The organism is Thalassolituus sp. UBA6592, from assembly GCF_002433655.1.
In the GTDB taxonomy this organism is placed as follows: Bacteria; Pseudomonadota; Gammaproteobacteria; order Pseudomonadales; family Oceanobacteraceae; genus Venatoribacter.
The window spans coordinates 5,017-49,934 of sequence record NZ_DJIO01000091.1 but is presented as its reverse complement, the minus strand read 5'-3'; the positions used below and the strand labels follow the sequence as shown (position 1 = coordinate 49,934).

Sequence of the window (44,918 nt, the reverse complement as noted above, 5' to 3'; positions counted from 1 at the left end):
AAGGCTTTGCGGCATTAAAAGCCGCTTATAAAAAGATCTGTTTTAAACTGTGGGACAGCAGTGGGCCACGCCTCTCTTTTTTTCAGCAAAGTCATAACATCTGCACTGAAGTGCTCAGGTACGCAATGACGGACCAATAATGCGGGCGAAGCCAGCTTCTTCCAGCGCCAGTTGCAGCGTGGCAGTCACGACGGGGGCACTTTCCAGTTTGATAACTTCCGCCAACAGCTGCTCTGACCACTCACGGCTTACGCCGCGCAGCACAGATTTCACTTTCGGCAAATTAGTCGCGTTCATCGACAGCATGTCATAACCCATGGCCATCAGCAGCACGGCACCTAATGGATTACCGGCCAGCTCGCCACAGACACTCACCGGGCAACCGATTTCTGCCCCCACATCCGCAATCATTTTCAGTGCACTCAGCACCGCCGGATGAAAGGCCTGATAAAGATCTGCCACCCTTGGGTTGTTGCGGTCTACCGCCAACAGATACTGGGTTAAGTCGTTGGAGCCAACAGAAAGAAAGTCGACCCGACTGCCCAGCTCACGGATCTGATACACAGCCGCGGGCACTTCGATCATCACACCGACTTTCGGCATGGTCACGCTGTAGCCTTCTTCAACGACCTCAGCATAAGCCCGGTAAACCAGATGCAGGGCATCATCGACTTCACCCACACTGGTGATCATCGGCAACATAATGCGCAGGTTATCCAGACCTTCACTGGCTTTAATCATGGCACGTACCTGCAGCAGGAAAATTTCCGGGTGATCCAGGGTCACACGGATACCGCGCCAGCCAAGAAACGGATTGGCTTCGTTGATCGGGAAATAGGTCAGGGCTTTATCACCGCCGACGTCCAGTGTACGCATGGTCACCGGGTTAGGGGCAAATGCTTCCAGCTGTTGCCGGTATATCTGCAACTGTTCCGTCTCACTGGGGAAGCGGTCTTTCATCATAAATGGCACTTCGGTGCGGTACAGACCCACACCTTCGGCACCACGTTCCAGGCTGCGCACCGCATCGGTTATCAGACCGGTATTCACCCACAGCGGCATACGATGGCCGTCTGTGGTTTCTGCCGGCATATTGCGCAGGCCTTCGAGATCTTCCTGCAGCGCCTGCTCTTCGTCATAGATGGACTGATACTGATCGCGCAGTTCATCGTTCGGACTGGAATAGATATGCCCACGATAGCCATCAACAATCAGCTCCAGACCATGCAGCTGAGCATAGGGAACGTCGACCACACCCATCACGGTGGGAATGCCCATGGCACGCGCCAGAATGGCGACGTGGGAGTTGGATGACCCTTTGACGGATATCAGACCACGCAGCTTTTCTGCCGGGACTTCACCCAGCATCGCCGGAGTCAGCTCTTCACTGACAAGAATGGTGTCCGCCGGAAACTCATATTCCGGTACTTCGTCGTGCCCCTGCAGATGAGCCAGAATACGTGTGCCGAGATCGATAATGTCACTGGCGCGCTCACGCAGATACACGTCTTCCATCATCTGGAAATGACCCACGTACTGCATCACCACCTGACGCAGGGCGCCATCGGCCCAGTTGCCATCAACGATACGGGCACGCACTTCTGCACCCAGGGCCTGATCATCGAGCATGTTCAGATAGACATCGAACAGCGCCATTTCTTCCGGATTCAGTTCACTGCTGAGCTTTTTACCCAGAATGCGGATTTCACGCCGGGCTGCTTCCAGCGCTGTTTCAAAACGCTCAATTTCGTCTTCAATGGATTCCGCCGGTTTATCAACAACACCACTGAGATCGGCTGCCGGGGAAATAACAAATGCCTGGCCCAATCCAACACCAGGTGCACCCGGAGCCCCGGCAAAGCGCGTGCGCTTTTTCTTTTTCTCAGCGGAGGGCGGAATTTCAAGAATATTGCCGGTGGCTTCAGCATGGGCGATAACGCCGGCCAGCTGCGCCGACATAGTTACCAGAAAGGCTTCTTCACTCTGATCAAACTGACGGCTGTCGCGCTGCTGTACCACCATGACGCCCATCAGGCGCTTGTGATGGATAATCGGCACACCAAGGAAAGAAAGGAACGGGTCTTCTCCGGTTTCCGACAGGAAGTGGAACTTAGGGTGTTCCGGCGCGTTATCCACGTTGATCGGTTCTTCGCGGGAGCCCACCAGGCCCACCAGACCCTGGGAGGAACTCAGGCTGACACGGCCAACCGCTTCCTGCTTAAGACCCTCAGTAGCCATCAGCACGTAACGCTGACTTTCCGGATCGTACAGATACACTGAGCACACTTCGGTACGCATAGCTTCGCGGATACGCGCTACGACGACCTTCAGTGCGTCTGAGATGTCAGTTGCTGAACTGACTTCCTGTACAATCCGTCTGAGAATATCGAGCATGATTCTCTGCCTGTGTAAGCGGCAATCTCCCTGTTTGCCCGGACGTGAACTCACGGCCACGGCGTTGCTGTTTTTGTTTCTGGCCTTCCGGACTGAAATCCCTCTGCCCGGGTAAGTTATCAGCTCCTGCGGCGCTGCAGCTTGGCTATACGTGGTGCCAGCTCAGTCATGGCGCGGCGGTAAACATCCCGTTTAAAGGACACCACGCCCCCCAGCGGAAACCAGTAACTGACCCAGCTCCAGCCATCGAATTCGGGCTTCTCACTGGTTTCCAGATTAATATCCGATTCTTCACCGGTCAGCTTCAGCAGATACCATTTCTGCTTCTGGCCAACACACACCGGCTTGCTGTCGTGGCGAACCATGCGCCGTGGCAGGCGGTATCTCAGCCAGCCCCGGGTGCTGCCCAGTATCTGTACGTGTTTGGGCGAAAGGCCGATCTCTTCCATCAATTCCCGATAGAGAGCCTTTTCCGGCGATTCACCCTGTTTAATCCCACCCTGTGGGAACTGCCAGGCGTCCTGACCTATGCGGCGAGCCCAGAGTACCTGTCCTTTGTCATTGCAAAGGATGATACCCACGTTCGGGCGGTAACCTTGTTCGTCGATCACGTGACCTGCCATCCAAATTCTGTATTCTGACTGCAAAACTTGCCGATTTCATGGCAAAGGTCAAGCGGTCTGAGTCTGTCATCGAGCGGTTTCACCTGTCTTCGCTGCCGTGCGGGCTGGACGGAGCATTTACAGGGATGCTTTTAAGACTCTGAAATTATTGTAGCCCGTTTTCTGAAAACTCAGAATTATAAGGAAAGTATGCGCTGTTGCCCTTAGAATAGAAAGAACTCAACTCACCGACCGATAAGGCCTGACCGTGGCACTCGCTATCTTTGATCTCGACCACACCCTTCTCGACGCTGACAGCGATCACAGCTGGGGGCAATACCTGGTGGACCGTGGACTGGTGGAAGCCGCCGTACATCAGCGTCGCAACGACGAATTTTACGAGCAATACAAAGCCGGCACACTGGATATCCACGAATATCTGGCGTTTGCCCTGCGTCCGCTGACTCAGTATCCGCTGCAGCAGATGCTGGATGAGCGTGAAGCTTTCCTCAAAGAACGCATATTGCCACTTATTTCGCAGAAAAGCCGTGACCTTATCGCGCATCATAAGCGCGCTGGTGACATTCTGCTCATTATTACCGCCACCAACGGCTTCGTGACGTACCCGATTGCCGAACTGCTGGGCATTGAGCACATTATTGCACCAGACCCTGAGTTCCGTGACGGCGCCTATACCGGCCAGATCATCGGCACCCCGAGCTTCCAGCACGGTAAAGTTGTGCGCCTGAATGACTGGCTGGCCGAGCAACAGCTGCAGCTGGAAGACAGCTGGTTTTATTCCGATTCGCATAACGATCTGCCATTACTGGAAATCGTCGACCATCCGGTGGCCGTCGATCCGGACGACACACTGGCAGCGGTAGCCCGGGATAAGGGCTGGCCTGTAATTTCGCTGCGCGATTAAGCGCAGCCCAAAAGAAGACAGTGCGCAGACGGCATTACTGCGCAATCAGGAGAGACTGCCGGTGACATTGCGAAAACTGCTTGTTATCACCCCCATACTCGCGCTGACGGCCTGCGATAACCAGCCCCAGGAAACCATCACCACACCGCTGCCAGAACAGGCACAGGTGCAGTATGAAGTGCCGGCCCAGCAGGCCAGCGCCTTTGCTGCGGATATCGGCCTGAAGGCCTACACCAGCCTGTCGATGGCAACACAGGGAGCGCAGGAGCTGGATTCCAGCCTGCAGTCTTTTCTTTATCATCCGGGTCAGGTAACACACAAAGAAGTGCAGCAGGCCTGGCGTAATGCCTATTCCGCTTACCTGCGCACGCTGTTGTTCTCCCGCCTGCCCATCGCCGATCCACCGGACTGGCACAAGCAGGGCATCGATTATCAGCAGACACTTGCCCTGCTCGACAGCTGGCCAATTGAAGGCGGTTATATTGATCATGTGCCGGGCTACCCGTTCAGCGGCATCGTTAACGACCTGACTCTGGAGCTGAACGAAGAGACACTGCTGGCGCAGCACGGTTTCTCGGACCCGACCTACGCCAGCCTTGGCTTCCATGCCTTTGAATTTATGCTGTGGGGAGCCGACGGCCAGCGTGCTCCGGATGATTTCTTCCCGCAGGAAAACACCGCGCCGGTCGTTACCGCGACGGAAGGCAGTATGCCGCCTGCCGGTGAAACCCTGCCTGCCGTCACCGACTCCGGTGACAACACAGATGCTGCAGGTCTGGCCACCGATGTGCAGAACCACAACCGCCGCCGCCAATACATTCAGCTGGTCAGTGAACAGCTGCAGAAACACCTGCACCGTCTGCAACGGCGCTGGGAGCCCAGCAACGGCTATTACGCTAATCTGGTCCAGCGTTCTGAGCCCATGCAGGTGATCGCGGCTACGCTCAACGCGACCCAGAAACTGTTGTCCGATGAACTGCTGGGCAAGCGCATGAGCGCCGACAGCAGCGAATTCAGCCACAGCAGCCCTGAAGACATCCGCGCACTGGTACAGGGTCTGCGTGATATCTGGCTGCCGCAGACGGATACTGAAGACAGTGAAAATGGGGAAGATGGTGGCAGCTCTGCCAGCAGCGACGAAAGCACCCGGGAAAGTGGTATCGCCCTGTTATTGGCAGAACCGCAGAAGACAACGCTGCTCAGCGCCTGGCAGGAGAAGTTCGGTGCCATTGATCATGCGCTGGATCAGTGGGAAGCCGGTCAGCAGTCAGAACAAAACCGCCAGCAGGTACGTGAGCAGTTAATCAGCCTGATGCCGGTACTGCAGCGCAGTGCCGCCGCGCTCAATATTCCTTTGCGCACCGAGTAGCCGCAGAGAAAAGGACAGCCGCAGGCCCAAACGGGCCTGCGCGCTCAGTCCTCAGCGGGTTGGCAGAACCCGGGCAAATACCGCTTTCAGATAACGCGTCTCAGCAATCGCCGGAACCACCGGATGATCAGCGCCCTGACTGCCGACATGCTGAATCAGCACATCGCGGTCCAGTTCACGACCCAGTACCCGCAGCATATCCGGCAGACGATCATCGGCCAGATGCATAGAGCATGAGCCACTGACGATCAGCCCGTCTTTGTTCAGCAGACGCATGGCGATCTGATTGATGCGCTTGTAAGCCTGCTCCCCGGCTTTGATGTCTTTACGGCGCGGAATAAACGCCGGCGGATCAACCACCACCACGTCAAAACGCTCACCGTTATCACGCAGCTGTTTCAGCGCAGTAAAAGCATCACCTTCCCAGCAGTGCAGCTTTTCTTCCACGCCGTTCAGCGCCGCGTTTTCTTCCACCCAGTCCAGCGCCTGAGCAGAAGCATCCACACAGTGTACTTCGGCGGCACCGTGATTAGCCGCCTGCACACCCCAGCCACCGACATAACTGAACACATCCAGTACACGCTTGCCAGCCACCAGCCGGTTCAGTACCGCACGGTTCTCGCGGTGATCATAGAACCAGCCGGTTTTCTGACCGTGAATCACCGGTGCCATAAAGCGGGTGCCGTTTTCAATCAGTGGGGCGCAGTCATCTTCCAGCTCGCCCTGAACGATTTCTACGTATTCATCCAGACCTTCCACCGCGCGCAGCTTGCCGTCGTTTTTCAGGACGATGCAGGCCGGCTTCACCACTTTATTGATGGCATCAAGGATGTCCTGGCGACGTTCTTCCATAGCAGCAGAGGAAATCTGCACCACCACCACGTCCATAAAGCGGTCGATCACCAGCCCAGGCAGGCTGTCGCTGTCACCATACACCCAGCGGTAACACTGCTCCGGATACCACAACTCACGGGCACTCAGGGCGATCTTCAGGCGGTGAACAATAAACGACGCATCCAGCGGCTGGCTGGCATCGCGGGTATAGAGACGGGCGCAGATCAGCTGCTCCGGGCTGACCACAGCACGGCCCAGCGGCTTACCGGCAGAGGTTTCAATCACAGCTTCTGCGCCGGCACCGAGGCCTTTCAATGGCGTCGCAGCAGTATCCACCTCATTGCTGTACACCCACAGATGTCCGCCCTTGAGGCGGCGTTCCGCTTTATCTTTCAGTCGAATGGTAGGCAGCATGGGAGTCTCCGGCCAGTGCAGGCGGTTGGTTACAAAAAGGTGGGCATTATACGCACAGGGTGACAAACGTCAGCCACTTCTGCTGCTAGGCTTAAGTGAGCAAACACTTAGCGATCCGACTAACCCACCGACGAAGTGCTGTATATGGCAAGAGAACTGACGGAAGAACAGATTCACACCATCCTGCAGGGCATAAAAATCCCGCCCCAACCACAGATTCTGGTGGATCTGCAGATGGAACAGGTAATGCCGGACCCGGATATCAGCCGTATCGCTAAACTGATCAGTCAGGATGTTGGTCTCGCCGGCACCATTCTCAAAGTCGTCAACTCGCCGTTTTACGGCCTTAAAAACCGCATATCATCGGTACAGCAGGCCGTGACCCTGATTGGCCTTAACAGCGTGATCAATATCATCAACGGCCTGTCGATAAAAAGCGAAATGACGGACGATGTCATCGTTGATATGAACCGCTTCTGGGACACCGCCAACGATATCGCTCAGGTCGCAACCCAGGTAGCCAAACAGGTCGGCTATCCCAATCCGGACATCGCCTACCTGCTGGGCTTATTCCATAACTGTGGCATTCCGCTGCTGATGCAGCGCTTCGATAACTACCAGCAGGTGATCGAAGAGTCTTACGCCCACCCGGAACTGCGCGTCGTTGATGTGGAAAACCAACATCTGAATACCAATCATGCGGTGATTGGTTATTACACGGCCAAAGCCTGGAACCTGCCGAAAATACTGTGTGACGTAATTGCAGAGCACCACAGTGCTACCCATTACTTCACCAGCAGTCATCAGAAAGACAGCGAAGGTAAAACCCTGCTGGCCATACTCAAACTGGCGGAACATATCTGCGGCAATTATCAGATTCTGGGTCGTCAGAAAGAAGATCTGGAATGGCAGAGTATTGACCAGGAAGTGCTCACTTACCTCGGCCTCGGGGAATACGACCTGGAGCAGATGGAGGCCAATTTCGCCGAAATGGGTATCGGTGCGCAGAATTACCGTTATTAAACCGGCCCATGCGGACCGGCATGGTCAGTAGATTTTACAGAGCTTCCAGCTTGGCAAAGCTGACCACCAGCCACTTGCTGCCGGCGTCATCAAAATTCACCTGCACGCGCAGACCATTACCCTGCCCTTCAAACTGCACCACGGTGCCTTCGCCGAACATGGCGTGCAACACGCGCTGGCCCAGACCATAAGGCAGACTGTCATCCAGTAATTTGCGCCCGGTGGTGATCGCACCGCCCAGCTTGGGGCGCGCACTGAGCGGCCGGCTGACGGTATTTTTCAGCCGCACTTCACTGATGTATTCAGACGGAATTTCGCGGATAAAACGTGACGGTGTACTGAAGTTTTCCTGGCCGTATAAGCGGCGGCTTTCGGCGTGGGTAATGATCAGCTGATCCATGGCGCGGGTAATGCCCACGTAAGCCAGACGGCGCTCTTCTTCCAGACCTTCGGCTTCGTCCATCGACATCTTATGCGGGAACAGGCCTTCTTCCAGTCCGGCCAGCACCACCTGCGGAAACTCCAGACCTTTAGCCGAGTGCAGCGTCATCAACTGCACCGCGTCTTCGTATTCATCCGCCTGACCATCGCCGGCATCCAGTGCCGCACGGTCGAGGAACTGCGCCAGCTCACTGAGCGGCTGGTCGCCGTCTTCTTCGGCCAGATCCGGTTCTTCATCAGCATCGAACTGCCGCGCGGCGTTGACCAGTTCTTCCAGGTTATCCACACGCGCCTGACCTTTCTCACCTTTTTCTTTCTTGTGGTGTTCGATCAGGCCGGAGTTTTCAATCACATGGGAAACGATTTCCTGCAGCTCCAGCTCTTCAATACCGGCGCTCATTTCATCCACCAGATCGAGGAAGCTCTGTACTGAGCTGGTTGCCCGCTTGGGCAGGGCATTATTGGCGATGGCGAGCTCACAGGATTTCCACAGTGAGCAGCCCTGATCACGGGCAAAGCTGCGCAGAATATCGACGGTCTTTTCACCGATCGCGCGGGCCGGGACATTGATCACCCGCTCCACCGAACCGTCGTCATCACGGTTCAGCAACAGACGCAGATAAGCCAGTGCGTTTTTGATTTCCAACCGCTCGTAGAAGCGCTGGCCACCGTAGATACGGTAAGGAATACCAGCACGCAGCAAAGCTTCTTCCAGCGTGCGCGACTGAGCGTTAGAGCGATACAGAATCGCCATATCGGCCCGGGCATTACCTTCTTTGGCCCAGTTATCCACCTGGTCGGCAATGTAACGGGCTTCATCCTGTTCATTAAAGGCGCTGTACAGACGAATAGGTTCGCCTTCGGCTCCGTCGGTAAACAGGTTCTTACCCAAACGGCCGCTGTTGTTGCTGATCACCGCATTAGCGGCCGCCAGAATGGTCTTGGTGGAGCGGTAATTCTGCTCCAGCTTAATCAGTTCAGCACCGGGGAAGTCCTGCTGGAAATCACGGATGTTGCCGATGTTCGCACCACGCCAGCCGTAGATTGACTGGTCATCATCGCCCACCGCCATCACTGAGACTTTGTTGCCGGCCAGCAGGCGGATCCAGGCGTACTGGATATTGTTGGTGTCCTGAAACTCGTCCACCAGAATATTGCGGAAACGCTGCTGGTAATGGGCCAGCAGGTCGGGGTTCTCCAGCCACAGCTCATGGGCACGCAGCAGAATTTCACCAAAGTCGACCAGACCGTTCTGCTGACAGATCTGCTCATACAGGTAATACACTTCGCGCAGCGTCTTGGCGAACGGATCGGATGACGGCATTACGTGCGCCGCACGGCGCCCTTCGTCTTTCTGCTCGTTAATAAACCACTGAATCTGCTTCGGCGGGTAGCGGCTGTCATCGACGTTGTTCTCACGCATGACACGCTTCACCAAACGCAGCTGATCATCGCTGTCGAGAATCTGAAAGTGCTGCGGCAGCCCGGCTTCGCGCCAGTGCAGCTTGAGAAAACGGTGTGCCAGACCGTGGAAGGTCCCCACCCACATGCCGTTGGCCGGAACATTCAGCAACTCTTCCAGACGGCCTTTCATCTCTTTCGCTGCTTTGTTGGTAAAGGTCACCGCCATCACTGCGAACGGCGACACCCCCTCCACTTCCAGCAACCAGGCAATACGGTGCACAAGCACCCGGGTTTTGCCTGAACCGGCACCGGCGAGCACCAGCTGATGGGGGGAACTGGCCGCAACAGCGTTGCGCTGGCCATCGTTTAACTGATCAACAAGCAATGAAATATCCATGGCGCGCAGTTTACCAAAGCACCAGATAAAAGACTGCTTTTTTGTACAGTACTCAACATGATTCACAGACGGTTGCAGAGCAAAATGGGCTTTCCGTGCAAAAGCCTTTTATAATCGGCCACTGAACAGGACAGGAAACCCGCTGTGAAAAACAGTCCGATACTGGCTGAAATCGAAGCCGCCATGCCCAATCTGCGCAAATCTGAGGTCAAAGTGGCCGAGTATGTGCTCAAATCACCGCAGCAGGTGATGCACATGCGCATCGTCGATCTGGCTCAGGAAGCACAGGTCAGCGAGCCCACCATTGTGCGCTTCTGCCGTGGTATCGGCTGCAATGGCTTTCAGGAATTCAAAGTCCGCATCGCGCAGGAAATGGCCATCGTTAATAACATCGGTCAGTTCGCTATTGCTGAAGACGACAGTATCGAAGACATCTGCGATAAAATCGCCGACACCACCATCCAGCGTCTTAATCAGGTCAAAACCCAACTTAAAGCCGAACAGATTGCCCACGCAGCAGCGGCCATCAGTAATGCCCGCCGGGTGGAGTTTTACGGCTTTGGCGCATCCGGTGCCGTGGCTATTGATGCCCAGCACAAATTTTTCCGCCTGCAGGTCGCCACCGCTGCCTATAGTGACCCTCATATGCAGGCCATGTCGGCTGTCACCCTGAGCGAAGCAGATGTGGTCGTGGCCATCTCCCAGAGTGGACGCACCAAAGATCTGCTGCACTCAGTGGAACTCGCCCAGCAACACGGTGCTCTGGTGGTGTCACTGGCGCCAGCTAATACCGCGCTCAGTCAGGCCGCTGATCTGCCGATTCACATCAATATCGAAGAGGACACCGAGCAGTTCACGCCGATGACCTCACGGATCGCTCATCTGATGATCATCGACATGCTGGCAGTGGCGGTTACCCAGCGCCGTGGGCCGGAATTCGCCAATCATCTCAATGCCATCAAACGCAGTATTAAGTCACTGCGACTGGAATCCAGTTAACAGGCGATTTTCCATTCATCAGGCTAATCCTTTCGACTGATGCCACTCTGTTCCGTCTTAAGTCTGAAGTGAGTGGACATTTAACGTCATTCTATAGGAAGTGTCCATCTGACCAGGTGCCGGCATTCCGGCGCCCGTAATCCGTCACCTCCGCTTAAGCCTCTGCATCCCACAAACCACGGGGCTTTGCGTAAGTATCAATTTAACCACTCTGCCAATATCGCTTATTGGCACATAAAACTACTTGGTTCAGGCCGGGGAAAATGTCATTCTTTTGCAACGAATAACAAGAAAAATCACAGCTGGAATTTCTGTGATCTGACAAAAGGAATCGATATGGAAGCTGCAGTGAAATTAGAATCTCACGAAGAAGTAGTGTCGTTTGACCAAGAAGGTAACGTAGTCGTTAATAAAGAATCCCAGATGTCGAAAAAATTGATGGCCCGCCGTGCCATTGAGGCGCACCTTGAGCGCAAGCGCCTGGAAAAAGACCTGGAAGATTATTATTTCGAAGAAGTCTGATTTATAAAAAAGCCGCAGATAAGTCTGCGGCTTTTTTATAAATGGCTGCCGGTGAACCCACCGGGAAATAATTATGAGTCTGCTTATTAATGTGGATTCAGGGTTTTTATTCGCTTTTTTACACTCCCTATCACCTCTGCTCACCTCTTTTCAACTACAGAGCTTTCAGCTCAACTAAAAATCCTTCAGCCAACTACGAACTAAAAAGCCTCCTGGTCGATGCAGCCGACTGAATATCCGCCTGTTTTCAGTTATTAAACCCGCCGGACCTTCCTCAGATAATGCCGCCAATACAGTCGTGTGAATTTCCATTTAACGCGGTTTATCACTCTGAACGCTAACAGCCGTGTATTTATTTAACTCCAGCAGACAGCGCTTTATTCATTCCGGCAGACGGTGCTTTATGCAAAAACAGCCAGCGGGTTTGCTTCAATTCCGCCGTGGCCCTGTTTTAACGCTGCTCCATATGCCACCTCAGCCCATTTATTTCCCGCTGCCGGATTCCGTCCATAAAAAAAGCCGGTCAGAGACCGGCTTTCTTCAGTTCAGAGTTCAGCACATCTTAAGACTTGCTGGTGAACTCTGGGTAGGCTTCCATACCACATTCGGACAGATCCACACCTTCGTACTCGTCTTCTTCGCTTACACGCAGACCCATCACAGCTTTCAGGATGGCCCATACGATGAAGGAGGCTACGAATACCCAGATGAAGATAGTCAGGGCGCCTACCAGCTGACCCATGAAGGTTGCATCAGCATCGGACAGCAGTACTGCGAAGATACCCCACAGACCTACAACACCGTGTACAGAGATAGCACCTACAGGATCGTCGATTTTCAGTTTATCCAGAGTCAGGATAGAGAACACTACCAGACCACCACCGATAGCCCCGATGATAGTAGCCAGGAATGGGCTTGGGTCAGCAGGTTCTGCAGTAATAGCAACCAGACCAGCCAGAGCACCGTTCAGAGCCATGGTCAGATCCGCTTTGCGGAACAGGATGTAAGCAACCAGCAGAGCGGCAATCAGACCACCAGCTGCAGCTGCGTTAGTGTTCAGGAATACGGAAGCTACTTCGTTAGCAACGCCTACGTCAGACAGCTGCAGAGTAGAACCGCCGTTGAAGCCGAACCAACCCATCCACAGGATAAATGTACCCAGAGTCGCCAGCGGCAGGTTTGCACCTGGAATAGCGCGTACTTCACCGTTAGGGCCGTATTTGCCTTTACGTGCACCCAGCAGGATTACACCAGCCAGAGCAGCTGCGGCACCAGCCATGTGAACAATACCGGAACCAGCGTAGTCGGAGTAGCTCAGTTCGAACATGCCGAATACAGCGTTACCGCCCCAGGTCCAGGAACCTTCCATTGGGTAGATGAAACCAGTCATAACTACAGCGAAAGCCAGGAAAGCCCACAGCTTCATGCGCTCAGCAACAGCACCGGATACGATAGACATAGCAGTCGCTACGAATACTACCTGGAAGAAGAAGTCAGAAGCACCGGAATAAGGCATAGAAGCATCTTCAACGCCGTTACGGTAATCAGCCTGTGCAGCCAGAACGCCTGCAACAGCTTCGTCAGTCATAGAAGCAACACTGTCAGTGCCACTCAGGAAGAAACCACCGCCGTACATTAATTCGTAACCGCAAACCAGGTACATGGTACATGCGATCGCGTACAGCGCGATGTTTTTGGTCAGGATCTCAGTCGTGTTTTTCGCACGAACCAGACCCGCTTCGAGCATGGCGAAACCTGCCGCCATCCACATTACCAGTGCGCCACACACCAGGAAATAAAAGGTATCCATGGCGTACTGCAGTGCATAAACTTGATTTTCCATTCTAAGCCCCCCGCATAAGGCTCTTAAATCTTTGAATTTTTAAAACTAGAGATTAAATCGCGTCTGCGCCGGTCTCACCGGTACGGATACGGATAACCTGTTCAAGAGAAGTAACGAAGATTTTGCCGTCACCAATCTTGCCAGTGTTCGCAGCCTTAGTGATTGCTTCGATAACCTTGTCGGTCAGATCGTCAGCCACTGCTACATCGATTTTTACTTTAGGCAGAAAATCCACCACGTATTCAGCACCACGGTACAGTTCTGTGTGACCCTTCTGACGGCCGAAACCTTTCACTTCGGTCACTGTGATGCCCTGAACGCCAATCTCAGACAGTGCTTCACGCACGTCGTCCAGTTTGAATGGCTTGACCACAGCAGTAATGAGTTTCATAGAAAACCCCTTTTCTAAAATGCTACGTATTGGTTTTTTAAGATGGCCCATGCGGGGGCATGGGCCATTGTAACTGTTTTACAGTTCTACAGGCAGGCTGTAGTAGAAAGCGACTTTCAGGTCGTCGTCGTAGGAATCATCTTCATCCATATCAACGATTTTGCTCAGAGTGAAAGACAGGTTGTCGTTCACAGCGTAAGACAGGTCAACGTGGGTGTAATCAGCTTCTGAACCTTCGTCGTCAGAAATACCAACCATTACAGAGTAAGCGTCGTAGCCGTAACCCAGAGTGATGTAGCTGTAGTCGTCGCTACTTTCTGCACCCATAGAGCCGGTGTAAGACAGGGAAGCACCCATGTAACCCAGGCTGATGATGTATTCAGAGAAGTCAAAAGTGTTGCCTTCTGAGTCTGGCTGGTCAGCACCGCCAGCAGAGCTTGGGTAGGTGTAAGTAGCCAGCATTACGTCGTAGCTGAAGTCTTCAACTTCACCAGCATAACCAACATACAGGTCGTACTCAGAGCCCCAGCTTGAGTAGCCGGATGCAGTCCAAACACCAGCGTAAGCACCGCCCATGGCGATATCCAGAGAGCCGTCAACCATAGCTGCGCCGTAGCCCAGATCCAGACCGCGCCACAGGTACATGTTAGAAACACCAGCAGAAGCTGAAACTTCTACGTCAGCAGCCTGTGCAGTGTTTACAGCAGCCAGGCCAGCAGTCATTGCGCTTGCCAGAACGATAGCTTTAGACAGTTTTTTCATGGTTCTTTTCCTTCATCAGTTAGCGAAAGCTTTTGGTAGCTTTTGGTTGTTGGTGCTTGCGCACCGTTTTCTTTCGATTAAAACCAGGTATCGCTGTATTAGCACTCGGTGTGCCAACTTTGAAAAACCTCCGTAGTATCAGGGTGTTATCAATCTTTTGCGGGGATTTACATGTTTTTGCCGGAATTTTCTGGTGCGCGCAAGGCAAAAATGCACAACAAGTGATCACAAACACATAAAACATAGCACCATTTTGATGCATGCCAATTTAAACGGCATTAAAGCAGCGCAACGGCAATTGATTCAAAGCAACATCAGCGGTGTTACGTGATAGGATTGACTGAATTTATGAGGACACGAGCACAATGACACCAGACCAGATTCGCACCCGTATTGAGCAACTGATGCAAAAAAGTCCACTTTCAGGGCTGAGTGACGACCTGCGACTGATGATCAAAAGTCAGCTGCAAAGCCTGCTGACCAGCGCAGATCTGGTCACCCGGGAAGAATTTGAAGTGCAGGCCGAATCCCTGCGCCGCACCCAGAGCAAACTGCTGGAGCTGGAAGAGAAGCTGACCCAGCTGGAACAGGCCGACTGAGAATCAGAACGGCCCGGTCAAAGAGCAACTACAGTCATCTGCTGTAGTTGCTGCTGTAGTTGCGACTACAGCTGCCAAAGTTATTGCAAAAGAACCGCGGCCATCAGATTGCCAGCAGGCGTCTGGCTTCCTCGGAGGTTTTCAGCTCATCTCCGGCACCGGATGCCACCACCCGGCCGCGTTCCAGAATAATAAACTCATCCGCCAGTTCCGCAGCAAAATCCAGATACTGTTCGACCAGCACAATGGCCATTTCGCCGCGGTCGCGCAGCAGCTCAATCACCCGCTGGATATCCTTGATGATGGACGGCTGAATACCCTCCGTCGGCTCATCCAGAATCAGAACCTTGGGGCGTAACAGCAAGGCCCGGGCAATCGCCAGCTGTTGCTGCTGTCCACCAGACAAATCCCCGCCACGACGTTTCAGCATCTGCTGCAACACAGGAAACAGCGAGAAAACTTCGGCGTCGATCGAACGCTGATTCCTGGGCAGCGCAGAAAAAGCCGTCTGCAGATTCTCTTCCACAGTAAGCTGGGCAAAGATATCGCGCCCCTGAGGGACATAAGCAATACCCTGACGGGCACGGTCATATGGCGCTTTACCATTCAGCGATTCCCCCAGCCACTGAATATCGCCAGCCCGCGGGGCCAGATGACCAGACAGCGCTTTCATCAACGTGGTTTTGCCCACGCCGTTACGACCCAGAACACAGGTAACCTTGCCTACTTCCGCGGTCATGGAGACGTTATACAACGCCTGACTGGCACCATAGGCAACGTCGAGTTTATTTACCGTTAACATAATCCACTCCTCAACGCGCTCAGCGACCCAGATACACTTCAATAACCTGTGGATTGGCTTTCACCGTATCCAGAGAGCCTTCCGCCAGTACACGACCTTCATGCAGCACAGTGACTTTACAATCCAGTGCTTCGATAAAATCCATATCGTGCTCAACCACCATTAACGAATGTTTCTGTGCCAGACGTTTGAACAGTTCTGCTGTTTTCATGGTTTCTTCATCCGTCATACCGGCAGCGGGTTCGTCGATCAGCAGCAGCTCAGGCTCCTGCCCAAGCAACATACCAATTTCCAGCCACTGCTTCTGACCATGAGACAAACTGCCGGCCATCCAGTCACGCTTATCTTCCAGATCAATCATCTGCAGAATTCCCTGCAGCTTTTCATCCTGCTTGCCAGACAGCTTATGAAACAGCGCCTGCCAGATACTGCGACCACCTTTTAACGACATTTCCAGGTTTTCAAATACTGTCAGACTTTCGATAACGGATGGCTTCTGGAATTTACGGCCAACACCCAGGTTCGCTACATCCGCTTCGTCAAACTTAGTCAGATCGAATTTTGTTTTTGCCGCATCAGTAAAAACGATATCGCCTTCATCCGGGCGGGTTTTGCCGGTAATCACATCCATCATGGTGGTTTTACCGGCACCGTTGGGGCCGATAATGGCGCGCATTTCTCCCGGCGCGATCACCATGGATAAAGAGTTCAGCGCTTTAAAGCCATCAAAGCTGACGCTGACGCCATTCATATAAAGAACAGCGGGATTATCAATATGCTTTGGTACCGGGCTCATGATGCATCTCCTCCGCTGACCGCTGTATTACTGTCTGCTCCATTGCCGCTGTTTTTTATCGCCCGCTTTTCTTTTAACTGTGCCCATAAGCCAACAACACCTTTTGGTAACCACAGAGTACTGAGCACAAACAGTCCGCCGAGCATAAACAGCCAGAGTTCAGCAAAAGCGCCGGTAAAATACGTCTTGGCGTAGTTCACCAGTACCGCACCGATCACTGCGCCATAAATGGTTCCCCGGCCACCGACTGCCACCCAGATAATAATTTCAATGGAGTTAATGGGTGCAAATTCACCCGGGTTAATAATGCCTACCTGAGGAACGTAAAGCGCACCGGCAACACCGGCCAGCATTGACGACACCACAAATACAAACAGCTTGTAGTATTCCACCCGGTAACCGAGAAAACGTGCACGGGATTCCGCATCGCGAATCGCTACCAGCACCCGGCCGAGTTTTGATGTCACAATAAAACGACTGATCAGATAACCAAGAATGACCGCCAGCACAGATGCAATAAACAACACCGCACGGGTACCATCCGCCTGCAGGCTGTAGCCGAGAATATCTTTAAAGTCAGTTAAACCATTGTTACCACCGAAGCCCATATCGTTGCGGAAGAATGCCAGCAACAGTGCATAGGTCATGGCCTGAGTAATAATCGACAGATAAACACCCGTCACCCGGGAGCGGAAGGCTAAAAAGCCAAACACAAAGGCAAGAATACCCGGTGCCAGTAAGACCATCAGCATGGCGAACCAGAACTGATCAAAGCCGTACCAGTACCATGGCAGTTCCTGCCAGTTCAGGAACACCATAAAATCCGGTAACTCGGCATTGCCATACACGCCGCGGTCACCGATCTGACGCATCAGATACATCCCCATGGCGTAACCACCGAGTGCGAAAAAGGCGCCGTGGCCCAGGCTTAAAATTCCGCAGTAACCCCAGATTAAATCCACCGCAATGGCCAGCAAGGCATAGCACAGATACTTGCCCAGCAGAGTCATGGTGTAGGTAGAAATATGGAAAAATGAGCCCGGCTCAAACACCAGATTGCAGAAGGGAACCACTACCGCCAATACAACGAGTACCAGCAATAATTTGCGCCCTGCGGCATCGTTCATAATCAAACGGGTTAACGGACCCATGTTATCAGTTGTATTCATGCTGCCTCCTTATGCGTTATCGACAGCACGGCCTTTCAGCGCGAACAGTCCGCGCGGCCGTTTCTGAATAAAGAGAATGATGAAGACCAGCACCAGAATTTTTGCCAGTACTGCACCTGCCATAGGTTCAATAATTTTATTAGCCACACCGAGCGACATCGCCGCCACTAATGTGCCCCACAAATTACCCACACCGCCGAACACAACCACCATAAAGGAATCGATGATATACGCCTGCCCGAGGTTCGGACCGACGTTGGTCAGCTGTGACAACGCCACACCAGCGATACCGGCAATACCGGAACCAAGACCAAATGTCAGCGCATCAACCCAGCCGGTTTTAATGCCCATGGAACTGGCCATTGGCCGGTTCATGGTGACGGCGCGCATTTGCAGACCGAACAGAGTGCGTTTCAGCACCAGCGCCAGCATCGCCAGTACCAGCAGACTGAAAATAATGATGTATAACCGGTTCCAGGTCAGTTCCAGCGCCGGGTTGACCATAAAGGTACCAGCCATCCAGTCCGGCGTTGCCACCTGACGGTTAAGCGGACTGAAAATGGAGCGCACCGCCTGTTGCAGAATCAGGCTGATACCAAAGGTAGCCAGAAGCGTTTCCAGCGGGCGTCCGTAAAGATGGCGGATAACACCACGTTCAATAGCAACACCGACCGCACCTGAGACCAGAAATGCAGCGGGAATCGATACTATCAGCGACAGTCCGATATGGTCCGGCATAAGCTGCTGAACCACATACGTGGTGTAGGCACCCAGCATAATCATTTCGCCATGGGCCATATTAATGACGCCCATCACACCAAAGGTGATGGCCAGGCCGATTGCTGCCAGCAGCAGAACGGCCCCTAATGCCAGGCCGAAATATAAATTTTCGGCATAGCCATTCAGGTTCAGCATGGAATTAATATCCGCCAGATACTTCTGCACCAGCTTATATTCATCAGCACGGGACTTCTGTTCATCCTCACTGAAGCCAGCAGAAAACTGCGTCAGGCCAGCCCGCACTTCCGGGTACAGAGAACCTTCCAGTGCATTCAGTCCTTCCAGTCGCTGAGACTTGTCATCGCTTTTCAGCAGCACCAGTCCGCGCACCAGAGATAATATTTCTTTCACATCGCTGTTCTGTTCTTTGCCGAGGGCCGTCTGAACAAATTCGAGATCGACGTCATCGCTGTTTTTCAGCAGGTTGGTTGCTGCAGCGGTTCGAATCTCCACATTTTTTGAATTGATCTGCGCCTGAGAAATAAGACTGCGTAACGTACCGCGCAGAGAATTATTCACGCCGATTTTACGCTTATCACGACGTCCGAGATCCGTTACGGCTTCATCCGTAAACGCATTTCTAATATTGTCTTCATCGGCAACAATCAGCAGGCTGTTGTCGTCTTTTTTATAATAGAGATTACCGTCAAGCAGAGTCTGAAGAATCAGCAGGGAACGGTCAGAATCAACGGCAGCAATCTGCGCTGCAATAGCGGCTTTTTCACTGTAGTTGGCATCAATGAGCTGTTGGCTTATCTGATACAGGCCGGTGGGCGCTTCACTTTCTGCGACAGCATCTTCTGCACACACGGTGGCACCACAGAGCAGCAGCATCAGGGTAATAGTTACCTGTCTGCAATACATCAGCATGGGATTTTCCTGTTTTTTGTTCTGGCCTGAATTCGGCCTGAGAAACGGCCTGGCGGCCGTAACTGGATTCAGCAAACAGCCTCTCTGCATGACACAGAGAGGCCGGACAGCCGCTTACTCAGCAGTTGCCATGCTGCCGCCACAGGTTTTGGTAACGGTATTGTAGTTACCGCAGTTGACTGGTGCGGTCCAGTCAGAGATCAGGTTTTTGCTTTCTGGCAGGAAGTCAGTCCAGGCATCACCCGGAACGACATCGTCGGTTTCCCAAACGATATCGAACTGACCATCTTCCTGGATTTCACCGATCAGAACCGGCTTGCTCAGGTGATGGTTTTTGTTCATTTTCGCAACGCCACCGGTCAGGTTAGGTACTTCGATACCGATCATCGCAGCTTCCACTTTATCAACATCTGTGGTGCCGGCTTTTTCTACCGCTTTTGCCCACATGTTGAAGCCAATGTAAGTTGCTTCCATCGGATCGTTGGTTACGCGCTTGTCGTCTTTAATGAACTTGTGCCATGAAGCGATAAACTCATCGTTGGCTTCAGAAGGCGCGCTCATAAAGTAGTTCCAGGCAGCCAGGTGACCAACCAGCGGAGCAGTGTCAAAACCAGACAGTTCTTCTTCACCCACAGAGAAAGCAACCACAGGAATGTCTTCCGCACTTACGCCCTGGTTAGCCAGTTCTTTGTAGAAAGGAACGTTGGCGTCACCGTTAATGGTAGAAACCACTGCGGTTTTAACACCGGTGCTGCCGAATTTTTTGATGTCGGAAACAATGGTCTGCCAGTCGGAGTGACCAAATGGGGTGTAGTTGATCATGATGTCTTTTTCGGCAACGCCTTTAGACTTCAGATAGCTTTCCAGAATTTTGTTGGTAGTACGTGGGTAAACGTAGTCGGTACCGGCCAGAACCCAGCGCTTGGCGCCCACTTCATTCATCAGATAATCAACCGCAGGAATAGCCTGCTGGTTTGGCGCAGCGCCAGTGTAGAAAACGTTGTAAGAAGATTCTTCACCTTCGTACTGAACCGGGTAGAACATCAGACCGTTCAGTTCTTCGATCACAGGCAGAACGGATTTACGGGATACCGAAGTCCAGCAACCGAAAATTACATCCACCTTATCTTTTTCCAGCAGCTCGCGGGTTTTTTCCGCGAACAGAGGCCAGTTAGATGCAGGGTCAACTACAACAGGCTCCAGCTTTTTACCCAGCAGCCCGCCTTTTTTGTTCTGCTCTTCCACCATCATCAGCACAGTGTCTTTCAGCGTGGTTTCAGAAATTGCCATGGTGCCGGACAGCGAGTGCAGTACACCCACTTTAATGGTGTCAGCAGCGTTTGCCAGACTGATACCGGCAGCCAGTGTTGCCGTCGCCAGTACCTTGGATACTTTACTCAGAGATTTAAATCCTGATTGTTTCATGGAGTCCGTCCTTCTTGGTTTGATTATCTTTTTCGTCAGCGAAAAACGCTGCGTAGCTCTAAGGCTTGCGGACTCTCCTGAGCAAGCCCTGTACCAATTACTATTTCAGTGCATATTTCCTGTAATTAAGCGCACAAACTTATGCCGGATACCGCAATATGCGGCTGATGGCGTATTTTTTCGCCCCGCAAACGCACAATAAAAGATCGCGACGCACCAAATTAATGCCACGAAAATCCTGCAATTCAGACGACCTATCCTGGAGTTGAATATTTTTCCCTCAATTGTGTCTTTCAACTACCGTATCCGGTAAACCTGTCTATATTTAATCAGTTATATATCAACTATTTAGCGGATGACGCTCAAGCCTCAGATCAATGTGCGTTTTCTGGATACGCCGTACCATCATTTAGATATACTCCGCGCCACGAATGCTGTTACCGGGAATACAATGAACCTCAAACCAAGATTTATACTGCTCACCTGCATCCTGATGTTACTGGGTGGAGCCGGTGTCTGGTTTGCCGGACAGAAAATTGTCCTCGATATCGTTGAAGAGTGGTCGGTGCGCTATTTCTCAACCCAGGTAAAACTGGAGGAAGAGCGCTCACTGCAGCCGCTGATCCGCGAAGTTGCACTGGCGCGCCAGTTTGCCGATTCGCAAATACTGCGCGACTGGAGCCGCGATCCTGATAATACGGAAAAGAAGCAACGGGCACTGGCCGAAATGGAAGCCTTCCGCCAGAACTTTGCTGACCAGAGTTTCTTCGTCGCTCTGCTGGATTCCGGCGACTACTACCATAACAACGCCGCCAATGAATTTGCCGGTGCCGAGTACCGTTACACTCTGCACAGAGAAAATCCGGACGACAGCTGGTTCTACAGCATCATCGATCAGAACCGCGACATTCATCTGAATGTGAATCCGGATGTGCAGCTGGGTGTCACCAAACTCTGGATTGATATTCTGATGCGCGCTGACGACCGCATCCTTGGCGTGGTCGGTACCGGGCTGGATCTCAGCCAGTACATAGATCACATCGCCACCACCAACGAACCTGGCATCAGCAATATGCTGTTTGATCATCAGGGCGCCATTCAGATTTCCCACGACCTCAACCAGATCGACTTCAACAGCATCGCCAAAAACGAGTCTGAACAGAAAACCATCTGGCAGCTGATGGATACAGAGCGTGATAAACAGGCTGTGCGCCAGGCCATGGACAACAGCCAGCAGAACCCGGGCAAGGTGAGCAGTCTGTACCTGACTCACAGTGATAAGCAGTACCTCACCGGCATTATTTATCTGCCGGAAATCGACTGGTACGTTATGACTCTGCAGGATGTTGATCAGCTGGTGCCACTGAACACCTTCAGTGATCTGATTATTCTGGCTGCGGTTACGCTGGTCATTTTTCTGCTGCTGTTTAATCTGGCCTTCAACCGCCACATCCTGCGCCCTGTCGAAGACCTCGATCATGCCATCAGCGAGCTGCGCGATACCGGGCGTATCACGCCTCTGCCTGAACACAAAACCGGCGAAACCGGCCGTCTGATGCGTCACTTCAATAATATGGCGTTGCAGATTACCCGCCATCAGCAGGAGCTGGAGGAGCGCGTACAGCAACGTACGCAGGAGCTGGAAAAGCTGACCCAGACCGATCCGTTAACCGGTCTGCTTAACCGCCGCGGTATGCTGTTACACCTCACCCGCCATATGAACCGGCTGGAACGCGAGGACAAAAACTTCGGCATCCTGTGGATTGATATGGATAACTTTAAGGATGTGAATGACCGCTTCGGTCACGCCATCGGTGACCGTGCACTGGAAGCCACCGCCGATGCCATCCGCACCCATCTGCGCCTTTATGACTACGCTGCCCGCTGGGGCGGTGATGAGTTTCTGGTGCTGGTGAAAGCACCGGATGAAGATGTTCTGCATCAGCTGGGACAGCGTCTGTGTTACGTGCTGAGCCACACAGAATTGCCATTGGAGAACGCGTCAGTCGGCCTGTCGGCCAGTATCGGCGGCTGCTTTGTGCGCCAGGGCAGTTCGCTCAATACGGTACTGGCAGCAGGAGATAAAGCCTTGTACCAGGCGAAATCCTCAGGGCGCGGACACTATATTGCAGTAACCAGTCAGGAAAGCTGAGCGCAGCGGATCAGTCTTCGCGCGGGGCTGAATTGTGTTCTTCAATCCAGTGGATAAATTCCTGACTGACCCGTGCCGGTGACCAGTAATAGCCCTGTGCTTCGTGGCAGCCCATCTGCTGTAACTGTTGCAGGGTCAGTTCGTCTTCTACGCCTTCCGCTACTACCTGCATGTTTAGGCTGTCCGCCATCTGAATGATCGCCCGCACCAGTGGCCGGTCGCGGTCGGACTGCCCCAGATCAGACACAAACGACTTATCCACTTTCAGCCTTGATGCATTAAAACGCTGCAGATAACCGAGGTTGGAATAGCCGGTGCCGAAATCATCAATGGCAAAGCGCACCCCCAGCTGATGCAGTTCATCCATCTGCCGCTGCACGTGCACGCTTTCGCCAATCAGCATGGATTCAGTCAGCTCAAGTTCCAGCGCCGACGGCGGCAGGCCCGTTTCGTTGAGCACGGTTTTCACCTTGCCGGGCAGATCACCGTCGCGGAACTGCACGTAAGAAAGATTCACCGACACCGTCATATCCTGATGCCCCTGGCTGCGCCACTGAGCACAGGCAATACAGGACTCGCGCAGCACCCAATAACCGATATCGACGATAATGCCGGTACTCTCCGCCAGCGGAATAAAGTCCGCCGGCGATACAAAGGCACCGCTTCCCAGGCGCCAGCGGATCAGCGCTTCGGCGCCACAGACACTGCCGTTGCCAAGGCGGATCTGCGGCTGATACTGCACGGTGAACTCGCGGTTTTTCAGCGCATCGCGCAGGCTGGCCATCATGTTCAGCTTTTCTTTGCTGAGCCGTTTCATGCTGTCATCGTAAATACGGAAGATATGACGGCCATCATCCTTGGCCTGATACATCGCCAGGTCGGCGTGCTGGCACAGCTCGCTGAAGCTGGTGCCGTGCTGAGGCGCAAATGCCACCCCAACGGAAGCCGACACCTCGATCAGAGTATCCATAATAAAGAAAGGCCGGGTGGCAGCGTCGATCAGCGCCTGAGCCACTTGATTGATGCGTTTTTCCTCACCCGGGTTGAACGCCGTCAGCAGCAGAAACTCATCGCCGCCAAAGCGACACAGCACATCATCTTCGCCGATCAGCTTATTCATGCGTTCGGCCATCTGTCGCAGCAGGGTATCGCCGGCCGCATGACCGAGGGAGTCGTTCACCGGTTTGAAGTTATCCAGATCGAAGAACAGCATGGCCAGGCAACTTTTCTGCCGCCGGCAGATTTTAAACCTGTGCTCAAACTCCGCTTCCAGATAACGCCGGTTAGCCAGCCCGGTCAGCTGATCGACATTGGCCAGCGCGCCGATCAGATTTTCGTTCTCTTTTACCCGGCGGTTTTCCTCATGCAGAGAAATCATCAGCCGGCGCTGATCACGGATCAGAATGTAAGCACTGAACCCGGTCATGGCCAGAATCACATCGGCGAACACAATATGGCGGAAGCCCAACTCGTAATAGTAAGCCTCATGGAAACCGTAGAGGGTCATAAACCCCACCACAGTAGCGAACAGAATCATAAAGGAGAGCAGAGGGAAGAACAGCGAGCGTCCGCCGAGAATAGCCGAGAAGATCAGCACCGCCGGATAGGCCATTAACGCCATATCGCGTACCCCTTCCGATAACCACGCCAGCGCCGACAGAAACAGCGTCATAGCCCACAGAAACAGATTCACCGCGATGGTCAGCCGTTGCTTCCAGGCAAACCAGGCAACCACCACCAGCACGCCGATACCCACCACGATGTAATGCACGATGCGTGGATCAGCCACCACGGCGGCCAGCAACAGACCCAGTGCAGACAGGCCGCTGATCTGCAGTACCCGACGCGCTCTCTGCTGTTGGTCCTGCTCGTTAACCGGATACGGGATTCGTCTGAACATGGTGCGTTGTTAATCCTCTCAGGGCGAACCTGTCTCGCCGCAGTGCTGCGCATACGGAGCAACACACCCCGGCGTACAGCAGTACCTGAACATCAGTCTCTAATAATAGACACTGCGGAGGGATTATGGCGGCGGATAATCATTACCTATACGAATACATTGGTATTAAAAGTATTCATTTAATAAATAAAAATATTCCCCCTACACTCGCATCATCATTACAACAAACAGCACGAGGTCAGCATGGATTTCCAGCATTCCGCCAAAGCTCAGGATTACCTGAAGCGCGTCAAAGCCTTTATGAAGGAAGAAATTGAGCCGGTTGAAGAAGACTACCTGCGCGAGCTGCACAGTCTGGACAACAAATGGACCGTGCTGCCCATCATTGAAGAGCTGAAAGCCAAAGCCCGCGACGCAGGCCTGTGGAATATGTTTCTGCCGGATGAACACTTCGGTGCCGGTCTGAGCACGCTGGAATACGCCGCCGTCGCCGAGCTCACCGGACGTTCCTTTATTGCCCCGGAAATCTTTAACTGTAACGCACCGGACACCGGCAATATGGAAGTGCTGGAAAAATACGGCACGCCAGAGCAGCAGGAGCAATGGCTGACGCCTCTGCTGGCCGGTGAAATCCGCTCTGCTTTCTGTATGACGGAACCGGGTGTAGCCTCTTCTGACGCCACCAATATGGAAGCCACCGCCGTGGTTGAAGGTGACGAAGTGGTACTCAACGGCCGCAAATGGTGGAGCACCGGCGTTGGCCACCCGAACTGCAAAGTCGGCATTTTCATGGGCCTCACCAACCCGGATGCACCGCGCCATCAGCAGCATTCCATGGTGCTGTTCCCGTTCGATGCCCCCGGGGTAAAAATCGAACGTATGCTGCCGGTGTTTGGCTTTTACGATGAGCCTTACGGTCACGGCGAAGTCAGCTTCGACAACGTGCGCGTGCCGCTGAGCAATATGATCGCTGGTCCTGGCCGGGGGTTTGAAATTGCTCAGGGCCGCCTGGGGCCGGGCCGTATTCACCACTGTATGCGCTTAATCGGTATGGCGGAAAAAGCGCTGGAACTCATGTGTCAGCGTGCTGCCAGCCGTACCGCCTTCCATAAACCTCTGGTCAAGCTCGGCGGCAACGCCGATGTCATCGCCAATGCGCGGATGAACATCGAACAGGCACGCCTGCTGGTATTCAAAGCGGCATGGATGATCGACAAAGTCGGCGCCATGGGCGCCATGAGCGAAATCTCACAGATCAAAGTGATCGCGCCGAACATGGCACAGCAGATCATTGATGCTGCCATGCAGATGCACGGTGGTGGCGGCCTGTCAGGAGACTTCCCGCTTACTGGTCTGTTCACCGCTGCCCGCGCCCTGCGTCTGGCCGACGGTCCGGATGAAGTGCACCGCAAGCTGATCGCTAAGATCGAAATGATGAAATATAAGAAATTTATGGCGCAGTAAGCGCCCAGTGCGCCAGAACCTGAATCTGCTCAGGCCCGGGCTCAAACTCTGGCCCGGGCTCAGATACGAGCTTCGACTTCTGGCGCATTTGCCCCTTAACGGGCCATATGAATCACAATAATAATCGCAGCCATCAGGCTGCATTCGCATTTGAGGAACTCATAATGAAAAAAGTATTGATCACAGGTGCTGCCAGCGGTCTCGGTCGCGCCATGGCCCTGCGTTACGCCCGGGAAGGCGCCCATATCTGCATCGCTGACATCAACATGGAAGGCGCGGCAGAAACCCTCAGCATGGTCGAAAACGCTGGCGGCAAAGGCTGGATTCACGAGCTGGACGTACGCAGTGAAGAAGCCTGGAACCAGCTGCACCGTGAAGTCGTCAGCCGCTGGAACGGCATCGACATCGTGATCAATAATGCCGGCGTTGCCACCGGCGACCGTATCGAAGACGGTGACTGGGCCTGGTGGGACTGGATCATCGACATCAACCTCAAAGGCGTAGCACTGGGCTGCCGTACCTTCACCCCCATGATGAAACAACAGGGTCACGGCGCCTTCGTCAACGTGGCCTCGCTGGCCGGCCTGCTGAAAGCGCCGTCCATGTCCTCCTACAACGCCACCAAAGCCGCCGTAGTCGCGCTGTCAGAAACCATGCATTTTGAACTGATGCCGTACGGTATCGGTGTTACCGCTCTGTGCCCGGGTTTCTTCCGCACCAATCTTAATCACGGCATGAAAACCTCCGATCCGGACATGCTCAAGTTCGTCGATAAAGTATTTGAAGCCTCCGCTCTGGATGCTGACGACATCGCCGAAGCAGCTTATAAAGCGGTGCTGAAAAACGAGAAAATCTGCAATCCGCATCCTGCCGGCCGCCGTGCTTACTTTTTCAAAAAATACGTGCCCTTCCTGTTCAACAAAGGCATGCTGAAAATGGCCGAAGGCCTGAAGAAGCGCGAACAGCAGCGTAAGTCTTTCGCCACGGGCGACAGTCAGAGTGTGATGGGCAACGGGAAGGCCTGAGATGAGCGAGCAGTTTATTGATGAAGCCAAAGCACTGCGCGACAGCGATGCTTTCGATGTGCAGGCGGTGCATGACTGGCTGAAAAAAGAAGGTCACGATTACGGTGATGAGCTGCCGGCGGTAAAGCAATTTTCCGGCGGCGCATCCAACCTGACCTATCACCTGAAATACGCCGACCGCTTCGCCCACAACGATCTGATTCTGCGCCGCCCGCCCGCGGGCCATAAAGCCGCCGGTGCCCATGATATGAAGCGCGAATACAACACCATGGCGCGCCTCAAGCCGGTTTACCCTTATGTGCCGGAAATGATCGCTTTCTGCGAAGACCAGAGTGTCGTTGGCAGCGATTTTTACATTATGGAACGAATGCGCGGCATCATTCCCCGTGGCAACCTGCCGAAAGGCATGAAGCTGTCGGAGCAACAGGCACGCGATCTGTGCATTTCCGTATTCGATAAACTCATCGACCTGCATCAGGTGGATTATCAGGCAGCAGGTCTGGATGATCTGGGCAAAGGGGCCGGCTATGTGCAGCGTCAGGTCGAAGGCTGGAGCAGCCGTTACACCAAATCCCGCACCTGGAATGTGCCCGGCTTTAAAAAGACCATGAAATGGCTGCAGGCCAATATGCCAGCCGACGTAAAAACCTGCATTATCCACAACGATTACCGTATGGATAACGTAGTATTAAACCCGGATAACCCGGGAGAAATCATCGGCGTCCTCGACTGGGAAATGGCGACACTGGGCGATCCGTTAATGGACCTCGGTGGCGCACTGGCCTACTGGGTACAATCCGATGACGATAAACTGATGCAGTCCATCCGCCGCCAGCCCAGCCATCTGAGAGGCATGCTGACGCGCGAAGAAATTGTCAGCTATTACTGCGATAAAATGGGGCTGGATAAATCCCTGTGGCCATTTTACGAAGTATTCGGTCTGTTCCGTCTGGCCGTCATCGTGCAGCAGATTTATTACCGCTATCACCACAAGCAGACAGACAACCCTGCGTTTAAACACTTCTGGTTTTTCGTTCACTACCTGAACTGGCGCTGCAAAAAAATCATCCGGCAATCAGGTATGCGTTAAGTGGCGAGTATTTATTTAGTACGCCACGGACAGGCAGGCTTCGGCAAAATCAATTACGACCAGCTGTCTGACACAGGTCACATGCAGGGTGAACTGGTGGGTAAATCACTGGCCATGCGTGGGGTCGAAGCGCAGCTGGTGATTCATGGCAGTATGCAGCGCCATCGGGAAACCATGGAAGGTGCGCAGAAGTACTGGAAAAGTTACGGCCCGGTGCACGAAATGTCCGGCTTTAATGAATTCGATTCCGATGATGTCATCGCTTGCGCTTACCCGCAGTTTAAAAACAAGGCCGTATTAGGCGCGTGGATTATGGCACAGCCGAATAAACGCAAAGCCTTTCAGGAACTGTTTGCCAAAGCCGTAGAACGCTGGACAGCCGGCGCTGACGACGCAGACTATATCGAATCCTGGAGCGCCTTTACCACGCGCGTACGCGAGGCACTGCAACAGCTGCTGGAGCAGGCCAACGGCAGAAATGCCGTGGTATTTACCTCCGGCGGGCCGATAACCGCCATTGCCCAGCAATGCCTTGAGCTGAGTAATGGCAAAGCCTTCGACCTTAACTGGACACTGCTGAACGGTGGCATAACGCAACTGCTGTACAGCAGCTCCGGTGGCAAACTCAGCCTTGCCTCATTTAACGAACAACAACATCTGGCAGAAGCCGGAAAACATTTTCTGACCTATCGCTGAGCGATAAGATCAACATAACAGCACCAGCATAACAACAAACAGGAGCCCATCCATGACAACGCCAGGCAAAAACCCAGCAGAACTTTTTAACCTGACCGGTCGTGTCGCACTGGTTACCGGTGCCAGCCGTGGTATCGGCGAAGCCATCGCCAAACTGCTGGCTTCCAGCGGTGCCCATGTCATTGTATCCAGCCGTAAAATTGATGGCTGTCAGCGTGTCGCCGATGAAATTAAAGAAGCCGGCGGCAGTGCCGAAGCACTGGCCTGCCACATTGGTGAAATGGAACAGATCGAAGCCTGCTTTAACACCATCGAAGAAAAACACGGCAAACTCGATATCCTGATTAATAACGCCGCCGCCAACCCATACTTTGGCCACGTACTGGATACCGACCTCAGCGCCTTCCAGAAAACCGTGGACGTGAATATCCGTGGTTACTTTTTTATGTCCATCGCCGGCGGTAAATTAATGAAAAAAAATGGCGGCGGTTCCATCGTTAACGTCGCGTCTGTTAACGGTGTGGTACCGGGTGATATGCAGGGCATTTACTCCATCACCAAATCTGCCGTCATCGGCATGACCAAAACCTTCGCCAAAGAATGTGCGCAACTGGGTATTCGCGTAAATGCACTGCTGCCAGGTCTGACCGATACCAAATTCGCCAGCACTTTAACCAGCAACGATGCCATCCTGAAAATGGCGATGATGCACATCCCGATGAAGCGTGTCGCCATGCCGGAAGAAATGGCAGGTACCGTGCTGTATCTGGCGTCAGCTGCGTCGAGCTATACCACAGGGGCAGCAATTAATGTGGATGGTGGTTATTTGCTTGTTTGATCGGGTGATCAGCCTGGCAGGACTGGGGTATGGTGGGCACAGCCCGCCGTCCAGTCGGGTGCCAGCTGTGTGTTTCTGGCCAGTAACGCAGGGTAGGGTGGGCTCCGCCCACCAATGAATCTGTTGCCAGCTATGCTGGGAGGCGCCGCTCGAAGCCGGGGAAAACCGAGTCCGCAAAGCCGTTTTTCAAAAATTACTGACATGGATGTCTTGCTAGGCTTCCCAAAAGCAGAGGCGGCATGGCCGTCCCAGCATGCCTTTGCTTGTTGTACTCATCTACTGCCAGCTTTTCCGGCTTCGAGAATGGGAAGACCTGCTTCAGTAGGAATATAAATTCGTTCTCCTGAGCCATCCTGAAGTCCCTTAATCCATATGTATCTAAGGTACTCCTCATTATCCTTGAGGGACTCACCAATAATACGATTTGCCTCAGCGGTTGCTTTCGCCCGTTCAATGTCAGCAGCACCCTCGGCCTTAGCTCTGACGATCTGAGCTTCGCCCTCTGCCTGAGCTAGAGTAACTCTGGCCTTTGCTTGCATTAGTGAAGCCTGCTCTCGCGCTTTCGCTTCTTCGATCAATATTTGCTTTGACCACTCAGCCTCTTTTAATGCAGCCTGACCATTAAGCTCTTGCTTGTAAACCTTATATTTTGGCCATAGCCACAAACTCAATACTATGATAATCACAAATGCGATGAACAGGAAAATGACGGAGCCGAAAGCCAGGGCTTGTCTGTTGTTATGCATATTTCTTTGGTTTCCTTTTACTCATTGAGTACAACGCCCGGCCTTGGGGCCATGCTTTTTGCGCGTCCCGCCACGTTTTTCAGTGGCCTCAACGGCCGCTTGTTATGTTTATACTGCTGAAATTGGCACTTCTGTTGGTTCATAGCAAAGAAAGTTTTCAAAGCAGTCACAAGGGAGTATTTGACCGTACTCAGCAACGATCATGCCTTTAATTTCAGTAGAATTGTTTCGTTCAATCAAAGCCCAGCCGACCATCGGCACTAGCCCTTCATGCCCATCAAATCTTGCCGCCCACTTTCCAGGTGGCATCATTGAAATAATCTTAAAATCGTATACCTTGTAACCTCTGTTCAATACCTTAATCCTTCTTCAAGACTACTACTGACCATGCAAAAACATAACGCCCGCAACACCGGAAAAATTGGAGCGTAGCGGAAATTTTATCCGTTTGATTGCGTTTGTTATGCATTTTCATCACTCGGAAGTTTTACTTCCAACTGTGCATTAATTTCGCACACTTTGCACTGCATAGTAATATCACTAATGTCACCAATGTTTAATATCAGAGGATCAGTTCCTGCAATACCTGTATCAAAAGAAAATCTATATTCTTTTTGATGCTTATATTCTTCTCGCTTTCTAAAAATAGATTCCACTTCTGAGAAAGAACCATTGAATCTGGTAGGATCATAATATTCAACCAACCCTGCATTAAGCTCATAATTGTTGGATCTTACTGCTGCTTTAACTCGCTCAATAAATTTAGTTACATTGGTGACTATGACGGCGTACTCGCCAAGATTCTTACATTCTTCAGGGATAGAGATTTGCTTCTTGAAGTCATCTATCGTTTCTTCAGAAATTTCTTCAAACTCACCACTATGAGCTGCATAAATACAAAAAACATTTAGGTGATCATGCCAGTTCATCTGAGTCATTACTGGACCAGCAAGATCGGTAATGACTCTGCCATTGATTTTTAGGCGTATTTGATCTGATTGATGCCAGCCAACAACACCTTCGTGCTTATCACCTCGGTTGGCTGATTCATCTTCTTCATATTTTCTAAAAAAAGAAAGCCGATTCGAGAACAACTTTCCTTTTATGAAATCTTCAGCATATTCTTTCTTATCAAATACTTTCACGAAGAAAAATATAGTTCTACTCATCGTAGCTCCTTATGATGCATAACGCCGCCAGCAGGGGCTGGAGCACGCAGTGCGGAAGTCCCTCTGGCTGGCTTTGTTATGCATTTGAATCATGGTAGATATCAAATACATAGACACGTAATTGAATTAGGCGACTATCGTCGTCTTTAGACATAAACTCAAAGTGCCACTCTCCCTCACCAACATCTTTTACGTATTTTTTAAAGCGAGGATGAGACTTCAATATTTCTGGAGTTTTCTCCAGTAGCTCGGTGAATTTCTTGTTATGTTTATTGAATATAATCACTGAGGCTTTGCAATCTCGCCATGTAAGGTATCCAAGTAGTTGGTCTATAGCCTTGCTAAGTTCGGAAGCACCTCGCCATACTTTACATTCAGCGATAAATGCCGCTCTATTATCGCTCTCAATTTTTATATCTGTTTTGCCTAACTTCCTGAAAGCTTCGCCAGAGGCTGCGCCTTTATAATGCCCATTCAGATGCGCAAGAATGATGTCCCGAAGTTCTTCTTCGTCGTGAACGGCATAAGTTTTTGGTGTAGCCTCAAAGGTCGCACCTTCATGCCGGATAACTGAGAGTATATGCTCATAATCCTCCACTGTTATACCAGGCTCTGCCGCATAGCCAGATTGAGGTGGCGGAGGTAAAGGCTTCACTAATTTCTTTTTAATATCGATAGGTTTGAAACTAGGCGCAGAATTGTTCCTTTTCATTGAGATATTAAGAAAGTCAGCAAGACCGTCATGCTTGTTTAGTCTCTCTCTCCTAGCTTCTACGAGCCTTCTAACATTTACCTCAAGTGCTTGGTTATGCCCTTCAATCTGTGACGATTGGCTATTGATATAGAATCTAACTCCATCAAGGACGTCATCAAGGTGTGCTTTTATTTGTTGTTGAGGGTCATCGGCTGGTTGCTGAATGACAATATCCAGATAGCCAACACCATCCCTATTGGGCAAGCGAATATCCCCATGTGGAATAGTCGATCTCCACTGGTTTGGCTTTAACTTCCACAGTGAAGGGTCACCCGTATATGGGATTGATATGGTAACTTTAATTCCCGGAATCATTATTGGACCACTATCACCGAAAGGGTTTCGGTTGCGATTATGGCTTACATCTACTCTGACTTCTTGCTGATCCATTTCTGCTCTATCTTCATAGAGTTCTAATGGGGTGACATATAAGTCATTTACAATGTGGGCAACCAGATCATCGATTGGAGTCGCTAAAAATTGGTCTTGATGGATAGCGTCAACTTTATCTTTGGCTGATTTGGCGTGATTATCTAAGGTTGCGCTTAAATCGCCATCCCAAAACAAAGTGTTTTCCCTGCCTCTTCTATACATCTACTTTTGTACTCCGTGTTTATGCATAACGCCCGCATTTGGGGCCGACTGAAAGGAGGTCCAAAGCCGCGTAGCGGCTGATCAATATGCGCTTGTTAGATGCCTTTCTCTGCTTCAAGCTTTTCATCATTTTTTACAATCCAGTTTTCGAGGCTCTCGAACTCCGCTGGCCACACATTGTTGTACTCTTCTTCAAATACCTTCAAGAACTCTATAGTTAAGGCTTCCAAGCCTTCACCATGCAGTTCATGTCATCTGTTTTCGAATACCGTTTCATACTCTTCCTCGTTCACGCGGGAGTAGCCAAAGCAAACACCTTCAAAGTTGGGATGGGCGCTTTCGCAGAGTTCGGTATAGATGGCAAATATTCCGGGATATTTCTTCTCGCACCATTTTTGAAGGATTGTATGCGTGACGTTGATAGCTACGTGGCTGGTGCTTTCGTTTTTTGACCCAAGCATTAACTGCGTTGTAAGTGCTGAGAAATCGTTGAAAGTTTCAACGCCCTCAATGACCAGCTGCATTTTCTGATTCAGGTAAATGAGTATGCCGGTGGTTTCAATCGTACTGCGAAGTAGGATTCTTGCCCCTAAGACATGGCCCGCCTTCGAAAGCACAACCATTTGATTGAGTAGATCAGTTACACGCCAGAACGTGAGTTCCCTTAGCACTATTGCTCGATAAGTAGCTTTCCATTTGTGGGCTGTGGGATTCCTACTGTAAAGCCCGCCAAGCTCAATTTTTGGGCACAGTGACGCATTCCAAACGTCCAATACTTTTGCAACCATCTCCATGTCTATTCGCGATCCTATTTGCTTCTAACGCCTCAATAACCGGCGCAGCTTTGCTGCGTCCGGCGCCGAAGGCGCGTAGTTAATTGACTTGTTAGGTGAAACACGGCTAGCAAATACGCAAATATGAATGCCACCAATAATGTGTGGTCTCCGAGTAGTACAGACTCGGTTAGCGACACATCTAAGTTAGCCAGAAAAAGCATAAAGTCGAAAAACACTAAAGCCAAGATTGACGACAGGAAGAGCTTTTTACCCAATAAGCCGCCAAGCAAACTCACAACAAATGCAGATAGGCCGAGCAGGACAGCAAAACTGCTATCTCCGCCGCTGCTTAAAAGCTCGTTACTATAGATGACTCGATTCTCGGCTTGTACTAATAGACCGCCGAGATACCAATGCACAGCGGCACAAGCCAACAATACGATAGATAAAATTATGGTAATGGCTCGATTCACTGATTCACCTAACGCCGCGTTAATGGGCAGGCACTGCGGAGGAATTTTTGGTGTAAACTGGCGCGAAGCGACATACACCAAAAAGGCCGCAGTAGTGACTGTCCAGCCCAACTTGTTGGGCGATCATTGAACGCCTTGTTATGTGATTTCATCTCCCTGGTTCCCACTCATCGTAAGTAGGTATTGCTGAGGTGTAGTTTAACCAAGGAACTTCATGTGAAGACCAAATTCTGAATTCCGGTATTTTACCAGGGTCTTCATCAAGAGTTGCTACCCTCAAGACTAGAACTGAACTTCCCTTCTTTTCTTTAATCAAGTGAGTTCCACACTTTGAACAAAAATACCTTATTTTTCCTGGCGACGATTCAAATTTAGAAAGCAGCGATTCTCCTTTTAACCATCGAAAATTGCTACTTTGAACTCCCGATGCCGTATTGAACGCTGCAGCATGTGCTTTTCTGCACGTATTACAAGAACAATGCTGAATCGGTGAATCTAGTTCACTAACTTCATATTCTATTTCGCCGCAGAGACAACTACCTTTCATGATGCGTCCTCAGTACTTTTCACACATAACAGTTTATTCGTGCGCATGCGCGTTTTGACGCTATGCCTTTCTTCCCTACTTTCACTCTAACCTATTGTTTAATCTCGCAGAAGTCTGATTGTTAACATTTCAATCAGGAGTATAAACACGCGTGCGCGTTTACATACCGCAGCATTGAACCCCGTTGCGCACTATCAACCCGGTAACAACCAGTAAGCTATTGATTACCCGTCATTTTTATTCAAAGCCTGTGTCAAAACGCGCATGCGCGTTTTGTTCTTTTCGTCTGTAAACGTGCAAGAAATCATCAGAGCGCAGGTGAAACGCCCATGTCAGCAAGCTCTGAAAATCGGCTTTGCGGACTCGGTTTTCCCCGGCTTCGAGTGGCGCCAGTTAACCAGGCGATAATCCGGCCTTCAGAGCAAAGTCCTGCCCAGCGCAGCTGGCCTCAGACCCATAACACCAAAGTACCCCTCCATCTCCACCCTAAAGCCGCTACCCAATCCACGCCCGCCTGCTATGGTTCTCAGATAACCCAAAGACCAATCCCTGCTTATGCTGATACCACTGCATCCCCTAACCAGACTGCTGACGCTGATCATCATGCCCGCTCTGCTGGCCGCACTACTACTGGCCACCGGCACTGTTCTCGCCCATGGCGTTGATGACAATACCCGGGCGTTTCTGCAGCAGAACAGCGGCATGCAGCTGATGCCTTTTATCTACATCGGCGCCAAACACATGATCACGGGTTACGATCATCTGTTGTTTCTGCTGGGTGTGTTGTTCTTTATTTTCCGCCGCCGCGAGGTACTGCTGTACGTCAGTATGTTTACGCTTGGCCACAGCCTTACCCTGCTGTTGGGTGTGCTCAGTAATATTCAGGTAAACGCTTATCTGATCGACGCCATTATCAGTCTGTCGGTGGTGTACAAGGGCTTTGATAATCTCGGTGGCTTTCAGCGCCTGTTCGGCCACCAGCCGGATACCCGTTTAGCTGTGCTGATCTTCGGGCTGTTTCACGGCTTTGGCCTGGCCACCAAGCTGCAGGAGTTTCAGCTGCCGGATGACGGTCTGCTGCCCAATCTGCTGGCGTTTAATTTGGGTGTGGAGCTGGGTCAGCTGCTGGCATTGCTGGTGATTCTGGGTGTCATCAATCTGCTGCGCAGTACGCGCCTGTTTATGCCGCTGGCAGTCAGTACCAACACGCTGCTGATCAGTGCCGGGCTGATGCTCACGGCATATCAGCTTACTGGCTATATCCTGTATTCCTGAGGAAGTAATTTATGTCATCACAGACCCTGCATCTGACTACAGCCTCCCTGTTGCGTACCAGTATCCTTGCTTCATTGCTGGCCGGTGTGATCATTGTGCTGTTTATCCTGCCGGCGGAGTACAACCTTGATCCCACAGGGCTGGGCGAAAAAATGGGACTGACAGCCCTTGCTCAGGAAACGCAGAACTCTGCTGTGTCATCCACCAGCGACACAGATTCCGGCACACAACAAAGCAGCGGCCAGCAGCTGATTACCCTGTCCCTGGCTGCCGGTGAAGACCGCGAGTTTAAAGTGCTGATGCAACAGTACGATAAGCTGAATTACGAGTGGGTAGCCTATGGAGCACCCGTGTATGTAGACCTGCACGGCGAACCCGCCGGGGACACCACTGGATATTTCGAGAGCTATACGGTGGCCACCGCAGACAATATGAAGGGCAGTTTTACCGCGCCGTTCGCCGGTACCCATGGCTGGTACTTTAATAACACTTCTTCATCGCCGATCGAAATCAGGCTTGCGTTGCGCGGCCAGTACCAGTTACCGGCAACTCACTGACCGGCTCAGGCTTCGGGCGGCATAGGTTTTTGACGCCAGTCAGATCGGAGTAAAGCGCAAAACAGCCCGACACAGCTGGCAACCGACCAACCAATTCATTGGTGGGCCGAGCCCACCCTACTCTGCGTTACTTGCAAGGAATACTGGTAACCAAAGGCAGCTGACGCTATACAAAGCTCCGGGTGATTTGCATTCCCACGCAGGAGCGTGGGAACGAGACGCCAACCTTGCCCAGCGCAGCTGGCAACTGGCAACTGGCAACTGGCAACTGGCAACTGGAGTAGTCAACTTTCCCCATTCGACCTTCAACATACACATTCCACATACGATTCAAGTCATCGACATTGCTGCCGATTTATATTCCCCGGCAGGAAAGTCTGCCGGAAGCCTCAGACAGGGTTACACTGAAGATGAGGCCGTGATTCCGTAGTACGCAATCCTCATGACCCTCTGTTTCACTGCCAACCAGGGACACCGGAATGCAAAGGTCGGCAACACCTCTGAGCTTTCTGCTAGTGCTGATGCTTTCGTTGCTATCAGTGCCCGCCGCTGCCGCTGCGATTTTGCTCAATGGTGGCAACGCCTATCACCGCGTTGCACCGGAGCAGATGGACTATCTGTTTGGTTATCAGGATTTATCAGCCGAAGCTGTGTTCGCGTCAGGCAGTGAGCTGCCCTGGCAAACCGCCACAAGCCTGCTGCTGGATCCGGCGGTCAGTGACGACGCTGCGTGGGTCAGAATCCGGCTGCATAACCCGACTCAACAGAATATGCAGCGTTTACTGGAAATTCAGTGGGTCAATCTGGATCAGGTGCAGCTGTATCAGCGTGATAATCAGGCCTATGCCAGCCCGTCGCAGTCAGGGGGTGCGGTTTCAGCGCCTTCTGTCTCTTCCTCTGGCCCGGCAGCGAATGGTGTCAGTCTGAATGCGCCGGCTTTTTTGTTTCCTGTCGAAGCCAGAGCAGAGCAGACCACGGAAGTGCTGTTGCGGATATCTACTCACCACATGTATCTGTTGCCCATTTATCTTTGGCAGGACGAAGCCTTCGAGCGCTATAAGCTGGGCTATTACTCGCTGTACGGTGTGTTCTTCGGCGCCTTACTGGCCATGCTGTTTTATAACCTGTTCCTGTGGATTTTTATCCGCGACCGCAACTACCTGCTTTACTGCATCTACCTGGCCACCACCTTCGGCTACATTCTTGCCGCCACCGGTATTGGCAAACAATTGCTCTGGTCTGACTCTGCCTGGCTGCAACACTCTGCTTATGCGCTGTTCGCCGCCATCGTATTCTTTTCAGCCAGTGTTTTTATCACCAGCTTCCTGCGTCTCTGGCAACGTGAACGCTGGATGCTGTATCTCGCTGTGCTGACCGGCGGCTATTGGCTGATTGAGATTATCGCCCATCTGACAGGTATGGCCTGGTCCCCTGAGATCACCAATGTCTGTGCATTACTGACCTCATTTTTTGCGCTCGCCATTACCATCCGGCTGGCGCTGCAGGGGGACCGAATTGCCATTACCTTTGCCGTTGCCTGGTTCTTTCTGATCGGCAGCACCATCATTCTGATGCTGATGATTATGAGCGTCGTGCCGCAGAATTTTGTCACACAACATATCCAGACCGTGGGCTTTCTGCTGGAAGCGATTCTGATCTCGATAGCCCTGGCCCAACGCATCAATCGTGAACGCTATCTGCGGGGCAGGGCTCAGCAGGAACTGCTGGCGCTGCAGTCACGTACCAACCGCGAGCTGGAACAAAAAGTCAGAGAGCGTACCGATGCCCTGGAAAACCTGACCAAACAGCTGTCGCACAGCAATGATGAACTGCAGCAGCTGAGCATGACCGACGCCCTCACCGAATTGCAGAACCGCCGCTGCTTTGATGTTGTTCTGCAGCAGGAAATCACGCGCTCACGGGTTAAGACCTCGCCCTTTGCCCTGATCCTTGCCGATATTGATCACTTCAAACAATTTAACGATAGCCATGGCCATGTCGCCGGAGATGAATGTCTGCGCCGCGTCGCGCAGGTTTTCCGCGCCCATACCCGGGTGAACACAGACTGCGCCGCACGTTACGGCGGTGAAGAATTTGCCATTATTCTGCCCGGGATGAGTGAGGACGAAGCCAGACAAAAAGCGGAAGTTATCCGCCAGGCGGTCGCAGACCTTGATATACGGATTCACCAACAAACGCACAAGGTCACCATCAGCATGGGGGTCACCAGTCTGATTGCAGACGAGCGACTGCAGCCAGATCAACTGACAGCCATGGCCGACCAGGCCCTTTATCAGGCGAAGCAGGCGGGCAGAAACCGGGTGAATGTTTACGCCCGGGAAGACTGATTCTGGTGGCTGTATTGAGTGCAGCTGCTTCCACCGACAGTCAGACAGACACAAACAGCGGGCACAAAAAAGCCGGGCAGTGCCCGGCTTCTGCTGTTTAAGCGGATCAGCTATCAGCGTGCACCGTAACGTTCACGCAGGGCGTTGATACGCACATCCAGCGGCGGGTGAGTGGAGAACAGCGCCGCGAATTTACCTTCACCACGGATACCGAACGCCACCAGCTCACCGTTCAGTTCACTTGGCTGATCATAGCTCTGCTGCAGGGCAGCCAGCGCGCTGATCATCGCCGTTGGTGACACCAGATCGGCACCGGCCTGGTCGGCGCGGAATTCCCGGCGACGGCTGAACCAGGCAACGATAGTGGAGGCCAGAATACCCAGCACTATCTCGGCGATAATGGTGGTCACGAAGAAGGCGATACCCGGGCCGTTTTCATTTTTGAATACAGCTTTATCCACAAAGTTACCGATGATGCGGGCGAAGAACATCACAAAGGCGTTCACCACACCCTGAATCAGCGCCAGGGTAATCATATCGCCGTTGGCTACGTGGCCGATCTCATGGCCAAGTACCGCTTTTACCTGTTCTTTATCCATGCGCTGCAGCAGGCCGGTCGACACAGCCACCAGCGCGTTATTACGGTTCCAGCCGGTGGCAAAGGCATTCGGTGCAGGGGAGGAGAAGATACCCACTTCCGGCATACCGATACCGGCTTTATCCGACAGTTCTTTCACCGTGCTCAGCAGCCATTGCTCGCCTGAGTTCTGCGGCTGATCAATGATCTGTACCCGCATGCCCCATTTGGCCATAGTTTTGGACAGCAGCAGCGACACCACAGAGCCGGCCATACCAAATACCAGACAGAACACCAGCAGGTTGCCCAGATTCAGACCTGTGCCACTGCTTTGCAGGTAACTGCCTACACCCAGCAGCGACAGGGTAATACTGGCGACAAAAATCACCGCCAGGTTAGTGGCAAGAAACAACACAATACGCAGCATGCGCAAATCCTCGTTCATAAATAGGGAATAAATCGTCAGACACCAGAATTGGTGTTTTTACGCCGCTTTTCAAGATGCGCTGAGTGAAAAAAAGTGTAAGGGCAGCTGCCATTTTGACAGTGGATCGTGAGTCAGCGCGGAGCAGACGCTGGGCATCAGTGACATTTTCGGTATAATCGGCCCCGTCCCAGGGGGTGGCGCTGCTGCAAAGTCTGACAGCGCCTGAGATGCCGGGCAGTTTGCTGCACTCAGTTGTGAAAATAGCTGATGCAGTAAATGGCGAACCCCTAGAACCTGATCCGGTTAGTACCGGCGTAGGAATGGGGGCGGTTTGTTCAGGTGGTCAGGCATGTATATGCCTTATCAAGGCTGATGCTGTCATGTACATCAGTTTGATAACACCTGAGGCTTATCTTAAACCGCATCACAATCGAGAGACGGCTCTGCGCCGTCCCTACGCAAGTAGCCGGGTCTTTTCTTAATGCTCTATCTAAGGAACGACCCTGATGAAACACAACGCTTTATCCCTGCTGTGCCTCGCAGCGCCCCTGTCGCTTTCGCTTCACGCTGACGAAGCAGCCCTCGACACCCAGACCGTCACCGCGGATTTCCGCAACACCGATGTGCAGCAGATTCCTGAAGCCGTGACTGTGGTTGGTCAGGCACAAATGGAAGCGCGCTCCGCCGAACATCTGGAGCAGGTGCTGAGCTTCGCTCCCAACGTTAATTTCGCTTCCGGTGCCGCCCGTGGCCGTTATTTCCAGATCCGCGGTATCGGTGAACGCAGCCAGTTTGTTGACCCGGTTAATCCGTCGGTGGGCGTACTGATCGACGGCATCGACATGACAGGTTTAGGTGCCGCAGCCACCTTATTCGACGTACAACAGGTAGAAATTCTGCGCGGCCCGCAGGGCACCCGTTTTGGTGCCAATGCCCTGGCCGGCATGATCAACATCACCAGTGCTGCGCCGACCAAAGACGTCAGCGGTTATGTCGCCGCCAAAGCCGGTAACTATGCCTCTTACGGCCTGGGCGGTGCCGTATCCGGCAGCCTCAGTGATTCGCTGCAGGCGCGCATTGCGGTGCACGGCTTTGAATCCGACGGCTATATGGAAAACGATTTCCTCAATAAAGACGACACCCAGAATTACGATGAGAAAATCGCCCGCGCCAAATTCAGCTGGCAGCCGAATGCCAGTGGCGATGTAACGCTGACCATGCTGTATGCCGATATCGACAACGGCTACGACGCCTTCACTTTTGACAACAGCCGCCACACGCTGTCCGACGAGCCGGGCAAAGACAGCCAGGACACCAGCGCGTTCTCGCTGGCGTGGAATCAGGATATTAATTCCGCCCTGCGTTTTGAAAGTACCATAAGCGCCAGCAACAGCAGCGCCGAATACAGCTACGACGAAGACTGGGCTTATGTGGGCATGCACCCGGATGAGTATTCATCCTTCGACCAATACCTGCGTGATTTTGACCGCAACAGCGTCGATCTGCGTCTGTTGTCCGGGGTCGACGGGCGTATTTTCGCCGACACCACCGACTGGGTTATCGGTGTTTACAGCATGACCCGCGGCGAAGATATGAAGCGCAATTACACCTACAACGCTGGTCAGTACCGCAGCGAACTGGATATCACATCGTCTTCTGTTTATGGCGAACTGAAAACCTGGTTCTCGCCGTCGTGGAGCCTGACCTACGGTCTGCGCGCTGAGCAATGGAAGAATGATTTTAAAGATAACGCCGGCATCGACGACGATACCAACGAAACGCTGTACGGCGGCAAAGTGGTGCTGGAAGGTCTGCTGGCCAACGATCATCTGGCGTATCTGTCGTTGGCGCGCGGTTACAAAGCCGGGGGCATCAACACCGACCCGGATATTTCCGAAGACAACCGCAGCTTTGATACCGAGTTTAATAACACGCTGGAACTGGGGCTGAAGTCATCGCTGCTGAGCAACAGCCTGCACACCCGTGTCGCAGCGTTTTATATCCAGCGTAAAGACCAGCAGGTGAAAAGCTCTTACGCCATTCAGAATGACGACAACAGCATCACCTTCCAGGATTATCTGGCTAACGCCGCCGAAGGCCGTAACTACGGTCTGGAACTGGAAAGCAGCTGGGATCTCAGCGACCGTCTGAACTGGGCCTTCAGCTACGGCTGGCTGCAGACCGAATTCGTTGATTACCACTACGACACCAGCGATGGTGAATTCAATAAAGACGGCCGCGCTCAGTCTCATGCGCCTGAGTACAGTCTGGCCACCGCCGTCAGTTATGACCTCACCAGCCGTCTGTCACTGCGGGTGGAAAGCGAAGCCAAAGACAGCTTCTATTTTTCTGACAGCCACGACGAGCAATCAAAATCCTACGTGCTGTGGCACGCCCGCATGGCCTACAAACTGAATCAGCTGGAGCTGGCCCTGAGCGGCCGCAACCTGACCGATAAAGATGTGGAAACCCGCGGCTTTGGTGGTTTTGGTAACGACCCGCGTGATGGCTATACCGAACACAGATACGTACAGCTGGGCGAACCACGCACAGTAATGGCGGAAGCAAAATACGCGTTTTAAACACGTAGGGTGCGCTCCGCGCACCACAATTTAAACGCTGGACGCATCTTGCTCATCCGAAATAACTCGTAGGGTGCGCACCGCGCACCAGAATTTTACAGCCGGGCAACCAATATCTGCCCGGCAAACCCGGAGATACAAACCATGGAAATTTCAGCAGAAATCAGCAAATACCCATTAGCCGATGATTACATTCCCTACATCAAAGGCTTTATCGACCGCCTGAATAACGTCGAAGGTTTAACCGTTGTCGGTAACACCATGAGCACCCAGATTTTTGGCGACTACGATCTGGTGATGGATACCTTAAAAACCGAAATTAAAAACAGCTGGGAAGAATTTGGTAAATCCATTTTCGTGGTGAAATACATCGGCCGCAATCTCGACCCGGCACTGAAACCCCACGGCTGATTTTCGCACGCCAGGGTCGTAGGGTGGGCTTGCCCACCATGACTCTCGCAGACTGAGCTCTTGTTGCAAGCTGAGCTCATTTCGCAGAGCGAAGGTTCGTAGGGTGGGCTTGCCCACCGCAATCGCATCAACAGGTAACCCGATATGGACACAATTTTAACCGGCATAGAACAGGCCGCAGCGGCTATGAGCCTCTGGGAAATCATTGCTGTGGCGCTGGGCGTTGCCTACCTGCTGCTGGCCATGAAGCAGAATATTCTGTGCTGGTACGCGGCCTTTTTCAGCACCGCCATTTTTATCTGGCTGTTCTGGGATGTCAGCCTGGTGATGGATTCCGCCCTCAACGTCTACTACCTGATCATGGCAGTGTACGGTTGGTGGCAATGGCGCAGTGGTGTCAGCAAACCCGAGTTGCCGATCAGTGTGTGGTCGCTGCCAAAACATGCGGTGGTGATTGCGGTGGTGATTCTCGCCAGCCTGATCAGCGGCTGGTTGCTCAGCAACTATACCTCTGCAGCTTACCCTTACTGGGATTCCTTCACCACCTGGGGCGCTGTGGTCACCACCTATATGGTGGCGAAAAAGGTACTGGAAAACTGGCTCTACTGGATTGTTATCGATACCATCGCCGGCGTTCTTTACTTCAATAAAGAGCTGTATTTAACCTCGGCGCTGATGGTGCTGTACGTCATTCTGGTCGTCATTGGCTGGTTCCGCTGGCTGCCGCAATACCGCAGTCAGCAGAGCGCAGAAGATTCCGGTGAAAAGCTGGCCACTCCGGCGGCCTGGCAGGTGGGTGAAAAACTTCCTTGATCGATCATATTCTGGCCGACTGGCCACTGTGGGGACTGAGTACCTCGGCACCGGCGGCCAATCAGGTGCGCTCGTTACCGGGCGGCCTGACCAATCACTGCTTTCTGTTAACGCTGAACGGAGCGGACTATGTGCTGCGCGTCGAAGGACGCAACTCCGCCGCGCTGGATATTAACCGCAACGCAGAATTCGCCATTCACCAGATGGCCGCCGATCTGCAGCTGACGCCGCCGGTGTTATTCCGTTCAGCAGAAAAGCATTACTGGATCCGCCCCTATATTCATGGCCGTACCCTGCGCTCGCAGGATTTAACGCCACCGGTACTGAAACAGATGCTGCAGCAACTGCACGCCCTGCATCAGCTGACGCTGCCCGCTGATATACAACATGCTGTACCGCGCCTGAGCATCACCGACAAAGCCAGTTACTACTGGAATATGCTCGCCGCCCAGGGCATCTCACATCAGATACTGAATATGCGCGCCAGACTGCAACAGGCCATGAGCGTGATGCCCGATGAACGTCTGTGCCTGTGCCACATGGACCCGCTGCCGGCTAACTGGATTGAACAGGATGGCACACTGACACTGCTCGATTGGGAGTACGCCGCACTTGGGCATCCGTTGTGGGATATTGCTGCGCTGCTGCAGGCGGCCAATGTGAATGCTCAAGAGCAACAGCATCTGCTGCAGGAAGTGATTGCGGGCAAAAAGAATAAAGGTTGGGATCAGAGCTGGCAGCAGGCTAACCGCCAGATGCAGTATCTGACGGCGCTATGGTATGGCGCCCAGGGAATGTGGAGCGCGCGCGAGCTGCAGGCCAGTCTCAGTGCTCTGCTGAACGACGCACCAGCAGCTTATTCATAAACTCCGCCGGATCTTTCTGCAGCGCCATTTCGCCACCGGTCTGCTGCTGAATACGGCGGGGCAGCAGACGGCTAAGC

40 protein-coding genes and 1 riboswitch are annotated in these 44,918 nt (G+C 52.6%); of the genes, 19 read left to right on the top strand and 21 right to left on the bottom strand.

The window, feature by feature from the left end:
* Nucleotides 1-114: 114 nt before the first annotated feature.
* Both ptsP and rppH read right to left on the bottom strand, forming a co-directional pair.
* Entirely contained in the window at nt 115-2,394 is a 2,280-nt protein-coding gene (gene ptsP / locus B2Z72_RS08975) for a phosphoenolpyruvate--protein phosphotransferase (protein WP_296980977.1), read from the bottom strand.
* A 119-nt stretch (nt 2,395-2,513) separates the two neighbouring features.
* Nucleotides 2,514-3,005, bottom strand: coding sequence for an RNA pyrophosphohydrolase (rppH, locus tag B2Z72_RS08970; RefSeq protein ID WP_296980979.1), 492 nt, complete (start codon nt 3,003-3,005; stop codon nt 2,514-2,516).
* Nucleotides 3,006-3,264: 259 nt separating this feature from the next.
* Between rppH and B2Z72_RS08965 the strand changes: the two genes are divergently transcribed.
* Nucleotides 3,265-3,921 (top strand): HAD family hydrolase, encoded by a 657-nt coding sequence (locus B2Z72_RS08965; protein WP_296980981.1) that lies wholly within the window; start codon nt 3,265-3,267, stop codon nt 3,919-3,921.
* 61 nt (nt 3,922-3,982) lie between these two features.
* Complete coding sequence (locus B2Z72_RS08960) at nt 3,983-5,290, top strand: imelysin family protein (protein ID WP_296980982.1); 1,308 nt, start codon at nt 3,983-3,985, stop codon at nt 5,288-5,290.
* 51 nt (nt 5,291-5,341) lie between these two features.
* Here the strand turns inward: B2Z72_RS08960 and B2Z72_RS08955 are convergent, their stop codons facing one another.
* On the bottom strand, nt 5,342-6,538 hold the full coding sequence (locus B2Z72_RS08955) for a class I SAM-dependent rRNA methyltransferase (protein ID WP_296980984.1): 1,197 nt from the start codon (nt 6,536-6,538) through the stop codon (nt 5,342-5,344).
* 144 nt (nt 6,539-6,682) lie between these two features.
* Between B2Z72_RS08955 and B2Z72_RS08950 the strand changes: the two genes are divergently transcribed.
* Nucleotides 6,683-7,561, top strand: a complete 879-nt coding sequence (locus tag B2Z72_RS08950; RefSeq protein WP_297004615.1) for an HDOD domain-containing protein — start codon at nt 6,683-6,685, stop codon at nt 7,559-7,561.
* A gap of 34 nt (nt 7,562-7,595) precedes the next feature.
* Here B2Z72_RS08950 and uvrD read toward each other — a convergent pair whose 3' ends face one another.
* Nucleotides 7,596-9,803: a DNA helicase II gene (gene uvrD, locus B2Z72_RS08945; RefSeq protein WP_296981047.1), complete on the bottom strand. Its 2,208-nt coding sequence runs from the start codon at nt 9,801-9,803 to the stop codon at nt 7,596-7,598.
* A 144-nt stretch (nt 9,804-9,947) separates the two neighbouring features.
* Between uvrD and B2Z72_RS08940 the strand changes: the two genes are divergently transcribed.
* Together B2Z72_RS08940 and B2Z72_RS08935 are read left to right on the top strand one after the other, a co-directional pair.
* On the top strand, nt 9,948-10,802 hold the full coding sequence (locus tag B2Z72_RS08940; protein ID WP_296980988.1) for an SIS domain-containing protein: 855 nt from the start codon (nt 9,948-9,950) through the stop codon (nt 10,800-10,802).
* Between the two features lie 348 nt (nt 10,803-11,150).
* Complete coding sequence (locus tag B2Z72_RS08935; RefSeq protein ID WP_296980990.1) at nt 11,151-11,324, top strand: PA3496 family putative envelope integrity protein; 174 nt, start codon at nt 11,151-11,153, stop codon at nt 11,322-11,324.
* A 562-nt stretch (nt 11,325-11,886) separates the two neighbouring features.
* Here B2Z72_RS08935 and B2Z72_RS08930 read toward each other — a convergent pair.
* The 3 genes from B2Z72_RS08930 to B2Z72_RS08920 form a co-directional block, all read right to left on the bottom strand.
* A complete protein-coding gene (locus tag B2Z72_RS08930; RefSeq protein ID WP_296980992.1) occupies nt 11,887-13,167 on the bottom strand; it encodes an ammonium transporter in 1,281 nt (426 codons plus the stop codon).
* A 52-nt stretch (nt 13,168-13,219) separates the two neighbouring features.
* Nucleotides 13,220-13,558, bottom strand: coding sequence for a P-II family nitrogen regulator (gene glnK / locus B2Z72_RS08925; RefSeq protein WP_296980993.1), 339 nt, complete (start codon nt 13,556-13,558; stop codon nt 13,220-13,222).
* A gap of 78 nt (nt 13,559-13,636) precedes the next feature.
* The gene (locus tag B2Z72_RS08920) at nt 13,637-14,320 is read right to left on the bottom strand and encodes a TorF family putative porin (protein ID WP_296980995.1); all 684 of its coding nucleotides are present in this window, start codon (nt 14,318-14,320) and stop codon (nt 13,637-13,639) included.
* A 365-nt stretch (nt 14,321-14,685) separates the two neighbouring features.
* Here B2Z72_RS08920 and B2Z72_RS08915 point away from each other — a divergent pair, with 365 nt between their 5' ends.
* On the top strand, nt 14,686-14,919 hold the full coding sequence (locus B2Z72_RS08915) for an accessory factor UbiK family protein (protein ID WP_296980997.1): 234 nt from the start codon (nt 14,686-14,688) through the stop codon (nt 14,917-14,919).
* A 103-nt stretch (nt 14,920-15,022) separates the two neighbouring features.
* On the opposite strand, the gene urtE is transcribed toward B2Z72_RS08915, so the two are convergent.
* The 5 genes from urtE to urtA all read right to left on the bottom strand — a co-directional run bounded on the left by urtE (nt 15,023) and on the right by urtA (nt 20,761).
* Nucleotides 15,023-15,721, bottom strand: a complete 699-nt coding sequence (gene urtE / locus B2Z72_RS08910) for an urea ABC transporter ATP-binding subunit UrtE (RefSeq protein WP_296980999.1) — start codon at nt 15,719-15,721, stop codon at nt 15,023-15,025.
* A gap of 19 nt (nt 15,722-15,740) precedes the next feature.
* Nucleotides 15,741-16,517 (bottom strand): urea ABC transporter ATP-binding protein UrtD, encoded by a 777-nt coding sequence (urtD, locus tag B2Z72_RS08905; RefSeq protein ID WP_296981001.1) that lies wholly within the window; start codon nt 16,515-16,517, stop codon nt 15,741-15,743.
* Nucleotides 16,514-17,686 carry an urea ABC transporter permease subunit UrtC gene (gene urtC, locus B2Z72_RS08900; protein ID WP_296981002.1) on the bottom strand — a complete coding sequence of 391 codons (1,173 nt, stop codon included), beginning with the start codon at nt 17,684-17,686 and terminating at the stop codon, nt 16,514-16,516. Before urtC ends, urtD begins: the two co-directional genes overlap by 4 nt.
* 9 nt (nt 17,687-17,695) lie before the next feature.
* Complete coding sequence (gene urtB / locus B2Z72_RS08895) at nt 17,696-19,336, bottom strand: urea ABC transporter permease subunit UrtB (RefSeq protein WP_296981004.1); 1,641 nt, start codon at nt 19,334-19,336, stop codon at nt 17,696-17,698.
* Between the two features lie 114 nt (nt 19,337-19,450).
* A complete protein-coding gene (urtA, locus tag B2Z72_RS08890; protein WP_296981006.1) occupies nt 19,451-20,761 on the bottom strand; it encodes an urea ABC transporter substrate-binding protein in 1,311 nt (436 codons plus the stop codon).
* 451 nt (nt 20,762-21,212) lie between these two features.
* Between urtA and B2Z72_RS08885 the strand changes: the two genes are divergently transcribed.
* Nucleotides 21,213-22,913, top strand: coding sequence for a diguanylate cyclase domain-containing protein (locus B2Z72_RS08885; protein ID WP_296981007.1), 1,701 nt, complete (start codon nt 21,213-21,215; stop codon nt 22,911-22,913).
* A 10-nt stretch (nt 22,914-22,923) separates the two neighbouring features.
* Here the strand turns inward: B2Z72_RS08885 and B2Z72_RS08880 are convergent, their stop codons facing one another.
* Nucleotides 22,924-24,813, bottom strand: a complete 1,890-nt coding sequence (locus B2Z72_RS08880) for a putative bifunctional diguanylate cyclase/phosphodiesterase (protein WP_296981008.1) — start codon at nt 24,811-24,813, stop codon at nt 22,924-22,926.
* 243 nt (nt 24,814-25,056) lie between these two features.
* On the opposite strand from B2Z72_RS08880, the gene B2Z72_RS08875 reads away from it, so the two are divergent.
* The 5 genes from B2Z72_RS08875 to B2Z72_RS08855 all read left to right on the top strand — a co-directional run bounded on the left by B2Z72_RS08875 (nt 25,057) and on the right by B2Z72_RS08855 (nt 29,926).
* Nucleotides 25,057-26,277 carry an acyl-CoA dehydrogenase family protein gene (locus B2Z72_RS08875; protein ID WP_296981009.1) on the top strand — a complete coding sequence of 407 codons (1,221 nt, stop codon included), beginning with the start codon at nt 25,057-25,059 and terminating at the stop codon, nt 26,275-26,277.
* Between the two features lie 164 nt (nt 26,278-26,441).
* The gene (locus B2Z72_RS08870; RefSeq protein ID WP_296981010.1) at nt 26,442-27,302 is read left to right on the top strand and encodes an SDR family oxidoreductase; all 861 of its coding nucleotides are present in this window, start codon (nt 26,442-26,444) and stop codon (nt 27,300-27,302) included.
* Between the two features lies 1 nt (nt 27,303).
* Nucleotides 27,304-28,392 carry a phosphotransferase family protein gene (locus B2Z72_RS08865; RefSeq protein ID WP_296981012.1) on the top strand — a complete coding sequence of 363 codons (1,089 nt, stop codon included), beginning with the start codon at nt 27,304-27,306 and terminating at the stop codon, nt 28,390-28,392.
* Nucleotides 28,393-29,088: a histidine phosphatase family protein gene (locus tag B2Z72_RS08860; RefSeq protein ID WP_296981013.1), complete on the top strand. Its 696-nt coding sequence runs from the start codon at nt 28,393-28,395 to the stop codon at nt 29,086-29,088.
* A 52-nt stretch (nt 29,089-29,140) separates the two neighbouring features.
* Nucleotides 29,141-29,926 carry an SDR family oxidoreductase gene (locus B2Z72_RS08855; RefSeq protein WP_296981015.1) on the top strand — a complete coding sequence of 262 codons (786 nt, stop codon included), beginning with the start codon at nt 29,141-29,143 and terminating at the stop codon, nt 29,924-29,926.
* A gap of 272 nt (nt 29,927-30,198) precedes the next feature.
* Here the strand turns inward: B2Z72_RS08855 and B2Z72_RS08850 are convergent, their stop codons facing one another.
* From B2Z72_RS08850 to B2Z72_RS08820, 7 genes are all read right to left on the bottom strand, one after another.
* Nucleotides 30,199-30,672 carry a hypothetical protein gene (locus B2Z72_RS08850; protein WP_296981016.1) on the bottom strand — a complete coding sequence of 158 codons (474 nt, stop codon included), beginning with the start codon at nt 30,670-30,672 and terminating at the stop codon, nt 30,199-30,201.
* 108 nt (nt 30,673-30,780) lie between these two features.
* Nucleotides 30,781-31,026 (bottom strand): hypothetical protein, encoded by a 246-nt coding sequence (locus B2Z72_RS08845; RefSeq protein ID WP_296981018.1) that lies wholly within the window; start codon nt 31,024-31,026, stop codon nt 30,781-30,783.
* A 107-nt stretch (nt 31,027-31,133) separates the two neighbouring features.
* Nucleotides 31,134-31,841, bottom strand: coding sequence for a hypothetical protein (locus B2Z72_RS08840; protein ID WP_296981020.1), 708 nt, complete (start codon nt 31,839-31,841; stop codon nt 31,134-31,136).
* Between the two features lie 76 nt (nt 31,842-31,917).
* Nucleotides 31,918-33,162: a hypothetical protein gene (locus B2Z72_RS08835; RefSeq protein WP_296981022.1), complete on the bottom strand. Its 1,245-nt coding sequence runs from the start codon at nt 33,160-33,162 to the stop codon at nt 31,918-31,920.
* 278 nt (nt 33,163-33,440) lie between these two features.
* Nucleotides 33,441-33,983, bottom strand: a complete 543-nt coding sequence (locus B2Z72_RS08830; protein ID WP_296981023.1) for a DUF5677 domain-containing protein — start codon at nt 33,981-33,983, stop codon at nt 33,441-33,443.
* 32 nt (nt 33,984-34,015) lie between these two features.
* Nucleotides 34,016-34,549 (bottom strand): hypothetical protein, encoded by a 534-nt coding sequence (locus B2Z72_RS08825; RefSeq protein WP_296981025.1) that lies wholly within the window; start codon nt 34,547-34,549, stop codon nt 34,016-34,018.
* Nucleotides 34,550-34,586: 37 nt separating this feature from the next.
* Entirely contained in the window at nt 34,587-34,985 is a 399-nt protein-coding gene (locus B2Z72_RS08820; RefSeq protein ID WP_296981027.1) for a GFA family protein, read from the bottom strand.
* 603 nt (nt 34,986-35,588) lie between these two features.
* Here B2Z72_RS08820 and B2Z72_RS08815 point away from each other — a divergent pair.
* From B2Z72_RS08815 to B2Z72_RS08805, 3 genes are all read left to right on the top strand, one after another.
* Nucleotides 35,589-36,260 (top strand): HupE/UreJ family protein, encoded by a 672-nt coding sequence (locus B2Z72_RS08815; protein WP_296981029.1) that lies wholly within the window; start codon nt 35,589-35,591, stop codon nt 36,258-36,260.
* 11 nt (nt 36,261-36,271) lie between these two features.
* A complete protein-coding gene (locus B2Z72_RS08810; protein ID WP_296981030.1) occupies nt 36,272-36,817 on the top strand; it encodes a hypothetical protein in 546 nt (181 codons plus the stop codon).
* A gap of 479 nt (nt 36,818-37,296) precedes the next feature.
* Entirely contained in the window at nt 37,297-39,165 is a 1,869-nt protein-coding gene (locus B2Z72_RS08805) for a sensor domain-containing diguanylate cyclase (RefSeq protein ID WP_296981031.1), read from the top strand.
* 113 nt (nt 39,166-39,278) lie between these two features.
* Here the strand turns inward: B2Z72_RS08805 and htpX are convergent, their stop codons facing one another.
* The gene (gene htpX / locus B2Z72_RS08800; protein WP_296981033.1) at nt 39,279-40,169 is read right to left on the bottom strand and encodes a protease HtpX; all 891 of its coding nucleotides are present in this window, start codon (nt 40,167-40,169) and stop codon (nt 39,279-39,281) included.
* A gap of 180 nt (nt 40,170-40,349) precedes the next feature.
* Nucleotides 40,350-40,507: riboswitch (TPP riboswitch) on the top strand.
* A 168-nt stretch (nt 40,508-40,675) separates the two neighbouring features.
* Between htpX and B2Z72_RS08795 the strand changes: the two genes are divergently transcribed.
* From B2Z72_RS08795 to B2Z72_RS08780, 4 genes are all read left to right on the top strand, one after another.
* Complete coding sequence (locus B2Z72_RS08795) at nt 40,676-42,751, top strand: TonB-dependent receptor (protein WP_296981035.1); 2,076 nt, start codon at nt 40,676-40,678, stop codon at nt 42,749-42,751.
* A gap of 144 nt (nt 42,752-42,895) precedes the next feature.
* Nucleotides 42,896-43,162 (top strand): YkoF family thiamine/hydroxymethylpyrimidine-binding protein, encoded by a 267-nt coding sequence (locus B2Z72_RS08790; protein WP_296981036.1) that lies wholly within the window; start codon nt 42,896-42,898, stop codon nt 43,160-43,162.
* A gap of 144 nt (nt 43,163-43,306) precedes the next feature.
* A complete protein-coding gene (pnuC, locus tag B2Z72_RS08785) occupies nt 43,307-43,975 on the top strand; it encodes a nicotinamide riboside transporter PnuC (protein WP_296981038.1) in 669 nt (222 codons plus the stop codon).
* A complete protein-coding gene (locus tag B2Z72_RS08780) occupies nt 43,972-44,841 on the top strand; it encodes a choline kinase family protein (protein ID WP_296981040.1) in 870 nt (289 codons plus the stop codon). Before pnuC ends, B2Z72_RS08780 begins: the two co-directional genes overlap by 4 nt.
* The last annotated feature ends 77 nt before the right edge of the window (nt 44,842-44,918 follow it).

Excerpts from the sequence above, each read along its gene's own strand:
- ptsP (WP_296980977.1), bottom strand. The coding sequence starts at position 2,394 with ATGCTCGATATTCTCAGACGGATTGTACAGGAAGTCAGTTCAGCAACT.
- B2Z72_RS08955 (WP_296980984.1), bottom strand. The coding sequence starts at position 6,538 with ATGCTGCCTACCATTCGACTGAAAGATAAAGCGGAACGCCGCCTCAAG.
- B2Z72_RS08950 (WP_297004615.1), top strand. The coding sequence starts at position 6,683 with ATGGCAAGAGAACTGACGGAAGAACAGATTCACACCATCCTGCAGGGC.
- uvrD (WP_296981047.1), bottom strand. The coding sequence starts at position 9,803 with ATGGATATTTCATTGCTTGTTGATCAGTTAAACGATGGCCAGCGCAAC.
- B2Z72_RS08930 (WP_296980992.1), bottom strand. The coding sequence starts at position 13,167 with ATGGAAAATCAAGTTTATGCACTGCAGTACGCCATGGATACCTTTTAT.
- glnK (WP_296980993.1), bottom strand. The coding sequence starts at position 13,558 with ATGAAACTCATTACTGCTGTGGTCAAGCCATTCAAACTGGACGACGTG.
- B2Z72_RS08920 (WP_296980995.1), bottom strand. The coding sequence starts at position 14,320 with ATGAAAAAACTGTCTAAAGCTATCGTTCTGGCAAGCGCAATGACTGCT.
- B2Z72_RS08915 (WP_296980997.1), top strand. The coding sequence starts at position 14,686 with ATGACACCAGACCAGATTCGCACCCGTATTGAGCAACTGATGCAAAAA.
- urtE (WP_296980999.1), bottom strand. The coding sequence starts at position 15,721 with ATGTTAACGGTAAATAAACTCGACGTTGCCTATGGTGCCAGTCAGGCG.
- urtD (WP_296981001.1), bottom strand. The coding sequence starts at position 16,517 with ATGAGCCCGGTACCAAAGCATATTGATAATCCCGCTGTTCTTTATATG.
- urtC (WP_296981002.1), bottom strand. The coding sequence starts at position 17,686 with ATGAATACAACTGATAACATGGGTCCGTTAACCCGTTTGATTATGAAC.
- urtB (WP_296981004.1), bottom strand. The coding sequence starts at position 19,336 with ATGCTGATGTATTGCAGACAGGTAACTATTACCCTGATGCTGCTGCTC.
- urtA (WP_296981006.1), bottom strand. The coding sequence starts at position 20,761 with ATGAAACAATCAGGATTTAAATCTCTGAGTAAAGTATCCAAGGTACTG.
- B2Z72_RS08885 (WP_296981007.1), top strand. The coding sequence starts at position 21,213 with ATGAACCTCAAACCAAGATTTATACTGCTCACCTGCATCCTGATGTTA.
- B2Z72_RS08880 (WP_296981008.1), bottom strand. The coding sequence starts at position 24,813 with ATGTTCAGACGAATCCCGTATCCGGTTAACGAGCAGGACCAACAGCAG.
- B2Z72_RS08875 (WP_296981009.1), top strand. The coding sequence starts at position 25,057 with ATGGATTTCCAGCATTCCGCCAAAGCTCAGGATTACCTGAAGCGCGTC.
- B2Z72_RS08870 (WP_296981010.1), top strand. The coding sequence starts at position 26,442 with ATGAAAAAAGTATTGATCACAGGTGCTGCCAGCGGTCTCGGTCGCGCC.
- B2Z72_RS08865 (WP_296981012.1), top strand. The coding sequence starts at position 27,304 with ATGAGCGAGCAGTTTATTGATGAAGCCAAAGCACTGCGCGACAGCGAT.
- B2Z72_RS08855 (WP_296981015.1), top strand. The coding sequence starts at position 29,141 with ATGACAACGCCAGGCAAAAACCCAGCAGAACTTTTTAACCTGACCGGT.
- B2Z72_RS08850 (WP_296981016.1), bottom strand. The coding sequence starts at position 30,672 with ATGCATAACAACAGACAAGCCCTGGCTTTCGGCTCCGTCATTTTCCTG.
- B2Z72_RS08840 (WP_296981020.1), bottom strand. The coding sequence starts at position 31,841 with ATGAGTAGAACTATATTTTTCTTCGTGAAAGTATTTGATAAGAAAGAA.
- B2Z72_RS08830 (WP_296981023.1), bottom strand. The coding sequence starts at position 33,983 with ATGGAGATGGTTGCAAAAGTATTGGACGTTTGGAATGCGTCACTGTGC.
- B2Z72_RS08820 (WP_296981027.1), bottom strand. The coding sequence starts at position 34,985 with ATGAAAGGTAGTTGTCTCTGCGGCGAAATAGAATATGAAGTTAGTGAA.
- B2Z72_RS08815 (WP_296981029.1), top strand. The coding sequence starts at position 35,589 with ATGCCCGCTCTGCTGGCCGCACTACTACTGGCCACCGGCACTGTTCTC.
- B2Z72_RS08810 (WP_296981030.1), top strand. The coding sequence starts at position 36,272 with ATGTCATCACAGACCCTGCATCTGACTACAGCCTCCCTGTTGCGTACC.
- B2Z72_RS08805 (WP_296981031.1), top strand. The coding sequence starts at position 37,297 with ATGCAAAGGTCGGCAACACCTCTGAGCTTTCTGCTAGTGCTGATGCTT.
- htpX (WP_296981033.1), bottom strand. The coding sequence starts at position 40,169 with ATGCTGCGTATTGTGTTGTTTCTTGCCACTAACCTGGCGGTGATTTTT.
- B2Z72_RS08795 (WP_296981035.1), top strand. The coding sequence starts at position 40,676 with ATGAAACACAACGCTTTATCCCTGCTGTGCCTCGCAGCGCCCCTGTCG.
- B2Z72_RS08790 (WP_296981036.1), top strand. The coding sequence starts at position 42,896 with ATGGAAATTTCAGCAGAAATCAGCAAATACCCATTAGCCGATGATTAC.
- pnuC (WP_296981038.1), top strand. The coding sequence starts at position 43,307 with ATGGACACAATTTTAACCGGCATAGAACAGGCCGCAGCGGCTATGAGC.